41 protein-coding genes, 1 tRNA gene and 2 pseudogenes (2 of these 44 cut by a window edge) are annotated in these 57,671 nt (G+C 40.0%); 24 read left to right on the plus strand and 20 right to left on the minus strand.

The window, feature by feature from the left end; genetic code table 11:
* Positions 1-791, plus strand: partial view of a DEAD/DEAH box helicase gene (locus ACM0OW_RS02790; protein ID WP_414548518.1) — the end only. 4,537 nt of this gene lie to the left of the window's left edge; only the last 791 of its 5,328 coding nucleotides appear in the window; its start codon lies off the left edge, out of view; its stop codon occupies positions 789-791.
* A 203-nt stretch (positions 792-994) separates the two neighbouring features.
* On the opposite strand, the gene ACM0OW_RS02795 is transcribed toward ACM0OW_RS02790, so the two are convergent.
* A complete protein-coding gene (locus tag ACM0OW_RS02795) occupies positions 995-1,252 on the minus strand; it encodes a hypothetical protein (RefSeq protein WP_414548519.1) in 258 nt (85 codons plus the stop codon).
* A 221-nt stretch (positions 1,253-1,473) separates the two neighbouring features.
* On the opposite strand from ACM0OW_RS02795, the gene ACM0OW_RS02800 reads away from it, so the two are divergent.
* Positions 1,474-1,782: a hypothetical protein gene (locus ACM0OW_RS02800; protein WP_414548520.1), complete on the plus strand. Its 309-nt coding sequence runs from the start codon at positions 1,474-1,476 to the stop codon at positions 1,780-1,782.
* A gap of 380 nt (positions 1,783-2,162) precedes the next feature.
* On the opposite strand, the gene ACM0OW_RS02805 is transcribed toward ACM0OW_RS02800, so the two are convergent.
* The 5 genes from ACM0OW_RS02805 to ACM0OW_RS02825 form a co-directional block, all read right to left on the minus strand.
* Positions 2,163-2,594, minus strand: coding sequence for a PIN domain-containing protein (locus tag ACM0OW_RS02805; protein ID WP_414548521.1), 432 nt, complete (start codon positions 2,592-2,594; stop codon positions 2,163-2,165).
* A gap of 25 nt (positions 2,595-2,619) precedes the next feature.
* Complete coding sequence (locus ACM0OW_RS02810; protein ID WP_414548522.1) at positions 2,620-2,955, minus strand: hypothetical protein; 336 nt, start codon at positions 2,953-2,955, stop codon at positions 2,620-2,622.
* Between the two features lie 49 nt (positions 2,956-3,004).
* Positions 3,005-4,408 carry a hypothetical protein gene (locus ACM0OW_RS02815; protein ID WP_414548523.1) on the minus strand — a complete coding sequence of 468 codons (1,404 nt, stop codon included), beginning with the start codon at positions 4,406-4,408 and terminating at the stop codon, positions 3,005-3,007.
* 15 nt (positions 4,409-4,423) lie between these two features.
* Complete coding sequence (locus tag ACM0OW_RS02820) at positions 4,424-5,707, minus strand: hypothetical protein (protein ID WP_414548524.1); 1,284 nt, start codon at positions 5,705-5,707, stop codon at positions 4,424-4,426.
* Between the two features lie 610 nt (positions 5,708-6,317).
* Positions 6,318-6,554 (minus strand): hypothetical protein, encoded by a 237-nt coding sequence (locus ACM0OW_RS02825; RefSeq protein ID WP_414548525.1) that lies wholly within the window; start codon positions 6,552-6,554, stop codon positions 6,318-6,320.
* 303 nt (positions 6,555-6,857) lie between these two features.
* On the opposite strand from ACM0OW_RS02825, the gene ACM0OW_RS02830 reads away from it, so the two are divergent.
* A complete protein-coding gene (locus ACM0OW_RS02830) occupies positions 6,858-8,051 on the plus strand; it encodes an NAD(P)/FAD-dependent oxidoreductase (protein WP_414548526.1) in 1,194 nt (397 codons plus the stop codon).
* A gap of 56 nt (positions 8,052-8,107) precedes the next feature.
* On the plus strand, positions 8,108-8,761 hold the full coding sequence (locus ACM0OW_RS02835; protein WP_414548527.1) for an HAD-IA family hydrolase: 654 nt from the start codon (positions 8,108-8,110) through the stop codon (positions 8,759-8,761).
* 216 nt (positions 8,762-8,977) lie between these two features.
* On the opposite strand, the gene ACM0OW_RS02840 is transcribed toward ACM0OW_RS02835, so the two are convergent.
* Positions 8,978-9,526, minus strand: coding sequence for an NUDIX hydrolase (locus ACM0OW_RS02840; protein WP_414548528.1), 549 nt, complete (start codon positions 9,524-9,526; stop codon positions 8,978-8,980).
* Between the two features lie 81 nt (positions 9,527-9,607).
* On the minus strand, positions 9,608-10,141 hold the full coding sequence (folK, locus tag ACM0OW_RS02845; protein WP_414548529.1) for a 2-amino-4-hydroxy-6-hydroxymethyldihydropteridine diphosphokinase: 534 nt from the start codon (positions 10,139-10,141) through the stop codon (positions 9,608-9,610).
* 318 nt (positions 10,142-10,459) lie between these two features.
* Between folK and ACM0OW_RS02850 the strand changes: the two genes are divergently transcribed.
* Positions 10,460-12,670, plus strand: a complete 2,211-nt coding sequence (locus tag ACM0OW_RS02850) for a PBP1A family penicillin-binding protein (protein ID WP_414548530.1) — start codon at positions 10,460-10,462, stop codon at positions 12,668-12,670.
* 295 nt (positions 12,671-12,965) lie between these two features.
* On the opposite strand, the gene ACM0OW_RS02855 is transcribed toward ACM0OW_RS02850, so the two are convergent.
* On the minus strand, positions 12,966-15,593 hold the full coding sequence (locus ACM0OW_RS02855; protein WP_414548531.1) for an EAL domain-containing protein: 2,628 nt from the start codon (positions 15,591-15,593) through the stop codon (positions 12,966-12,968).
* Between the two features lie 836 nt (positions 15,594-16,429).
* On the opposite strand from ACM0OW_RS02855, the gene ACM0OW_RS02860 reads away from it, so the two are divergent.
* The gene (locus ACM0OW_RS02860; RefSeq protein WP_414548532.1) at positions 16,430-18,955 is read left to right on the plus strand and encodes a cyclic nucleotide-binding domain-containing protein; all 2,526 of its coding nucleotides are present in this window, start codon (positions 16,430-16,432) and stop codon (positions 18,953-18,955) included.
* A gap of 318 nt (positions 18,956-19,273) precedes the next feature.
* Here ACM0OW_RS02860 and ACM0OW_RS02865 read toward each other — a convergent pair whose 3' ends face one another.
* The 4 genes and pseudogenes from ACM0OW_RS02865 to ACM0OW_RS02880 form a co-directional block, all read right to left on the minus strand.
* Positions 19,274-19,450 (minus strand): high light inducible protein, encoded by a 177-nt coding sequence (locus ACM0OW_RS02865; protein ID WP_239730940.1) that lies wholly within the window; start codon positions 19,448-19,450, stop codon positions 19,274-19,276.
* 220 nt (positions 19,451-19,670) lie between these two features.
* Positions 19,671-20,582 carry a 16S rRNA (cytosine(1402)-N(4))-methyltransferase RsmH gene (rsmH, locus tag ACM0OW_RS02870; protein ID WP_414548829.1) on the minus strand — a complete coding sequence of 304 codons (912 nt, stop codon included), beginning with the start codon at positions 20,580-20,582 and terminating at the stop codon, positions 19,671-19,673.
* A 101-nt stretch (positions 20,583-20,683) separates the two neighbouring features.
* Entirely contained in the window at positions 20,684-21,313 is a 630-nt protein-coding gene (locus ACM0OW_RS02875; RefSeq protein WP_414548533.1) for a hypothetical protein, read from the minus strand.
* 231 nt (positions 21,314-21,544) lie between these two features.
* Positions 21,545-21,820: pseudogene (locus tag ACM0OW_RS02880) on the minus strand (tyrosine-type recombinase/integrase); the annotation flags it as partial.
* Positions 21,821-22,016: 196 nt separating this feature from the next.
* Between ACM0OW_RS02880 and ACM0OW_RS02885 the strand changes: the two are divergent.
* The 3 genes from ACM0OW_RS02885 (at position 22,017) to ACM0OW_RS02895 (ending at position 27,050) form a co-directional block, all read left to right on the plus strand.
* On the plus strand, positions 22,017-23,201 hold the full coding sequence (locus tag ACM0OW_RS02885) for an NAD(P)H-quinone oxidoreductase subunit H (protein ID WP_414548534.1): 1,185 nt from the start codon (positions 22,017-22,019) through the stop codon (positions 23,199-23,201).
* Between the two features lie 386 nt (positions 23,202-23,587).
* Positions 23,588-25,141 carry a YcjF family protein gene (locus ACM0OW_RS02890; RefSeq protein ID WP_414548535.1) on the plus strand — a complete coding sequence of 518 codons (1,554 nt, stop codon included), beginning with the start codon at positions 23,588-23,590 and terminating at the stop codon, positions 25,139-25,141.
* 148 nt (positions 25,142-25,289) lie between these two features.
* Entirely contained in the window at positions 25,290-27,050 is a 1,761-nt protein-coding gene (locus tag ACM0OW_RS02895; RefSeq protein ID WP_414548536.1) for a protein kinase domain-containing protein, read from the plus strand.
* Between the two features lie 149 nt (positions 27,051-27,199).
* On the opposite strand, the gene ACM0OW_RS02900 is transcribed toward ACM0OW_RS02895, so the two are convergent.
* Positions 27,200-29,365 carry a heavy metal translocating P-type ATPase gene (locus ACM0OW_RS02900; RefSeq protein ID WP_414548537.1) on the minus strand — a complete coding sequence of 722 codons (2,166 nt, stop codon included), beginning with the start codon at positions 29,363-29,365 and terminating at the stop codon, positions 27,200-27,202.
* Between the two features lie 82 nt (positions 29,366-29,447).
* Positions 29,448-31,589 (minus strand): tetratricopeptide repeat protein, encoded by a 2,142-nt coding sequence (locus ACM0OW_RS02905; RefSeq protein ID WP_414548538.1) that lies wholly within the window; start codon positions 31,587-31,589, stop codon positions 29,448-29,450.
* A gap of 114 nt (positions 31,590-31,703) precedes the next feature.
* Between ACM0OW_RS02905 and ACM0OW_RS02910 the strand changes: the two genes are divergently transcribed.
* Positions 31,704-32,411, plus strand: coding sequence for a rhomboid family intramembrane serine protease (locus ACM0OW_RS02910; protein WP_414548539.1), 708 nt, complete (start codon positions 31,704-31,706; stop codon positions 32,409-32,411).
* 206 nt (positions 32,412-32,617) lie between these two features.
* On the opposite strand, the gene ACM0OW_RS02915 is transcribed toward ACM0OW_RS02910, so the two are convergent.
* The 3 genes from ACM0OW_RS02915 to ACM0OW_RS02925 form a co-directional block, all read right to left on the minus strand.
* Entirely contained in the window at positions 32,618-33,229 is a 612-nt protein-coding gene (locus ACM0OW_RS02915) for a TetR/AcrR family transcriptional regulator (protein WP_414548540.1), read from the minus strand.
* A 105-nt stretch (positions 33,230-33,334) separates the two neighbouring features.
* Positions 33,335-33,826, minus strand: a complete 492-nt coding sequence (locus ACM0OW_RS02920) for a GNAT family N-acetyltransferase (protein WP_414548541.1) — start codon at positions 33,824-33,826, stop codon at positions 33,335-33,337.
* Between the two features lie 205 nt (positions 33,827-34,031).
* Complete coding sequence (locus tag ACM0OW_RS02925; protein ID WP_414548542.1) at positions 34,032-34,976, minus strand: hypothetical protein; 945 nt, start codon at positions 34,974-34,976, stop codon at positions 34,032-34,034.
* A gap of 301 nt (positions 34,977-35,277) precedes the next feature.
* On the opposite strand from ACM0OW_RS02925, the gene hisC reads away from it, so the two are divergent.
* Positions 35,278-36,330, plus strand: coding sequence for a histidinol-phosphate transaminase (gene hisC, locus ACM0OW_RS02930; RefSeq protein WP_414548543.1), 1,053 nt, complete (start codon positions 35,278-35,280; stop codon positions 36,328-36,330).
* A 1-nt stretch (position 36,331) separates the two neighbouring features.
* On the opposite strand, the gene ACM0OW_RS02935 is transcribed toward hisC, so the two are convergent.
* Positions 36,332-37,411, minus strand: coding sequence for a glycosyl transferase (locus tag ACM0OW_RS02935; protein ID WP_414548830.1), 1,080 nt, complete (start codon positions 37,409-37,411; stop codon positions 36,332-36,334).
* 119 nt (positions 37,412-37,530) lie between these two features.
* Positions 37,531-38,700: an aminotransferase class V-fold PLP-dependent enzyme gene (locus ACM0OW_RS02940; RefSeq protein WP_414548544.1), complete on the minus strand. Its 1,170-nt coding sequence runs from the start codon at positions 38,698-38,700 to the stop codon at positions 37,531-37,533.
* Positions 38,701-38,837: 137 nt separating this feature from the next.
* On the opposite strand from ACM0OW_RS02940, the gene ACM0OW_RS02945 reads away from it, so the two are divergent.
* The 13 genes and pseudogenes from ACM0OW_RS02945 to ACM0OW_RS03005 form a co-directional block, all read left to right on the plus strand.
* A complete protein-coding gene (locus tag ACM0OW_RS02945) occupies positions 38,838-40,349 on the plus strand; it encodes a TM0106 family RecB-like putative nuclease (RefSeq protein WP_414548545.1) in 1,512 nt (503 codons plus the stop codon).
* Positions 40,350-40,527: 178 nt separating this feature from the next.
* Positions 40,528-41,550, plus strand: a pseudogene (locus ACM0OW_RS02950) (IS4 family transposase).
* A gap of 358 nt (positions 41,551-41,908) precedes the next feature.
* Positions 41,909-43,171: an NAD(P)/FAD-dependent oxidoreductase gene (locus tag ACM0OW_RS02955; RefSeq protein ID WP_414548546.1), complete on the plus strand. Its 1,263-nt coding sequence runs from the start codon at positions 41,909-41,911 to the stop codon at positions 43,169-43,171.
* Between the two features lie 59 nt (positions 43,172-43,230).
* Positions 43,231-43,776 carry a DoxX family protein gene (locus ACM0OW_RS02960; protein ID WP_414548547.1) on the plus strand — a complete coding sequence of 182 codons (546 nt, stop codon included), beginning with the start codon at positions 43,231-43,233 and terminating at the stop codon, positions 43,774-43,776.
* Between the two features lie 361 nt (positions 43,777-44,137).
* Positions 44,138-45,322 (plus strand): esterase-like activity of phytase family protein, encoded by a 1,185-nt coding sequence (locus tag ACM0OW_RS02965; protein WP_414548548.1) that lies wholly within the window; start codon positions 44,138-44,140, stop codon positions 45,320-45,322.
* A gap of 517 nt (positions 45,323-45,839) precedes the next feature.
* Positions 45,840-47,438 (plus strand): serine/threonine protein kinase, encoded by a 1,599-nt coding sequence (locus ACM0OW_RS02970; RefSeq protein WP_414548549.1) that lies wholly within the window; start codon positions 45,840-45,842, stop codon positions 47,436-47,438.
* A 69-nt stretch (positions 47,439-47,507) separates the two neighbouring features.
* Positions 47,508-49,025 carry a serine/threonine protein kinase gene (locus ACM0OW_RS02975; RefSeq protein WP_414548550.1) on the plus strand — a complete coding sequence of 506 codons (1,518 nt, stop codon included), beginning with the start codon at positions 47,508-47,510 and terminating at the stop codon, positions 49,023-49,025.
* A 126-nt stretch (positions 49,026-49,151) separates the two neighbouring features.
* A tRNA-Asp gene (locus ACM0OW_RS02980) sits at positions 49,152-49,225 on the plus strand.
* A 149-nt stretch (positions 49,226-49,374) separates the two neighbouring features.
* On the plus strand, positions 49,375-50,820 hold the full coding sequence (gltX, locus tag ACM0OW_RS02985) for a glutamate--tRNA ligase (protein WP_414548551.1): 1,446 nt from the start codon (positions 49,375-49,377) through the stop codon (positions 50,818-50,820).
* A gap of 240 nt (positions 50,821-51,060) precedes the next feature.
* Positions 51,061-51,555 (plus strand): hypothetical protein, encoded by a 495-nt coding sequence (locus tag ACM0OW_RS02990; RefSeq protein WP_414548552.1) that lies wholly within the window; start codon positions 51,061-51,063, stop codon positions 51,553-51,555.
* 380 nt (positions 51,556-51,935) lie between these two features.
* Positions 51,936-53,822: an ATP-dependent zinc metalloprotease FtsH2 gene (ftsH2, locus tag ACM0OW_RS02995; RefSeq protein WP_414548553.1), complete on the plus strand. Its 1,887-nt coding sequence runs from the start codon at positions 51,936-51,938 to the stop codon at positions 53,820-53,822.
* A gap of 900 nt (positions 53,823-54,722) precedes the next feature.
* Positions 54,723-55,739, plus strand: coding sequence for an N-6 DNA methylase (locus ACM0OW_RS03000; protein WP_414548554.1), 1,017 nt, complete (start codon positions 54,723-54,725; stop codon positions 55,737-55,739).
* Positions 55,723-57,671, plus strand: the 5' portion of a protein-coding gene (locus tag ACM0OW_RS03005; RefSeq protein ID WP_414548555.1) for a type ISP restriction/modification enzyme. Its footprint extends 286 nt past the window's final position; 1,949 of the gene's 2,235 nt are visible here — the first part of the coding sequence; the start codon lies at positions 55,723-55,725; the stop codon falls past the right edge of the window. The genes ACM0OW_RS03000 and ACM0OW_RS03005 overlap by 17 nt, the downstream gene beginning before the upstream one ends.

A 57,671-nucleotide genomic window follows, 5' to 3' on the forward strand; every position in this document is an offset into this window, starting at 1 on the left:
AAAATTTGCACACCGAAGTTAATTTAATGGTGGATGATACCTGCAATATTCTGATTATTGAACCGTTAAATGTTCCCCCAGAAAACAGAGAAGCCTTTATTACCACATTGCAATACAGCCTAGAAACAGCAATTCAAGCAGTATACAAATTAGAAGCCGACGAACTCGACTCGGAACGGCTAGGAGAAGGTAAGTATTTATTGTTTTGGGAAGCTGCTGAAGGTGGTGCAGGTGTGCTTTCCCAACTTTTGGAACAACCAAACACTTTTCAAAAAGTTGCCAATGCAGCTTTAGATATCTGCCATTTTCTGGAACCCAAGGAAAGTTGTGTACAAGCTTGTTATGAATGTTTACTTTCCTACAGAAACCAGTTTGACCATGCTTTGATTAATCGCCACTTGATTAAACCTTGGCTTGACCAACTCCTAGAAAGTCAAATGATTGCTCAAGTTAAAGGACTATCTCGTGATCAGCAATATCAACAATTGCTGGCACAAACAGACCCCAATTCGGAATTTGAACGCATAGTGTTAGGGGAGATTTACCAACGCGGATATAAACTACCCGATGCCGCACAGGTATTAATTCCCCAAGCTAATTGTAAGCCGGATTTTGTTTATGGGGAAAAGGCGATCGCTATTTTCTGCGACGGTTCAGTTCACGATAGTCCTGATAAGCGCAAGCAAGACCAGGTTGAGAGAGAGAATCTCAGCAACATTGGTTATTTAGTGGTCACTCTGCGCCACGATGAAGACTGGGGAGTGCAGTTGCTAATCTTAGCGAGTTGTTGAGTGAATAAGCCAATCCTCTGGTTCATTTATGGCCATCGCAATCATAATTACTTTGTTACTATTTGTATATACTTGTAATAACATTCAGTATTCATCCCCCTAACACAGATAAACCCGTCAGGTGTCTGACGAGTATTTTGAAACTCTGGGTGCAGAATTAATAATTTCGTCTTTCCATCGCCTGAGAGAATCATTTTCATCTCTCAGGCTGCGGTTTTTCCCAAGAGTTCGTTTTGAATTACGGCAACTTGCTGCTTGAGATTCTGCAACTCAGCGTGCATTGTAGTTAAATCGGGGGCTTCCTGGCGTTCTTCTGCAATGTAAGAACGAATCCATCCCATAATTAATTCCGAAGCTGTTTTCCCTTCAGACTGAACTTTATTCATAAAAGCTTCCTTCGTCTGATCATCCATTCTGACGATGATTTGATTACTCAGCTTTGTTGTCTGACGCTTTGCCATGTTACTTGTCGCTTAAAACCCTAAATCTGTAATAACTCTATTTACCTTATTTTGCAGGGTTTTGAAAATTTTGTAGTAACATTCTTACTATTGTAGTAACAGGTAGTTACAATATAGTAACAAAACAAAGGCGATCGCAATCTTTGGACGGAGGGCGATCGCCTTTTAGGCGGGCGTTTTACGCCATCGCCATTTGTGAAACCCCATTAACGAGGTTCTTCATGATGATTATTGTACAAGATGAATTTGATCACCAAGCCTTAGCTCAATCAGAGTTTGAGGATTATATTGAGCAACTAGGTGAAGAAGTAGCACCAGAAATTGAAATTGACTCAGTACCAGATGATATTGGAGAACTCTATCGAGTTTGGCATGGTTCTCATTTACTTGGCACTTTTTACCAAAGTCTCCAAGGGAAATGGATAGTGCAACCCTGTAATAGCGAGAAAAGACCCTGTTGTGATACCCCAGAAGCAGCACAGATACTCATCATAGCTGTGAATGGCTTGCTGGTGGCAGATGTAGCGTAAAAGCATTAATTACAATTTTCCCATCACTCAGAGACGTGAATTATTTCCGTCTCTTTTTTATTGACATTCTTGAGACTATCAGTGGAAGTGCGATCGCCTGTCTAAACCTACAGGCTATTTTGAAAGCCGTTTTTGGCGCTTCGCCATCGTTGCAAAAGGCAAAAAACAGTGCGGACATTTACCTTCTGCCCAATCTACGGGAATCGACATCTAATGTGCGAATGTACAATTGACAATTAAATTGTTAATTTTCGGATTTTTGACACTCAATGTGTTAAAGAAATTTCCAGGAAGTATTCACCAGTGAGAACAAAAAAAACTGCTATAATCTTTACTAAAGTATGGTTTCAGGGTTTCTTGGATTGAATGACATTAATTTGTTAAATTGTCAAATAATTAGTTAATGTACACTTTAACTTTGTATCACATGTTATCAAAGGAGAGTTAAGAATTATTGCTGTAGCCAAAACAATCTTGTCGCGATTTTCGAGATTGATATTCTCATCCTTTAAATCTAAAAAACTTTCTAAAACTTCAATATCTAACTCTCTAATTTCAATATTAGGTGCTAATTTGATAGGATTAAAAACTTCGGAAATAAATTTAGCTCTAAATTCTTTATTTTCTGTAGTATTTCCACGAAACCACTTATCAAATATTTCTATAAAAACGACACCTGGGATAATTATTAGATATTTACTATTATAATCTTTAAAGGCTATATCTATATATGACAATCCTTTCTGTGATATTTTTGATGGAACATTGAAGATGTGAGCAAAATATGAAATTAATGCTACTGTATCAATCACAAATCGTTTTTTCTGTAGAAGATGTTCAATATTTACGCTCACCCAAATTGCCCCGTATTTCGACTAAATCATCTTCAATACTTAAATTATCCCTACGAACATCTTGCAGCATATATTCTATAAATCTTTCATCAATTTGTTCAACAGAAAATAAGCCCCTTTCTTCAGATAAAGTATAAATCTTTTTCAAGATATTGTAAACATCTATAGCGACTAACTGCTTCTGTTGATTATCCAGTAATTGTGTCAACAGAGTTGCCAGACAAACTAACTCTAAGTTCCAGCTTTCCCATTCTTCAACCAATAGTCTTATTTTTTCTTCTTCCGTCTGGAAATTAGCAGTTCCGAATACTATTTCCATAAATCTAGACAACTCTTCCCTGTTAAGGCAATACTGGCTCATCATAATTTTAAATTGACTCAGATTCTTTCATTAAATCCTTTGTATCAGCCTCGGAAATTCCGCTAACTTGACGTTGTTCAGCTTGTTGGGTTGCTTCATCAATTGTTAATACGAAATCAAAATTTATTTCTTCAACCTTATTATTCACTGCACGTTCAAGAACTTCATAAGCCATTTTCAAAATTTTAGAGGCATTAAACTCACTCAACTCAGCTATCTTAGCTACAGCATCTTGAGTAAAGGGTGAAAATATATTAATATCTACTTGAGCTATCCGGTATGCTTGCAGGTATTTTTGGATAAGCGAGTAGGCATCATCGACATTTATTTTTTCAAAACGGATGACATTTGTTGATGTCACTTTAGAAAAAATTGGAGACCTTTGTTCCAAACCACTCTGCTCCCAAGCTGATTGAATTAAACGTGGTACTCCAGCATGTAAAACAAGTATTAGGTTGTAGAATCCCACTTTAGCATTTGTATAAAGTCCGTCAAAAAGACAAGTTCTCAATTCTAAGGCAAAATCCCTCTTCTGCCGCTCACTTTGAAAATCAGGGACTCGTTCAAAATCATCAACAAATATATATGCACCATTAAATCCTGCTGCTAAAAATAGAGTTACAAGATGTGAAAAAATAAATTCAAGTCTTGGTTTACCACGGTTAAGATTTTGATAGTAGTTTTTGAAATCATTTTGATTTACTGGCTGAAATAGCAAAGGAGTTGATGTTGATGAAAATAAAGGAAAATCTTGAGGTAAATTTTGTAAATAACGATTGGAGAGAATTTGTTGCAAAATTTTTCGGAAATCAATATTATTTTCTGAGTACCAATTAGGAGACTGAAGCTTATTTTTGAAATCATTTTCATCAGAAAAATGTTCTTCTGGGTTAAAAGTTTGATCCAAATTAATAATTCCCTCTAGACGTAATGATAAAAGACTATCATCGATCACGTTAGATTCAAATATACGTTCAAATAAAAGATCAATAAAACTCTCAAAAGTTTTTGTTTTTCCTCCTGGTTCCGGCACAAGAATTATTGCAAAACATTTATTAAGTTCATTAGAAATAGATAACCCAAAATCTTGATTAATTTTCTTTTGCAAATTTACGAGAAAAGCAGATTTGCCGTTTCCACGACCAATATATGAAGTATCCATGATATACCCCAACCGCAGGTGATTAGGATCACTTTGAGGAACCTTGAAAAAATTTTCTTCAATAGCTTCCTTCTCCTTTTCACGAATAGATGGCTCATAAATTTCACCATTATTTCGCGCATCATTAGAGTTAGGATTCACGAAAGGAGATGAGGGAAATGGGTTTTCCTTGAGGTTATATTGCTCATACCTTCCCTGATTTATAACTGGTTCTGACTTAGGGCGCTTTGAATATTTGCTAATATCCATAATTCTCTCTCTTTTTCAGGCTAAATCAATTGCAATTATGTTACGATACTTACCGTCAACCATTACTGGTTCTCGGCGTAGATACATGACCTTAGTTTCATCTGGTAATTTATCCACTTCCAAAGATATACTAATTCTTAGACGTTTATTATGATAGGCATATCCTAGAAAATTATCAAATAGATATTCAGTAATCTTCATACTATAACATACCCTTTCTCTAACATTTGGTAAGCTGACAAAATATGTTCTAGCTAACTGACGCACATCAAGATAAGCCTGATGAAGAGATTTAACAAATTCTTCTTGATTAGTTTCATTCTCCCAAGATGGCTGATGCAGATATAATTTCATATCATCTAAATATTCATAGAGTTTCTGAAATCTATTTGAATTGCTGGAGTTTTTAATAACAGATAAAGGATAAACTACTCTACCATTGAAATGTGGATCTGGGTAAAATTCAGTTATATGAAGTAGTCCAATCTGCTTACCTCTATAAGCCCACCTTTCAAAGGAATTTAACGATATCTGATAACCGTATAGTTCTACTAAAAAGTATTTAAGCCAGAAGTCTCTACCTCTTCGCAGAATAACATTATATTTTGCTTGTTCAAAAAGCTCAGAATCCTCTTTAGGTAAGAGTCCATCTTCTGTGAGCTTACGAATTAGGTCATTATTTTTTTCTTCAAGATAAATTTGCTTTCCTAGATGCTTATGTATATCTTCTTCTAATCTCTCTTTCAATCTGTAAAAATATTTCTTCATGTCTTTTGAAGTTGTTATTGAAACTCGCTCAATTCCTAAGCGATGGGCTGAGTATATTGGAAATATTAGCAGTCCAGATTTACGAGGATTTGCTTTATAACAAGTTTCTATTAGATAACGAAATGGCTGTTGGCGCTTTTCTTCCATAAGTTTAAAAAGATACTGGTTAAAACTTACAGCACCTTCTATTTCATATTTTTTTATAACAGTGATTCCTTCTTCAGTCAGTGTGATTGCTCCATTATCAGCAATAAGTTTATAGTCTGTTGCTTCACCTAAAACTTGTTCAAAAGTATACTTATAACGATACATTATGTTAGTTGAGATATTAGAATATTCTGTTAATTTTTTATACTTTGACTCTCCAAGACGATACTGATACTTTAAATTCAAGAATTGGTCAAATATTTTTTCTTTTTGAGGTGATGTACTCACACCTTTTAGAAGAATGTAAAAATATTCTAGAAAATAGAAGTTTCCAGGTGGTTGAGGCGGTTGAATTTTCGATGTCAGCACGGGGTTGTTAACCATGATGTTATGATGTATGAGAGTTTTGAGCTATTCTATTTTGATCTACTACACAACTTTTAGCTCAACAGCTATAATTACTGGAAAAGTAAGGCAAAACTAGAAATAGGTTCTTATTAATGCTCTCATTCCTTACAGCATAATCTGACAAAATTGGTAGATTTCAATCAATACTTACTACCAACTCATTCACCTAATTATTCTGGAACCGCCTTAAACTTATCATCACTCGATTTTCTCTGGGTCTTAACCTTCGCCATCAAGCTAAGAATATGATAAAGTAAGTAGGACGATGTAAATAATTAAATGTTTGTAGTGAGAACTTTAGTCCTCGAATAAGGGCTGTTCGCGAAGTTTTCCCATAGGGTAGCCCTTGCTACAAATTGTATTAGCATTATTTTATCTTGCTTAACATAATTTAATTTATTCCCGCCTACTTACTTAATTTTATAAGTTATGTAAACTGGGATACTTATTTTGTCAATTAGTATTTAAGCTGGCTAAACATAGGCTAAAATAAGAAAAGCATTACATAATAATACTTTTGGAGTTAATGCTTTTGTAAACATTAATTTGTCTAGTGGATATTTAATTTAGCAAAAAACATTTTGCATTATAATTTATCATAATCCTCTGGTTCTACATCAGGGACTTTAGCTAAAACTTGCCCGAATTTATCCCAACTACCGTGTTTGGCTTTTTCTTCAATATAGTCTTTGGTCATCCATGCGGAAACTTGTGCTGATAGTGCAATAGCTACAAGTTGTTCTAAAGATATATTTTCTTTGGCTACTAAGGTTTCAATTTGCTTATATAAGGATTCGGGGATTTGTACGTTTAAGTTACTCATGATATTTCTCCTACTTGTTGTAAAAATTCTTTATACGTTAGGTGCAAACAAGCATAGGCGCAAAGAAGAAGATGCGATCGCCTGCACCGAAACCACTTAAAATCTATACAGAGATTACCTGCTGATGGCAATATAGCGGTATGCACTTCAATGAAGAACATCATAGCCCCCTCCTCGCTTGCACCGGAGGGGGTTGGGGGTGGGGTTCTTCTATCTCACTTAACTGATAACCGCTATAGAACCAAAGAAATTCATTACACTGAAAGTAGTTGCCATGCTGGGATTGACTTTCCTATAAAATAGATGACTCAACAAACTCCTAGAATATGTATCCTTGGCGGAGGCTTTGGTGGTCTCTACACCGCCCTGCGCTTAAGCCAGTTACCTTGGGAAAATGACCAAAAGCCCGAAATTGTCTTAGTTGACCAAAGCGATCGCTTTATTTTTGCACCTTTACTGTACGAATTACTCACCGGGGAACTGCAAACCTGGGAAATCGCCCCACCTTTTGAAGAACTTCTGCAAAACACAGGTGTGCGTTTTTGTCAAGCTGTTGTCTCTGGAATCGACACCGAACAACAACGGGTACATTTACAAGATGGACCAGAAATTGCCTACGATCGCCTAGTTTTAGCTTTGGGTGGAGAAACACCATTAGATATGGTTCCCGGTGCTACATCTCACGCTTACCCATTCCGCAATATTACAGATGTCTATCGTTTAGAAGAACGCCTGCGAGTTTTAGAAGAATCTCAGGCAGAAAAAATTCGTGTTGCTATTGTGGGCGCTGGTTACAGTGGTGTGGAATTAGCCTGTAAGTTAGCAGACAGATTAGGAAAAAAGGGACGTTTCCGCCTGATTGAAATCGGGGATCAAATTTTACGCAATTCCCCAGACTTTAACCGCGAAGCTGCCAAAAAAGCTTTAGAAGCTAAGGGTGTATTTCTAGATTTAGAAACCAAAGTTGAATCCATAGGACAGGATACCATTTCCTTAGAATACAAAAATCAGGTTGATACAATTCCTGTAGATTTAGTCATTTGGACAGTAGGAACCAGAGTTGCGCCTGTAGTCAAAACACTGGCTTTAAAGCAAAATCAGCGTGGTCAAATCACCACCAAACCCACTTTACAAGTATTAGAACATCCAGAAATCTTTGCTTTGGGAGATTTAGCCGACTGTTGTGATGCTGAAGGTCAACAAGTCCCAGCTACAGCCCAAGTTGCTTTCCAACAAGCTGATTATACCGCTTGGAATATCTGGGCTTCACTGAGCGATCGCCCTTTATTACCATTCCGTTACCAGCAGTTAGGTGAAATGATGGCATTAGGCATAGATAACGCCACCCTCACAGGTTTAGGTGTCAAATTAGATGGTTCCTTAGCATACCTTGCCCGTCGTCTAGCATATCTCTATCGGATGCCAACTTTAGATCATCAACTCAAAGTTGGTTTTAATTGGCTAGTTCGTCCTATTATAGAGACACTTTCTGAGTAGGATTTAGTATCCTTACTAAATCTAAAACCCCACATTTACAATTATATTAAGGTTTGATGGAACGACCGAAAGTTATTCTTTTAGATGCTGTCGGCACACTCTTCGGCGTAAAAGGCAGTGTGGGCGAAGTTTATAGTCAAATAGCCAAGGAATTTGAAGTTGAAGTTGAAGCAGAAATTTTAAATACAACCTTTCTGCAAAGCTTTAAAGCATCAGCACCACCGATATTTCCCAATGCAGAGTTACATGATCTTCCCCAACGAGAGTTTGAGTGGTGGCGAAAAATAACTCTCAATACTTTTGAAAGCGCAGGTGCTTTAGCACAATTTTCTGATTTTTCTGGTTTTTTTAGTGAACTGTATATCCACTTTGGCACTGCTGAACCTTGGTTCATTTATCCTGATGTCTTGTCATCTTTGAAAGACTGGCGAAAACAAGGAATTGAATTAGGGATACTGTCTAATTTCGATTCCCGCATTTTTTCAGTATTGCAAGGTTTAGGGCTGAATAGTTATTTTAGCTCTGTCACAATTTCTACCCAAGCTGGTGCGGCAAAACCTGATCCCCAAATCTTTGCGATCGCTTTAGCAAAACATAAATGTCCACCGTCAGCAGCATGGCACATTGGCGACAGTATTGTAGAGGATTATCAAGGTGCTAAAGCGGCTGGGTTGAGGGGTATTTGGATTAATAGGGAGAAAAATTCTTAACTAACGCACCCTTGTATATTCAGAAAAGTAGTAGATGTAGGTTGGGTTAAGCGCAGCGCAACCCAACGCTGTCAATGATGTTGGGTTTCCTTACGTCAAACGCCAGTTGCTCATGGGGGAAACCCCCAAGATCGCACTGGCTCCCCAACCTACAATTTTTTGCCGTATTTTAAGCTTGTCACGCCACTACATTTTTTGTCCGCGATATCTCTAAAATTAAACCAAAAACGGACGCGCTAGCATAAAACTAGTAATCGATTTAGCATCGACTGCTTCGCCTTGGAGAATAGCTTTCTCCAATTCCTCTGGAGTCATTAAGACAGTTTCGATATCCTCATCTTCATCCTGTTTGGGAGGGTTTTCCAGCTTTTCCAAATCCCTAGCCAAAAAAGCATAAATAATTTCGTCAGAATAACCGGGCGCGAGGAAAAACTCACCTAGTTTATCCCACTTTTGGGAAGTATAACCAGTTTCTTCCTCAATTTCTCGCTGTATTGTCTTCAGGGGATCTTCATTGAGTTCCAGAGTCCCGGCGGGAAATTCTAATATTCTTCCCTGAATTGCAAAACGATACTGGCGCACGAGTACAAGTTTACCTTCTGCCGTCACTGGCACAGCTAAGGCTCCGCCAGGGTGACGTATACATTCCCAATCTCCTTCGGCTTTATTCGGTAAACGCAGGCGATTGACTTCAAAATCAAACTTGCGTCCTTTATAAAACAGGCATTGTTTCAGTAGCTGTGGTAATTCTCTACCTAATGGCATAGTAAATTTCTGTTATATCTACATACATCTACAAACACTCTTCCGTAAAAACAGTATTTTTGACGTTTATGGTTGGTAACTTTAATTGCTCTTTAATAAATGTACATCAGAACAGGCTACTTCTTTCACTAAATCTTTAATTACACGTCCAGAAACTGGTTCTACCCAATCGGGGGCAATTTCTGCCAGTGGGATTAAGACGAAAGCCCTTTCTCTCATTCGGGGGTGAGGAATCTGGAGGTTGGGCGTATCTATGATTAAGTCATCATACAATAACAAATCCAAATCAAGCGATCGCGCACCCCAACGCTCTCGACGCACTCGCCCAAACTGCTGTTCGGTGGCTAATAAAGTCTCTAATAATAAATTTGGTGGCATTTCTACTTGCAAAATGGCGCAACCATTTAAGTAATCTGGCTGCGTTGGTCCTACAGCTTTAGTTCTATACCAACTGGATTTAGCTTGCAGCTTAATTCCTGGAGTTTGGGCTAATGTCTCGATAGCTGCTTCTAAAATCCGATATGAATCGCCAACATTACCACCCAGGGCGATCGCACTAACCTGATATTTTGCACCTTTGGCAGATACATTTAATGAGTTTGCTGGTTTGGACAATTAGTTAAAACTGGGGTATGAATATTCACAACAAAATTACCGATCCCCGAAAAAATATTTTTCTGTATTACTGAATTCAGTTAATTATTTATGAGCTATTATACTAACACAAACGTGGTGCGCTAACCCCAAAAATTTTACACAATGGGTAGGTTTCAGGTACTTTAAGAGAGGACTGATGTGGGAAAGCTCACCTCCTAGTTCAAGCAAAGATCAACCAATTTGAGCGACTCTGACAAGGAGGAAACGCGATTGACCCCTGGTAATCATTACGAGAACGAGGAAGCCACAAATGAGAGCTTACCACCCACAAAGTTTATGAAAACAAGGCAGTTCTGGAATCAAATAAATAGTGTCTCGACTGGGATCACTAGTATATTTAGTAGCCGCAATAGACCGTTTTATCGGCGGTTCTGGTTTTGGGCAATTTTGGGTATAGGTAGTAGCATCGGTGGTACAGTCATCGGTTGGCACTACTTGATCGCCACAATTGATCAGAGTTTGCCAGCACAAGCGGAATTGAAAGTTACCAGCCGAGCGCAAACCCTAACTATCAAAGCTGTTGATGGCACCATACTCCAACAACAAGGTGAAGCCACCAGAGAACGGCTGAGGCTGGAAGAAATACCAGATCAACTTCAACAAGCTTTTATCGCCTCAGAAGATAGACGGTTTGCTAGTCATCATGGTATTGATCCCCAAGGAATCGTCAGAGCAGCTTTTAAGAACGTGCGATCGCAATCTGTGGTAGAAGGTGCTAGTACAATCACCCAACAGCTAGCGCGAATTCTCTTCCTCAAACAAGAGCAGACCATCTGGCGCAAACTTAAAGAAGTGCGTCTCGCTCATAAAATGGAGCAAGAATTGAGCAAAGACGAAATTATCGAACGTTACCTCAATTTGGTCTACTTAGGATCTGGAGCATACGGTGTAGCAGATGCCGCCTGGGTATACTTCAGTAAAACCGTAGATCAACTCACACTAGGCGAAGCGGCCATGATTGCCGGATTAGCTCCCGCCCCCAGTTTATACTCCCCATTGCAAAATCCCACAGCTGCCATCCAGAGGCGAAATATGGTATTGCAACGGATGTATGAAGATGAATTAATTACAGTAGCCGAAAGACAAGCAGCCGCTCAGGAATCGCTCAACCTCAACAGCAACTTTCCCAAACGCCTAGAAGTAGAATCTCCGTATTTTGCCAGTTACGTCCTCCAAGAATTACCCAAATATGTTTCCCCCGAAGTTTTGACACAAGGGGGTTTAGTAGTGGAAACTACCCTGATTCCTACTTGGCAAGAGGCAGCAGAAGCAGCAGTTGCGAAAACCTTGAAAAATCAAGGTCGTTGGCAGAACTTTACGCAAGGATCTTTAGTAGCCATAGACCCCCGCAATGGTGAAATTAAGGCTATGGTGGGAGGCAAAGACTTTAGTAAAAATCAATTTAATCGAGTTACCCAGGCACAACGTCAGCCAGGATCGACATTTAAGGGATTTCTCTATGCCGCAGCCATAGCCACTGGTAAAAGCCCTAATGACAGCTACGTAGATGCACCTGTAGTCATTGATGATTACGAACCACAAAACTTTGGTAGAACCTTTCGTGGTTCCATGACTATCCGAGATGCCCTCACCCGTTCCACTAATATCGTTGCGGTGAAGGTATTGCTGGATGTGGGATTTGAGCCAATTATTAAGACTGCCCGTAATTTAGGAATTAAATCAGACCTCCAGCCGACCTATTCTTTAGCCCTTGGTTCCCATGAAGTAAATTTACTGGAATTAACCAATGCTTATGGTACTTTTGCTACACAAGGATTATACATAGAGGCTCATGGCATTCGCCGCATCCTCAACCGTCAAGGAGAGGTAGTTTGGTCAAATGATTTCCAGCATCAGCGAGTTCTGGACCCCACGAGTGCCGGGATTATGACCTGGATGCTACAACACGTAGTCAAAGCAGGCACTGGCGGCCCTGCTCAATTAAAGAATAGACCTGTAGCTGGGAAAACAGGAACCTCTGATGAAGCCCGTGATTTGTGGTTTATTGGATACATTCCCCAAATAGTCACAGGCGTTTGGTTAGGTAACGATAATAACCGTCCGACTTCGGGAGGCAGTGGTAGTGCGGCGATCGCTTGGAGGGAATTTATGGAAAAAGCCGTAGAGGGAATGCCGATAGAAAAGTTTCCCGAAAGACCCAAACTACAAGGTCGTGTAGGTAGCATTAAGGCGCAACCTATCAAACCCAAATCAATACAGCATCGTTCTCTTTCGGCTCCGACTGCAAATGAGCCAAGTCCCCCCACACCTAACGTTACCCGACGATCTCGAAGGTCGAGAAGACGTTCACAGCCACAAACCAGCACCCCACCCGCTAGAGTAGCTTCCCCTCGCAGACAGCGTAGAACAGTACAACCAGATGCTGCGCCACCCGCTAAAACTCAACGTCCTAGTACTACTCGTCCTTCATCGCCACAGCCCTCGTGGAGGGAAAGACTCAGACCCGATTCCTCTTCGTCTGAATGAACTACCCACAGGGCTTTACAGCACTCAACACTCCTTAAATGATTGAATTACCCCAAATCTCTTTTTGTAGGGTGTGTTGTCGCGAAGCGCAACGCACCATCCTAAATTTCGGTGCGTTAGGACTAAAGTCCATAACGCACCCTACCAAATGAAAGGTTTTTGGACTTGTGTGTACACCATAGACGTAGGTTGGGTTAAGCGCAGCGCTGCCAATGATCTTGGGTTTCCTTATGTCAACCCAACCTACAATTTTTTGCAACATTTTAAGCTTGTTACGCCACTACTCACTCAGTACTCAGCACTCATTTTGGAGAACTTCTGTAATCTTATCAACCGAAAGCGGTCTGTAGAAGAAAAAGCCCTGGACATCCTCACAGTTAATGGATGCCAAAAAATCCAATTCTTCTTGCTTTTCTACTCCTTCAGCAGTTAATCTCAATCCTAGACTCCTTCCCAAAGTCACGATCGCTGTGACAATGTGAGCAACTTTTTCGTTCCTTGTCAATTCTTGGATAAAAGATTTATCAATTTTTAAATTGTGAAATGGTAAAAGTTGTAGGCGCGAGAGCGAAGAATGACCAGTACCAAAGTCATCAATAGAAAGTTTAACGCCCATTTGCTCTAAACTCTGCAACACAGTTCGAGTAAAGTCTAAGTCTTCAATGGCTGTAGTTTCCGTAATTTCTAATTCTAAAAAGTGCGGTTCTAAATCTGTCTCTTTTAAAATTTTAGCTACAGTCTCCACAAGTTTAGGTTGGCGGAACTGTTTAGGAGATAAATTCACAGCAATAGTCAGGGGAGGTAATCCCTGTTGCTGCCAAGCTTTATTCTGCATACAGGCTGTCCGTAATACCCATTCGCCAATGGGAATAATTAATCCACTGGTCTCAGCCAGGGGAATAAAAACACTGGGCGCTATGAGTCCCATATCAGGGTGCTGCCAACGTAACAAAGCCTCCGTGCCAGTAATTTTTCTGCTGCTAATGTTGACTCTAGGCTGATAATATATGGTTAATTCTTCACGTTCTAAGGCATAACGCAAGCTCTTCTCTAAACTCAGAAGTTCAGGATTTTTGACATCTAAATTATTGGTGTAAAACTGGTAGTTATTTCTGCCCTTATCCTTGGCATAATACAAAGCAGTATCTGCGTGCTGAATTAAAGTTTCGGCATTAGAACTGTTTTTATCAAGTAGGGCAATGCCAATGCTGGCACTCACATAAAGTTCGTGTCCATCTAGATAAAATACTTCTTCTAAGGCTTGTAAAATTCTTTGTGCTACCTGGGACACTTCTTCAAGATATTTGACGTGGGGTAGGAGAATGGTAAATTCATCACCACCCCAACGGGCAACAGTATCACCGCCTCGGAGAAAGTTGTTCAATCTTTCTGCTACTTCTTGTAACAATCGATCGCCCAATGTGTGACCCAGTGTGTCATTGATCACCTTGAAACGATCCAAGTCAAGAAACATCACAGCTAAACTTTCCTGATTGCGAACCGCATTGGGTACGGCTTTGTCAAGCAGCTCATTAAATAACAGCCGATTGGGTAATCCAGTCAGGAGATCATGGAGAGCTTGAAAGCGGATTTTACTTTCTACTTGCCGACGTTGCCAAGCACCATTAATACTAGCTGCCATTGTCAACAGTGCAGTTTCTTCATGCTTTGACCATAGGCGCTCTGTGGAACAATCTACCAAGCCAAGATAACCCCAAAATTTTTCCTCTAGCCGCAGGGGTACTAGAAGCAGCGATTTTATCCCGTCTCTGGAAAGTAATTTTTTCTCCCCTGGAGGAAAATCTTTGGTTAGTCCTTTAAGAGGTTTTCCACGGGAAAGAACAGCATACCAACGTTCTAATTCACAAGACCGATAAGTTTGACTCTGCCAGTTGTGTAAGGAAGACCCAGTGTGGAGGTTTGTCCATTCAAATTGGAGGCTAACCGCCATTTCCCCTGTGGCTACATCGATATGGTTACTAAATACATAGACGCGATCTACCTTGGCTGCTTCCCCCATGACAGCTAGAGCTTTTTCAATCGCGATTTCGTAGTTCATTTCTACCAGCAAAGAATTAGCGGCTTCGGCAACCGCCTGTAGTAAGCGATCGCGCTGTCGTAGTTCAGCTTCAGCTTGTTTTTGCTCTGTAATATCCCTAGCAATGAAAGTTCTAATTAAATTACTTTCTGGTAGAAAATGTACGGATTGTTCAAAAATCTTTTGATCAACCTGCACCTCACGCACAAAAGGATTTTTATGGCAATGGGTAACTGCACGGAGTAATCCTGTCAGCATAGGATGCTGTTGTCCCATTGCCCTAAGTTGGGGAAACGCCAAGGATGCGGCTGGATTGAGATAAGTGACTCTCCCCTCTAAATCAATCTCAATAATCGGATTGGGTATGAGTTCTGGGAAAGACGCTAGGCGAGCTAAGGCTGTATCATTAGCTTCTTCAGAGTCCGGATCAATAACTACAGTTTGAAAAGGATTAACGGGGTTGGTTTGCCTAGAGAGGAAATCAGACAGGTCGTCAGAGTCAGAAAATGCGAGCAACTCTGCTTCTGAAAGGTTAGAAACAGCATAGTATGTTGCCTGAGCTTGATTATTACCAAATATAATCACATCTCCATGCTTGAGGTTATGAGATAAGCATTTAGCTCCATTTACTAACAAGCCATTACTACTACCCTTGCCGGTGAAGTTACCATCTATAATCCGAAAGCAATATTGGTCAGTTTCTGGAATTGTTACCCGCAATAATATTGCGTGTTGTCTGGATACTGAGGGTGAACGGAGGACAATAGAGTTTCCACGATGCCGTCCCAGAGAATAAGTAGCCTCGTGAAGAGGGATAGTTTGCTGTCCTTCCAAGTCTTGGACAACCAACAGGTGGCGTATTTGTTCCCACTCATTTTCTGGCATTGCTCATCCTTAACTTTATATATATATATGAGAATTGTTGGTGAAAAACATGGGCTAAATTAATTTTAATTTTTAGGTTCTCATTTTGGGAAAAGCCCTGGTATCTATGAGGCAATACAGTTCAGTTAAGCCTAAAAGTCTACGACTACGTAGGTTGGGTTGAGGAACGAAACCCAACGCTTGCATGACTTTGTTGGGTTTCACTTCGTTCTACCCAACCTACAATTTTCTTAACTGAACCGTATTGATCTATGAGGAGGTAATACCAATTCCCCATGAGGTTATGCAACTGAGTTCTTTTGGTCACAGGATTCCAATTTTAATAATTGCTTAGACACCCAGAATAAAATTAAACGCTGAAGTTAATACATGGTATATTTGCGGAATTATGACTGAAGTGGAAGTAATTGTTAAGTTAAACAAAGTCTTTTATACTAATGCCACTTCTCTCTTCAAAATCAAATTAACTTGCTAAGAGGTAATCAGCAGCTATTTTGATGGAGAAAAAAACTACGCCACTTGTTCCAGGCGAAACCCTAAGACCTAAAGACCTGACCGCAGTGGCTGGTCAGGAGGAATGAAAGCTTACTCTGTTAACAGCAGTTTCAGGTCTGTCTATTGCCATCTATTCAAAATCTTCTGTGTCTTTTTGTCAACCTCACTTTTTTTAGCTTCAAGTACTGCGAGTGAAAAATACCGCAGCTAGCACAATTAAACTTAACAATGTTAAAGGAACCCACAGATTAGGCAAATCCGACAAATTCATCATTCAGTTTTTTGAAAAATCCTGAGCAGTAATAATCCCTTTATACATCAACACGCACGGAGAATATATTATGACATCTCCAGAAACGGTTATATGGCTACAAGAACGCACACCTTTAGGAATACTCTCACCTGCGGTACTAGATGCGATCGCTCAAGTCATTGAGTCAAAATTTTTCCCAGCCGGAAGTAGTTTAGTGAGTGAAGGTACTTCTCCAGAAGCGCTTTACATTCTGCAACAAGGGCAACTGGAAAGCAAGACGAACAATAAAAATAACCCAGCCTTAGCCTGTGGTTTTCTCCCTGGCGCAATCGTTCAACTCAAAGAATTACTCTTAGATGAGTTAACGTCCAGTACAATTAACACCGTCACTGACTGCCACTTATGGGTAATATCTGCTGCTAATTTTCGCTCATTAGTCGCCCAATATCCAGAAATTGCTCAGGCTTTTTCCCGTTTATTAGCTCAAGAATTGGCGCAGGTAACATCTGCACTGGGTTATGAACAAGAAAGGGCTGTAGCTTTACGACCATATTTAGTCACCAAAGCCCAACGCGGAATTGTGGGTACAAGTCGCTATGCTGTGCGTCTACGGGAGCAAATTAGAGCAGCTGCCAACACACTCAAGTCTGTGGAAATTTTTGGGGAACCAGGCTTAGAAAAAGATAATATAGCTGCCCTAATTCACTACGGTTCACCCAAAAGGCGAGAACCAATTATTAAGGTTAATTGTGCAATTCTCCAAACTAGCGGCATGGATTTATTCGGTCGCGCTGGTGGTAAACCAGGACTATTAGAATGGTTAGGGTCAGGCACTATTGTTTTTAACAATATCCAAGAATTGCCTCCTGAATTATTACCGTCTGTGGCACAGTTGCTAGAAACAGGCAAATATACGCCTGTGACTCGTTCGGGAGAACCTGCGGCCCAAGCGCGTCCCTGTAAAGCCCGTGTAATCATTGTTTCCGAAAAAACTCAGTCGAATATTGAACGGTGTGTGGGTACGATGATTAAAGTGCCACCGTTACGGGTACGGAAAACAGATATTCAAGCCCAGGTAGAATATTATACTAGTCTTTATATTCGAGGGAAGGGTCTTTCTAAACCGAAAATTACCCCAGAAGCTTTGCGCCGTTTACAGTCCTACGATTTTCCCGGTAATCTCAAAGAATTAAAAAATATTGTAGAAAGGGCGATTGTCCAGCTAGGAGATGGACGAGAGTTAACAGAAGAAATATTTTGGTCAGCCCAAACCCAGAAAAAGCAATTACGTCTGAATCTTTTGAATGCTTATCCGGGGTTAAGGAAATTTCTGCGGAGTCCTTGGTGGCCAGACCGGATTAATTATGGTTTTACTTTCGCCGGGTTTGCGGTGATGATTGCCATTTTATTTATGGGACCACAAACACGCGATCGCAATTTCATTTTAAATTTCTTTTGGGCTTGGTGGTGGCCGTTTTTTCTGTTTCTCTTCCCCTTCTTAGGTCGGATCTGGTGTTCTGTCTGTCCTTTTATGATTTATGGCGAAATTACCCAAAAGCTATCCTTATGGCTATTTCCGCGACAACTCAAAGGCTGGCCGAGACAAAAAGCTGAAAAATGGGGCGGATGGTTTATGTTTGGACTATTTACCCTGATTTTCCTCTGGGAGGAACTCTGGGATTTACAAAATACTGCCTACCTTTCCGCTTGTTTACTACTGTTAATTACAGCAGGGGCGATGATTTTCTCAGCCATTTTTAAACGGCGGTTTTGGTGTCGGTATCTCTGTCCCATTGGAGGGATGAATGGTTTATTTGCTAAACTCTCGATGACCGAACTCAGGGCGCAGCAAGGTATCTGTTCTGCTTCTTGCAATACTTATCAGTGTTACAAAGGTGGTCCCGAAAAAGGTGAAGGGATGGAAACTAATGGCTGTCCATTATATTCCCATCCGGCACAGTTGCAAGATAATCGAGACTGTGTATTATGTATGACTTGTCTGAAAGCTTGTCCCCATCGTTCTGTTGAGTTCAATTTGCGTCCCCCAGCTATTGAACTATGGACAACTCATACAGCCCACAGCTATGAAGTGGCGTTATTGTTTTTGCTTTTGGGTGGAGTGTATCTGCATCGCTTACCAGAGTTACAGTCTTGGTTAGGTTTACAAATCGATTTAACTGTGTTTTGGCAGCATTTGGGATTTTCGCTGCTAATTTTGCTCATCCCCACGGCTATAGTTTTTGGGGCTTACGGCTTGATGCAGTTAACTCAATTTGGGCGAAAACCTCGACCATTTTTAGAACTTACTTATGGTTATTTACCATTGGTGCTGGGGGGTAATTTAGCTCATTATCTGCGCTTGGGTTTGGGCGAAGCTGGGCGAATTTTGCCTGTGACTTTAGCTACTTTTGGATTAAATGGAGAACAATTACCAATTTTGGTAGCTCATCCGGCTGTGATTGACTTCTTGCAAGGTGCTACTTTGATTTTCTCAGTTTTATTGACGATTATTTTAACCCAAAAAATCGCTCGTCAGCCTGTGAAATCGCTCTTTTGGCAACACCTCGCCGCTATTGGTTTGGGGGTGAGTATGTGGGCAATTATTGTCTCATAAAGCACAAAATAAAAATCCCACTCCTGCTCCCTCTCCTTACTAAAGAGAGGGTTGGGGTGAGGTTTCATCAGCTTTCTTTGTTTCTATACTTTTAGGATCGGTACGGGAAAATTGAGATGTTTTTATAAAAGCTGATATATTTTTGTGGTCTTAATCAGCGAATGGGTCAACACCCATGTTGACAACAGTTTTTCGCAAGACTGTAATTTGTTGAGAAAATTGAACCTCGCATGACTAGAAGTCAACCGTTAAGGCGGCTTGCAGAAATCAACTATTGTCCAATTAAAAGCAATGTCTTTTTTGGACAAAAGTTAAATCTTAGAGGATACCCCAGAAGTGAAGGAAACCTTGACCAGAGAACACTTCAATTAAAGCTGCGGCTACAAAACCGATCATTGCTAAACGACCGTTCCAATGTTCTGTTTGAGTGGTGAATCCCCACTTCCAAGCGTTGCGGCTCTCTGTAGCTGTGGTGGTTGCGGTTGTGCTTTTCATGGTTAATACTCTCGGTAGGAATTTGTACAGGTTTTTGTTTCCTCTATTAAGCAATGTAACAGAGATTTTAAAAAATGTAACAAACAATTGCAAAAGAATTTTAAATACTTTCCATAGAAATCCTCCCGAATTGGCAAACACAAATATTCGCTCTGATCCCCGATAAAATTGAATTCGCCGGGGATCATTGAGTTAACAAGTTATTGAGGATTTTTATGATTTAATCTCTGTCCTTCTCGTCTTCACTACTGACTCTCTCGGCTATCCTCAATTTTGCCGAACGCGATCGCGGATTACTAGCCAATTCTTTCTCAGCAGCAGTAATTGGCTTTTTTGTCAATACCTTTACTAAAGGAGAATTACGCAAACCATGCTTCACTGGGCGGTCTTCCAAACTGTGAAAACTGATAATGGCAATGCGTCCACCAGGAACCAAGGCATTCGGGGCTTGATCCAAAAAGGTTTCTAAAGACTTTAACTCATCATTGACCACAATTCGCAAAGCTTGAAAAACCCTTGTAGCTGGATGAATCCGACCATAACGATATTGACGGGGGACAGAATAGGCGATCGCCTCAGCCAATTCTGTAGTAGTTTCAAATGGTCGTTTTTCCACAATCCGTCTCGCAATCCGCCGCGATAGTCGTTCCTCACCGTATTTAAAGAAAATATCTGCTAATTCCGCCTCATCCCAGTCATTAATCACATCAGCCGCCGTCAAAGACTGTTGCTGATTCATTCGCATATCCAGATTTGCCGCATTGCGAAAGCTAAAACCCCGTTCTGGCTGGTCTAAATGGTAAGAACTTACACCCAAATCAGCTAGAATACCATCGAAAGTGTTAGGACTATATTTATAAGCCGAAAAATTGCTGTGAATAAACTCTACTCTGTCACCAAACTCAGCTAAATGCTTTTGCGCCGCCACTAAAGCATCCTCATCTTGGTCAATGGCCGTTAGCCGCACATCAGTTGCAGCCTCTAAAATCAGGCGACTATGACCACCACCCCCCACAGTTGCATCCAAATAATGGCCGCCAGGACGTACAGCCAACCCCTCAACGACCTCTTGGCTTAAAACTGGCACATGAAGAAATTCAGCGCCTACAATTCCTTGAATGTCAGGCTCCATCTCGAATGTGGAAAGGGTACACCCGCTATCGCTGCTAAGTTGAGCAGGCAGAAAATTTCCGCCAGTATTGAAGTTGCCCGACAGGGCATCATTGTTTGTATTCATTCAATTAATTTCTTTGACTGTAAAGACAATGAAAACACGAAACAGACAATTAAGCTCATGACTACAAGTTCGCCGCCATCTTCCACAATGGTCAGTAAAGGCTCTAAGAAAGAATTCAGGAACATTATATGAAGCATATCTACTACAATGCCAAAAAAAGCAAGAGCAAATAGCAAAATAGTTAAATATCTCGATACTTGTCTAGGCAAGCGATCGCCTAAGCGATAAGTAATAGCAATAGCAATCAAAAAGAACAAACCAACTAGAGCCGATACAGCAAGTTCTCCGAAGTCAACTGCTCTTAAGTTAAACATGGCAGAGAACGAAAATTTAATGCTGATTAAAGCTCCCAAGCGTTCATGAATCTGTATGGCATCATCAACTAATAAATAAAAAAATAGTAAAGACCAGATGAAGTATAGAAAAGAACGCTTTTGTATTGAAAGAAAACCTAATAAAAGTGTAGACCAATACTGTTTTACATATTGGAAAATCTCTGAATATCCTCTATCTTTTTCTAGTGAAAAATTGCTATTATCAGTAAGTCCACTATATACATAAATCAAATGAAGAAGAATAAAACTAATATCTGTTAATAAAAATAAGCCGCATAATTTAAGCACCAAATAGGTTTTATCTAGTTTTAATAAATGCTTTAATTTTTTTTTTATTTAACATGGAAGTAAAATCCTTCATAAATTCACCCTAAATCAGTCAGACTACTTTGCTTTATTAATTATTTTTCAAGATGATGCAGTAATCTATAATCATTGCATAACTCAAAATTAAACTAATAATAACCTAAATTTAACCTTAAGTTAACTTTTAAATAAAAATTTACTTAAATTTCATCAAATTTACTTAAAAAACACTGAATAAAGCATTGTAAAATTTTCGCTACTGTCTAAAGAGAGATATTGAAGCTCTAACAACCAATTTACCAACTCAACAGCAGGTGACAGCATTGACAAAGCAGCAGCCCCTAACACCTGCTCATCACTCACTTTTAAATATTTTTGCAATTCATACCAATCTAAATTCCTATGCCCTGAAAATTCCTGAATCACTCTTAACCGGAGACCAGCGCGACTCATCTGGGTCAGGGCAGTACGCCGGAAGCTGTGCGGACTCACTCACTCCTATAATTTCTACTACGCGAACGTCGCTGTAACGGGAATCCTCTTGCTCAATTAAGATAGATGTAGGCGCTCTTGGGGGGACTGCTCAAAAATATTTCCCTTACCTGATTTTGGCAGACAAAATTAATTGAGTCTGGTTGGCATCACGCAGTTCAAGTTGAAATTTTCATAACTGGAGAACAAGGAACTTATGGCAAGACTAGAAACCCGCACCGAACCAATGGTGCTGAATATGGGGCCACACCACCCCTCCATGCACGGGGTTTTGCGGTTAATTGTCACATTGGATGGCGAGGATGTCGTTGATTGTGAACCGGTAATTGGCTATTTGCACCGGGGAATGGAAAAAATTGCCGAAAACCGGACTACTGTAATGTATGTCCCCTACGTCAGTCGGTGGGACTACGCAGCCGGAATGTTTAACGAAGCAGTCACTGTTAACGCCCCGGAACAATTAGCAGGTGTAACCGTTCCCAAACGAGCCAGCTATATTCGCGTGATTATGCTGGAATTGAACAGAATTGCTAACCATTTACTCTGGTTTGGCCCCTTTCTCGCGGACGTAGGCGCGCAAACTCCCTTCTTCTACCAATTTAGAGAACGGGAAATGATTTATGATTTGTGGGAAGCTGCCACCGGCTACCGGATGGTAAACCATAATTATTTCCGAGTTGGTGGTGTAGCAGTTGATTTACCCTATGGTTGGGTAGATAAATGTTTGGACTTCTGCGACTACTTATTACCCAAAGTTGACGAGTACGAACGTCTGGTAACAGATAACCCCATTTTCCGCCGTCGGGTTGAAGGTATTGGGACGATTTCCCGCGAACAAGCAATTAACTGGGGACTATCCGGCCCCATGTTACGCGCCTCTGGAGTGAAGTGGGATTTGCGGAAAGTTGACCACTACGAATCTTACGACGATTTTGATTGGGACGTACAGTGGGAAACCGCCGGTGATTGTTTCGCCCGTTACGTGGTACGAATGCGGGAAATGCGCGAATCTGTGAAAATTATTCGCCAAGCAATTAAAGGACTACCAGGAGGCCCCTACGAAAACCTAGAAGCCAAGCGGATGGCTGCGGGGAAAAAATCAGAGTGGGATGCCTTTGACTACCAATACATTGGTAAAAAAGTTTCACCTACCTTTAAAATGCCCAAAGGTGAAATCTATTCCCGTGTGGAAAGCGGTAAAGGTGAACTGGGAATTTATCTAGTTGGCGATGATAACGGTTTCCCCTGGCGCTGGAAAATTCGCCCGGCTGATTTCAACAATCTGCAAATTGTCCCCGAACTACTAAAAGGGATGAAGGTTGCAGATATTGTCGTGATTCTCGGCAGTGTTGACGTAATTATGGGATCTGTAGACAGATAAGAGGCAGGGGGGCAGGGGGCAGGGTGCAGGGGAGAAGAGGAAAGATTGTTAAGCAACCGGGAAGCTCAAATAATTTCCAATTCACCCCTATTTCTGGCTTCTTCTCCCTCCCTAGAGACTTCCCAATCAAAAAAATATCCGATAACCTAACAAAATAAATCTCTATTTATTTTTCTGTGGTATGCGTTGGGCGAATGTTCAATATGGAGAAGAAGTAACGAACCGCAAAGGACGCAAAGGACACGAAGCAAGAAGCAAGAAGGAAATTTGGCGGACTTTCACAAAGAAATGGTATTAGAAATTTCTCTTAATCTAGTAAAAGACACTCAAAGCATTAATATGAAAAACATCAGCCTATTCAAACCCAGTAACTAACCGTGCCATCCATGCCTTTGTCGCGCATAGTCACGCTAATTGTTGGTTTAATCGTAATTTTAGGATTAAGCCTTTGGCTGATTGACTCTCTCTCTCGGCTTTACTGGCAGTTGTCTTACTCTCCACTGCTGGGCAATTTGCTGTTGCTATTGCTGGTTTTATTAATTGGGGGCTTGGTTGCAGCTTTTGTTTATTATGTATTAATCCTGCAAGCTGGGGAAAAGCGATCGCGCCGTCAACGCCGCAGAGTTACAGCCGCAGAAATTCCCGCCGCTAAATCTGATGCAGCTTCCACAACTCTCCAGGCTGTAAAGCAACAGGTAGCCCAAATTCAAGATGAAGTCGCCCGACAAGCTTTATTAAGTAAATCACGGGAAATTGAAGTAACTCTGGCACGGGGTGAAATTCAAGTTGTTGTATTTGGTACAGGAAGCGCTGGTAAAACTTCCCTGGTTAATGCCATTATGGGGCGGATGGTGGGTCAGGTAAACGCGCCAATGGGAACTACTCAGGTGGGGGAAACCTATTGTTTGCGGTTGAAGGGTTTAGAACGCAAAATTTTAATTACCGACACGCCAGGGATTTTAGAAGCTGGGGTAGAAGGAACGGAACGGGAACAACTAGCGAGAGAATTGGCAACTTCAGCCGATTTACTGCTGTTCGTTGTGGATAATGATTTGCGGCGTTCTGAATATGAACCGCTACGAAGTTTAGCCGAAATTGGCAAGCGATCGCTCCTCGTTCTCAATAAAACAGATTTATATACAGATGAGGATACAGAATCAATTCTCGCCCGGTTGCGTCAACGAGTGCGGGGATTTATCGCGCCGAATGATGTGGTGGCGATCGCTGGTAATCCCCAACCTGCACAACTAGAAACTGGCGAAACCTTCCATCCAGAACCAGATATTATTCCTTTGCTGCGACGCATGGCTGCCATTTTACGGGCTGAAGGTGAAGATTTGGTTGCAGATAATATTCTCCTACAATCGCTACGTCTAGGAGAAGAAGCCCGAAATCTGATTGATGTTCAGCGTCGCCGTCAAGCTGACAAAATAGTTGATCGCTTTCAATGGATTGGGGCTGGTGTAGTATCAGTCACGCCTCTTCCAGTTGTCGATTTATTAGCAACAGCAGCCGTTAATGCTCAAATGGTAGTCGAGATTGGCAGAGTCTACGGTTGTGAATTGAATATGGAAAGAGGTAAAGAATTAGCTCTTTCCCTAGCCAAAACCATCGCTAGCTTAGGTATAGTTAAAGGAGCAATTCAACTAATATCTACTGCTTTACAATTTCACGTAGCTACCTTTGTCATTGGTAGGGCAATTCAAGGGGTGACAGTAGCTTATTTAACGCGAATTGCTGGTAAAAGTTTTATTGAATATTTTCGCCATGACCAAGATTGGGGTGATGGTGGAATGACTGAGGTGGTAAAAGAGCAGTTTAAGCTAAATCGCCGGGATGAATTTATTAAGAGTTTTGTCCAAGAAGCGATCGCCCGCGTGGTGAAACCCTTAACAAATAACTCGGAAGTTATCGAACAAGATGAAGAAGCCAAGAGTTAGCGTGAAGTTTATATTTTTTTAGTGAAAATACAATCAAGATAGTTCTTAACTGTTAGGAATAGAAGCTACAATAAACAATTTTCAAGGCTTCCGGAAAAACTGGTGAGATCAGGAAACCTATTATAAGGACTTATTAAGTAACCAGCTCATGAACCATCACATGATCGGTCAATTATTACAAGCACGTTACCAAATCGTCCAAAGCCTTGGTGCAGGCGTATTTGGACAGACATACATCGCTATAGATCAAGCTCATCCAGAAAATCCTCAATGTGTGATTAAAAACCTAAAATCACACAATTTACCCCAAAAATACTTAGATAACTTAAGATTATGCTTTATTGATGAAACAGCAACTCTCCATCTTCTGGGAAAGCATTCCCAAATTCCCAAATTAATCACCTGTTTTGAAGAAAATGAGCAGTTCTACTTAGTACAAGAGTTTATCGAAGGACATTCATTGAGTACGGAATTGCCCATCAATCAATCTTGGAGATGTAATTGGACTGAAAATGAAGTTGTGCAATTGTTAGAAGATGTCTTGCCGATTTTAGAATTTGTTCACTCTCATGGCATTATCCATTGTGATCTTAAACCAGAAAACTTGATTAGAAGTACTATTGATGGCAAGTTAGTTTTAATTGACTTCGGTTCTATCCAGTCGGTTGATTTGGGGTTAGATGCTGAATTGCCTATTGATGGAATTTCTGTCACCTCACTAGGGTACATACCGCCAGAGCAATTTATTGGGCAAACACAGCCTAATAGTGATATTTATGCTTTGGGGCTAATTGCTGTTCAGGCTTTAACAGGGCGAGAACCACTGCAATTCCAAGTAGATCCTCAAACTAATGAGATTATCTGGCGTACTCAAGATACATCAATTAACGATTATCTAGCAGCTCTTCTCAGTCACATGATTCGCTATGATTGCCAAGAGCGCTTTCAGTCTGCGGGTGAGGTACTACATATACTCAAGCAAATGGTCAGAGAAACTAAAATACAGCCTATCCCGGAAATCCGCCGTGAACTGGTTAAAAAGCCAAAGATAAAAAATGCTCCTACACAGCAAAAATCAAATGTAATTCCGGCATCTTCATTATTTACAGGGATGAAGGTAGGTTTAGCAGCTAATTCTTTATTGATGGGATTGGGAGTATATTCTTTAGTGAATAATTCTCCAGCATATTCAGCCAAAGAAACTTTATATAAAGCTACAGAAGAATATCAAACGGGGGATTTAGAAAAGGCACTGGCTTTAGTAAAATCAATTCCGGCTCACAGCCATATTTATCCAGAAGCACAAGCCACGATTGAAGAATGGCAGCATCAATGGCAATTTGCTGCGGCACAATATCAAATAGCTGAACAAGCTTTGGTAGAGGGTAGATGGTCAGATGTCTTAGATGTTTCTCCAAAAATGCCGGATATTTTATATTGGCAATCTAAAATAGATAAATTAGTACAGCAAGCACAAATCCGCATTGAAACTCAAACACAAACTTTGTTATCAAAAGCTTACGAAAAAGCCATAGCTAAAGAATTTTCAACTGCTATAGAATACCTGAGTCAAATTCCTCAAGAAAGTTCTGCTGGTGCTTTAGTTCAAGATAAATTGGCTGAGTACAGTGAAAAACGGCAAATTAGAGCTGCTTACTTTTTACATAATGCTAATCTCAAAGCCTCTATAGGTGACTTTAATGGGGCTGTAAAACTGCTTCGCAAAATTCCACAAAATACTCCAGTTTACCCTCAAGCACAGGCTAAACTCAATGAATATACTCAAAAACAGCAAATACAAACTAAAACTAAAAATGTGGCGTTAAATTCTTTTGATGCTACAAAATCAACAATTAGAAATGAAAGTTTTCATTCAGAAAATCATCTGCAAGAAGTTAATATTCGTTAATTAAGTGCTGAGTGGGGAGTGAGTAGGGGCGGGTTCAATCAGTCAGTCTGTGGTTCGTCAAAATCCTTAGTAAACCCGCCCCTACAGGAGTGCTGAGTAAGTTCCTTTACCCCCGTTCCTCTTCTCCCCTGCACCCTACACCCTACACCCTACCTGGGCGGATCTTTATGCATGAGGGGACGCAATCCATTTAAACCGGCGATGATTGCTGAACCATTATGGACAATTGTTGCCGCCAAGGGATGCAACCCTATGGTTGTAGCTAGTCCTAACGCTGCTAAATTAGGAACTACGGCTAAACTGATATTTTGTTTAATTACTGCTTGGGTTTGGCGAGCGATCGCTATTGCTTCTAAAAAACTGGTTAGGTTATCATCCATCAGGACAACATCGGCTGTTTCCCTAGCTATCTCGGAACCTCCACCAAAGGAAATCGCTACGTCAGCATAAGCTAGGGCGATGGAATCGTTTAAGCCATCACCAGTAAAGGCGACTGTTTTACCTGATGCGTGTATTTTTTGGATAATTTCGGCTTTTTGTTCAGGGAACGCCTCAGCATGAACTTGGGAAGGAGGCAAATTAAGTTCCTGGGCAACAGCCATAGCCCTCTGCTGATTATCTCCTGTGAGTAGATGGATTTCCATCCCATATTCACTTTGCAACTTCTCAATTACATCTGGGCTTTCTGGGCGCAGGGGATCTGTATAATAAATAATTCCTTGAAACTCCTGATTTACCGCTACATATAGCAAAGCATTATGGGCAGAAATACGGCAATCGGCATGATTGCAGCTATATGATTCATCAAGACAGTCCAGGGAAATACCGCATTGACGCAAAAAGCGATCGCTCCCCACTATAACTTGTTCACCATCAATTTCGGCGCGCACACCCAAACCAATTTCATACACAAAGTCTTGGCGGGTCAAAATCTCAATGCCTTGTTTCTGGGCATAATTTACTACAGCTTCGGCAACTGGGTGAGTCAGGCGTTGTTCGGCAGATGCGGCTAGTGTTAACAACCTGTGACTAGACATCCTCCCAGCTACAGTTTCCACTTCTACAACTTCGATATTACCTTTAGTTAAAGTGCCGGTTTTGTCAAATACTAATGTGTCAACCTGTGCTAATTTTTCCAAAGCCCGACCACTACGGATCAGTACACCATGTCTAGTAGCGTGGTGTAAAGCTGCTAAGAAAGTTGTGGGTAGGGAAACGCGAATCCCGGTGACAAAATCGAGGGTGAGGATAGATGCTGCCCTGTTAGGATTTCTGGTTGCAGCTAACACTAATCCCGAAAAAATCAAGGCTGGTAATACGGCTTTGTCAGCGATGGTTGCGGCATAGTTACCCATGCGTGTGTCATGAACAGGGGCTTGTTTGACTAACTCTATACTTGCCCCAGCACGAGTAGCAGCGCCAACTCGTTGGGTTTGGACGTAAATTTCTCCTTCGCGCACGAGGGTAGAAGCATAAACCGCTTGTCCTACCTGACGCAAAACGGGCATTGATTCACCAGTCAGCTGTTGCTGATCGATTAAAGCTTTACCGTGCAGTATTTCTCCATCAATGGGGATTTGTTCACCTGGATAGACGATCACGGTGTCTTTTGGCTGTACTTCCTGTGCCAAGATGCGTTTTTTTTGCCCATCTGGTTGTTCCACCCAAGCGTAATGTCCCAAAGAATTCAATAAATCGGCGGCGTGATTTTCGGTAACTCTGGCGGTGCGATCGCGGATCTGATCACCAATTTCATGTAATGTCATCACCAAAGCTGGTGTTAAGAGGTTTCCTTGGGCAGAAGTTAAGGCGATCGCCATAAAATCTAGGCAATCTATATTTAATTTTCGTTCTTGGGTAATACTGTTATAAGCACGTTGAACAACAGGTAACGCTGCAAGTGCCACTGTTGCGGCAATCATCACTCTGGGAATGGGAAATCCTAACCCTAGTAAAGCTAAAACAGTCGCCAAAGCAGGCAACTCCACACCCGAATGATCAGTTGCTTCTAGTTTTTGACTTTCAACTTTTAACTTTTGACTTTTTCTCACCTTGGCTTCAGATAGCAAAGGTAATAAATACTTGGGAATTAACCCATTTTTACTACTAGATAATTGATATTTAATCGTCACAGAACTGCAAGAACGATTAATACGAATGAACGTAATGCGACTATCCGATTCTAGTAAATTTTGGAGATTTTGGGCATAATTGGGGTCATGGGCTAACAGAGGAACACGAAATCTGACTCTGCCGGGAATTTTATGTACTACATGATAGTCAATTCCAGCGAAGGAGGGCGACGAATTGATCATGATCTTCCTCTCACTGTGTATTACAGGGGTCGTCGGCTTTCTGTGTAATACAAGATAGATTGTTACTTTTAACCATTTCCTCTTAGTCTTCAGAACTGGGAATAGTTGGTACAATTATAGAACGTAGTTTTTCAACTGATGATTCTCTTTGAGCTTTTTTACGGCCGTTAATTGCTTCTCGATAATTCGGTTTGTATTTTATAGCTTGATCATAAGAGCCGATTGCTTCTTGATATTTTTGCAAATTAAATAAAGCATTGCCTCTGCTGTACCAACTTTCAGCATGACTGGCTTGATAACGAACTGCTTTATTGTAAGATGCGATCGCTTCCTGGTATTTCTGGAGAATATATTGGGAATTTCCTAAATTATACCAAATTTGATAATCATTGCCTTTGATTGCTGCGGCTTTATTATAAGATTCTATAGCTTCTTCGTAGCGTTGGCTTTGATGCAACGCCCAACCCCGACTATACCATGATTGGTAGTCATTGGGATTATGTTTAATTGCTTGATCGAATGATTCAATTGCTAGGGGATAGCGGCGTAAAGTAATTAAAATATTACTTCTAGAAAACCAAGCTGGGTAAAATTTAGGTCTGTATTGTACGGTTTTATCATAAGCTTTTAAAGCATAATCAAATCGATTTAAATTAAATAAAGCATTGCCTAAACTATACCAAGCTTGCCCATAATCTGGCTTAAATTCAATAGCTGTTTCGTAGGCTGTAATTGCCTCATCATATTGCCTTAATTTATGAAATGCTAAACCCTTACTATACCAAGCTTCATGATAATCAGGTCGCAGTTCTACAGCTTTTTGATAAGATTCAATTGCATTATTATATTGTTGCAAATTACTGAAGATTTCTCCTTTAGCATTCCAAATGTCAGGAGAATTATCATCTAATTGTAAGGCTTTATCAAAAGATGCGATCGCTTCTGGATAGCGCTTGAGATTTCGCAGCACAAAACCTCGACCACGCCATGCTTCTAGATAATCTGGTTGAATTTGAATAGCTTGGTCATAAGCTGTCAGTGCTTCCTCATATTTTTTTAATTTTGACAGGGCTTTCCCTTGACCACTCCATCCTGGGACAAAATCTGGACTAATATTTACTGCCTCTTGATAAGCAGCTAAAGCATCTTGATAGCGCTGTAATTCAAATAGTGTACTGCCTTGTTGAGATAGTGCGATCGCGTTATTAGCATTAATACTATTGACAATAAATATAGAGGCTACACCGCTAATCCCAATGAAAAATATTGCTGATGACAGCTTAATAAGGATGTCTTTTTTATACTTTCCAAATTTCAGCTTTGGCAATAGTGAATCAGGTTTGAGTAACACCCCAGAATTTATTGGCAAAGCGGGACTTATAACTATCGTCCCAGATGATAATTGCGTTAATTCTTGCAGCTTTTGCAATGCCACAGTTGCCGAAGCATAGCGTTGCCGAAAATCATAACACACCATTTTATCAATGAATTGGGCAAATTCTGGGGACACACTAGCCTGATTTTGCCAAACAATTTCATTGGTATCAATATCAATTTCTAGCTGGTTTGGTGATAATCCTGTCAGGGCTTGAATAGCAATTATCCCCACAGCATAGATATCACTGCTAAACTTTGGTGTACCCTGGGCTTGTTCTCCGGGTAAATATCCGGGAGTACCGATAGCAATCGTGGCTTTCGTTTGACCTTCAGGGCTAATTATCTGGGTAACAATTTGCTTAACTGCTCCAAAGTCAATCAAAACTAACTTACCATCTTCCTCCCGCCTGAGTAAATTTCGCGGGTTAACATCGCGGTGAATCACCTTTTCTTGGTGAACAAACTCTAGAATTGACAAAATTTCTTGAACCAGAGAAATCACCTCTTCTGGACTGAAGATTTTTCCTGGTGCTAACTCTGTACTCAAGTCATGACCGGCGATGAATTCTTGTACTAAATAGAACTCTGTATTTTCTTCAAAGTACGCCAAAAGTTGTGGAATTCGGTCATGAATACCTAATTTATACAGAACTTGCGCTTCCGTATCAAATAAACGTCTAGCCGTCTCCAAGTTTAATGGGTCAGTGGCTTGGGGTTTGAGTTTCTTGACAACACACTGAGGTAATCCCGGCAAGTGAGTATCACAAGCCACAAAAGTTTCACCAAATCCCCCATCTCCCAAGTGGCTAATAATTTGGTATCTTCCAACAAGTGTGTTTCCCAGCATCTCGTTTACCTAGTTGAGTGCATTGTGACCTGATTCCAATCTTGCCACAAATTAATTCAAACAGGGAGATGAGGCGGAATCAGGGCGAAACTTTATTCAAAATTTAAAATTTATATGATTCCTATTAGTGATAATATTCGCCTGCGTCATCAACCAATTATTATTTATTGGCTGATTGGCATTAATATAGCTATATTTTTATGGCAACTTAAACTAGAGGTAAGTGGTGAATTAGGAACTTTCATCAATAGTTGGGGTTTGATTCCCGCCCAAATTACGAGTGCAGTTACCAATGCCATCTACTTTAATCCAGCCGCTTGGGTAGTGGTATTTTGGCGTATACCTTCCCTCTTTTTAGGGATGTTTCTTCACGGTAGTTTTAGTCAAATTTTAGGCAATTTACTATTTTTATGGGTTTTTGGTAAAACAGTCGAAAACGTGATTGGACATGGACGTTTTCTAAGATTGTATCTGAGTGCAGGGATGCTGACAGGGATAGCGCAAATTATTTTAGAACCGAGTTTGACAATACCATTAATCGGAGCCAATGGTGCGATCGCGGCGATGTTAGGAGCTTATGTATGCAAATTTCCTAAAGTTAAAATAGACACCATTCTCCCCCTAATAATAGTGTATATTCCCATTGAGCTTCCCGCCTATTTGTATCTATTTTGGTGGTTTATCCAACAGCTATTTTACGGAATTGGTAGCTTAAACATTCCTCCATCCGGTGTAAATACAGCGAGTCTAGCCTACTGGGCGCAACTTCTAGGACTATTAATTGGTGCAGCATTTATGCGATGCAATCAACCATCCCGCTAACCTCAACAGCGTCTAACTTTTCACTGAATCTGGAAAACCTCGCTGTCATTCCTCTCCCCTACAAGGGCTACGGTCTACACACAAGTCCAAAAACCTTTCATTTGGTAGGGTGCGTTATGGAGTTTAGGATGGTGCGTTGCGCGATGCGACAACACACCCTACTGATAACTGATAACTGTTAACTGTTAACTGTTAACTGTTAACTGTTAACTGTTAACTGTAGCCGCAATACCACGCACAAAAATATCAACACAAGTATCAATATAATCTTCACAACTGTAGTTATTTTGATTATATTTGACGGTGCGGCAGAGCATCCCAGCTAATAGCATACCTGTAAACATATCAACTGCTGGAAACGGATCAAGATCAAGTCTAACAGTCCCTCGTTTCTGGCTAGATTGCAAGTAAGCCACCAATTTTTCACCCAAAGGCTTGGCCGCTTCTTGAATTATTTGCCTAGCTTCATCAGGATGACGTTTAGCTTCTCCAATGAAAGTCCGAATCAAATTTTCGTGTGCTTCCAGCATGGCATTATAAAGCTGGGCATAGTTTTTTAAATCAACTTCAAGGTTCTGTGTCCAAGCTTCGGGATGAGCGAGTAATTGTGTCTGGAGGGCTGAGGCATTTTCGATTACTGCCTTGAGAAGTTGTTCTTTGCTCGCAAAATGGCGAAATAAAGTCACCTCATTCACTCCGGCAACACGAGCTATTTCACGAGTAGTTGCTCCTTGAACACCTAAACTAGCAAATACCTGCGAGGCAGCTTCTATCAAACGTGTACGGGTAAGAGAGGATGATCGGATAGTTCTAGTCATTTTGCTTGCAAGTACTTGCTTCGATATTATTACATTTTGTAAAAAATGTTGCAAAATCGGTAAAACAAGTTTACAGAATTTTACTAAACTTAAAGCATATTTTCATTAAGCAGGAGTTAGGATTTTACTCATTTTGGTAACTGGAACAACTATGCCAGTTCTTAACTGATGAGGTGTTCTTTTGATAGCAGTAAATCCCAGCCGGGAATAAAATCCTTCAGCATAAAGACTGGCAGTTGTAATTACTTTATCTACACCTTGATTAGCAGCTTCGTGGCTAAAATGTGTAACTAAAGCTCGCCCTATGCCTTTACCTTGATAATAAGGATGCACATATAAAGCAATCAATTCATCCACCATAAAACTAGCAAAACCTGCGAGATTATGCTTCTCAACAGCCACCCAAAAAATTTCGGCTTGCATATTTTGCAAAATATTTTTACCATCAGGCTTGTTACGATAATTACGCCAAGCCAATAGCTGTTTTCGGGTGTAAAAAGTTGTGGGAAGAGCTTTAATAGCAGCAATATGAATTGCACTCATCACCCACGCGTCTGTTTCTTCAGCTAGGCGCAAAAATATTTTTTGATTGCTCATAATCTTACAGCAGTTTTGATTTATAGCAACTGTCAAGGTGGTTAAGACAGTGTTGATTGCTAAAAGCCTTGAGGCAAATGGATTTGTACTCAGTAATCTGCTCCACCACCGCTACTGCACTCAACACTTTGCTACACTCACTGGCAAACTGCTGGTGCTTGATGTTAGCGATTTGCAGCCCCAGGCCAAAGCCTGTGGGCTGATGCTATTTCTCTGTATCTTTCTCTGTGTCTTTCTCTTGCTCAGGTTCTGGAGAAGGTTTTTTTAGAACTGGCTTGGGCAGATTGTTACTAGGCTTGTTACTAGGCTTGGGAGTATCCTTTTTGGATGGTTGAGAGACTGCGGCTTTATTCTTTTTAGACTCTTGCAACGCTGTAGCTTTATCCTTTTTGGATGCTTTGAGGAATCTCGGTGCAGTTTCTTGGGGTGGAGCTAATAGTGCCACAAAACCGAAGACATTACGCCCCGGCAAAAATTTTGCTTTCAGTGAGACAAATACCGGATGTCCTTGGTCTTCTTTTTCAGCTTTCGGATTAAATCTGAAGGGTCTAACTGGCGCGTCTTTCCAGAATAAAGGCAGATGACTAGCCTTCATAAATTTTACTTTTCTCGTTGGCTCGGCCTGCTTAATATATTCAAGTCTTTCACGAGTAAAGTTGCGGAAAACAGAAATGCAAGGAGTCTGACAAACTGGGATAAATTGCCAGAGTCCTGAAAATTTAAACTCGTTGTCTTCCAATTCTGCTGAAACAGTCTGTTGTTCTCGCCCCCTATCAAAACCAACTAGCTGAAAAGTCATACTATGCGGTTGTTCTTTACGAGGAAAATGAACGGCTTTAGGATAAACAACTAGCCTAAAAGTCTTGTTACCAGTCGTTTCTATTTCTTTGGTGAGAGCGTCAAATACTTTGCGTTTTTGGGGAATATAAAAAAGCGGATATTCTAAATTACCAATGGTAACTGTGTTTTTACCATCTTCATTTAAGTTGACATCCCCAACAATTACCCCAATAGCTTGAAATATTGCTCCCGATTCTTCAATCTCTTCCTGAGTTTCAGTATCAATAGCTACCTCTTCAGGTTCAGGTGGGGTTTGAAGTTGAGTTTCAGCCTCATTTGGCTCATTGGGGGTAGGTTCAGTAGATGACATAGTTGTTAGTTTTTTTGTTCGAGCAATAATTTTTTGAGATACGGGCGGCATTTGACAGGCTGAAAAATCCCATAAGTACATACGAAACCATGTTACATACAAGTTGCTAAACTACCCTTAGTAGGGAAGTAGTGAGCGATGGGAGCAATTCTGCCTAGGCAAAAGCTAGCTTATGCTAACACCAACCAACTACCTTTACGCTAACGCTCTCTTTCTGTCAGGTTTATAGCTAGTTGAGATTCTCAGTAAATTATTGTAAAGCCTCTTCTTACGAATTACGAATTACGAATTAGTATGCACCATGACCAACTACTTTCGCTCTAATATCGATGCAATGGCTAGCTATGTCCCCGGTGAACAGCCTCAACGTGGGATAGAGGTCATCAAACTCAATAGTAATGAAAATCCCTATCCTCCGTCGCCTGCGGTGCTAGCTGTGCTGAAAAATATTGAAGGGGAGTGGTTACGACGGTATCCTGAACCTTTAGGGGGAGAATTCCGGCGCGCTGCTAGTAAAGTTTTGGGCGTTCCCAGTGATTGGATCATTGTGGGTAATGGCAGTGATGAAGTTTTGAATTTAGTGATTCGAGCTTGCACTGAACCTGGGAGAAGGGTAGTTTATCCGATACCAACTTATGTATTGTATGTGACTTTGACCCAAATGCAGGCGGCAGAACTTGTTGAGATTCCTTACAGAGAAAATTATCAATTGCCTGTGGAAGAAATAATTGCCGCTAATGGGTCTGTGACATTCATCGCTTCGCCTAATAGTCCTTCAGGGCATATAGTCCCAATTAATGATTTACGAGAGCTAGCAAAGCGATTATCTGGGGTTATAGTGATTGATGAAGCTTATGTAGATTTTGCTGAGGAAAATGCTCTGGCTTTGGTGAAGGAATACGAGAATGTAATTGTGATTCGGACACTTTCTAAGGGTTACTCGTTGGCAGGATTACGCTTGGGCTTTGGTGTGGCTAATCCCAAGTTGCTGCATGGATTGTTTAAAGTTAAGGATAGTTATAACATTGATGCGATCGCCTGTGCATTAGGAACAGCTGCAATTACTGATCAAGATTATAAAAATGCTTGTGCAGCCAAGGTGAAAGCATCACGGACGCAACTAGCCACAGACTTAAAAAAATTAAATTTCCAGGTTTGGGATTCTCAGACTAACTTTTTGTTGGTACAGCCTCCCCAAGAAAATGCCGAATATCTCTATCAACAGCTGAAAGAACGACACATTTTAGTGCGCTACTTCCCACAGCCAGGACTAGATAATAAATTACGCATCACTGTTGGCACAGAGGCACAAAATCAAGTTTTAATAGAAACACTAACTCAGATTTGCTCGTAGTCTATCTTTTAAAATACTCGATCACAGCACGAGCGATCGCTTCATTGCCATCTTTAGCCAAAGGTTGAGATTGCTTGGCTGTTTGGGGTTCTTGATGCAGAAAATCCCAATCACCTTGAAAAAATTCCGTTGGTTTGAGGATTTGATGTTGATTGTAATTAACAATACCTTCTAACAAAAATTTAGCTTCAGCAAAATCATCTCGCGGAATAGTCACTAGCGGGATATCAAGTTTCGCTGCTTCTGAAAAAGTGCCGTAACCAGGTTTGGAAACCACACGCCCACAAATCGGCATAAAATCTACAGGACGGTATTTTTTGTCGCTAATTTTGCAAACATTAGGTAAATCTGGGGCAGATTTATCAAAGATAATAAATTGCCAATCGGGAAAATGGCGTAAATTTTCGTAGGGAATTTGTTGTAATCCCAAACCGCCGAAGGTGAGCAAAATTGTTTTTTCTCTAGGTGCAGTTATCCCCCAAGTAGCCCGGAGTTCCTCAGCAGAGTAACGCGGAGAACCACCAGTTAAGCCAACATCTGTAATCTTACTAAAAGCTGACATAGATGAGTGAAAAGGCAAACGAAACAGGTTGTCAGACTTGGAATAACATTCACTAATCCAATCAGCAATGGCAATAAATTCGCCTCCCCAATCTCGGTAGATTAAATCCCAGCCAAAATTACTCATCATCCAACAGGGAATATTTGCCGCTTTGCCAAATAAAGGAGCTAAAAATGGAATATCTGCCAAGATTAAATTCACCCGATTTTGGCGGATAAAATTTACTTCTGAAGCAATTAGAGAATTTTGGTTTTTTTGAATATCCAGCAACTTGGCTAAAGTCGCTTGTTTATCCATTGTTAAACTATCTGCTTGCACTACACCCAAATCAAAAGCACGGGGACGATGGATAAAATCACCTTCTATATAGCACTCTAGCAACCACCGGGGGGCAGTTGTCACCATAATCAGCAAAATTTCTGGACATAACTTTTGAATGGTTGATGCCACTGATGCGGTGCGTGTCGCATGACCAAAACCGTGATTTGTAATTGCTACATATAAAATTGGACGCATAATTTGTAGTTCGTAATTCGTAATTTGTAATTCGTAATTGGCAAATATATTTCTTGTTCATCTGATTCAAGTCCCCCTCCTCGCTTGCGGGGAGGGGTTAGGGGTGGGGTTTTCTCTGGACATTACATCTGGAGAAACTTTTGTATACCTGCAATTAATTGGTCGATTTCTGATTCTAAAGTTAAGTAATGGACGGTGGCGCGGATACAATCAGGATCGGCTATTGTGCGGGTTAATATTTTTTGTGTTTCTAAGAATTGCACTAATTTGAAATGGACTCCCGATTTTGGCTGATTGAGTTGAAAGGAAACTATACCGCTTTCGGATGGAGAGGTTCGCAGACATTTGATATCAGGTAACGTTCCCAATTTGCGCCAAAGATATTCACTGTTACGGCAGATTTGCTGATAACGTTCTTTTGCGGTTCCCCATTGCTCATGAATGGCGATCGCCTGTGTTAAACCCACATATAATGGAGTCGCTGATGTTGATACTTCATATCTTCGTCCATCGGGTTGCCAATTCACTGGTTTACCTTGACTATCTACCACAATCCCACGTAAGCCGATAAATGTTGGTTGTAATTTTTCTCTGGCTTCGGGACGGACATACAAACCACCTACACCCGCAGGGCCACATAACCATTTGTGTCCTGTGAAGGCATAAAAATCTGCCCCCAATGCTGTTAAATTTAAAGGTAATAAACCTACAGACTGGGCAGCATCGACTAAAACTAAGGAATTATTAGCTCTGCATACTTCTACTATTTTGTCAAGTGGTAAAACTTGTCCTGTGTTCCAGAAGACATGACTTAAAATTACTAGGCGAGTATTGGGGCGCAAGTGTTGAGCAATGACTGTGACGGGATCGCCTGCATTTAAAGTTTCTTTGAGGGGACAGGTGGTAACTTCTACAGCAAATCTGCGGGCGATTTCCTGGGATGTAGCAATTACTCCTGGGTGTTCGCAGTCGGAAAGTAGGAGATGATCACCAGCGCGCCAGTCAATACCCCACATAGCAATATTACAGCCAACGGTGACATCTTCCGTGAGAGTAATGGTTTCTGGTGGTGCTTGCAACTGGGAGGCGATCGCATCTCTCAAATCTTGCTTGGCTTGAGAAACTTTGGCATAAGCTTCATTACCAAAAGGGCCAGTGTGTTGGATGTCAGCTTGAATTTGAGTAATGGCATCCATAGCCCCTTGCGGCATCGGCCCTTGCCCACCATAATTAAAATAAGTCTTATTCCCTAAAGCGGGAAATTGGGCGCGATGTTGATTTAAATTAGTCATAAACGCTTCAAAATAACAATTTTTTCACTTTTATAGTCTCTCACTCTTCCACTGAATTAGAGAGTTTACTTTGGTTCCCGCCAGTTTAGCTATCTGGAACATAACCAGATTTCGCTAATTCTTGTTAACTTAAAGGAATGTTAATCAATGCTGAACACCTACTGCAATATCAACGCTGTAAACGCCGACCTGTTTTAGATACTTACGGCGATATACCTCAGCGTGAAGCTCCCAATGAGTTGCTACTCAAATTACAACAAGATAAAATCGCTCATCGTAAGAGTATTTTGGCAGAGTTGGGTTATTATCACAAACCAGATTACCCCAGTGGTAACTGGGAAGCAGGTCAAGCAGCGACTTTAGAATTAATGCAGCTTGGAGTTGAGTACATTTATCGCGGAGTGCTGTTAGCCAATTTCCAAGATTTGGCAGATCCAGAAAATCAAGATTTTTCGCCGTCCCTGGAATATCAAGGGTATACTCTCCTCAGCCGTCCTGATTTACTGGTAAAACAGCCAGGACAGTCACGTTTTGGCGATTGGATCTATGTGCCGGCAAATATCGAATTAGGTAAGCGTCCTAAGCAAGAATATCAAGTTGTGGCGGCGTTTCATGCTCAAGTATTGGCAGAGGTACAAGAAATTACGCCGGAAATAGCTTGGCTGGTGTTGCGTACCAAAGATAGGGACTATGCAGTGGATTTATCCAAATGGATACCAAAAATGCAGAGCATTTTGTGGGATTTTATCCAAGCATTAGAGTTACCAGAACCACCAGAAGTATTTATTTCCCGTCAGAAGTGCAATCTTTGCCATTGGTATAATCAATGTTATGCGATCGCGCAATCACAGCAACATCTTTCTTTGTTACCAGGAGTTACACCTGTTCGCTACAACCAACTCCAAGCTTTGTCTATCCACACAGTGGAATCTCTTGCTCATACCAGCCCTCTGATTTTAGAAAATCTTCCTGGATTTACCAGTTTAGTAGCACCCAAGCTGATAATACAAGCGAAATCTGTACTGCAAAGACGGCCGTTTATTTTACCTAGTCCTTTACCGACAGAGGATCTGACCTTTACGGCTCCGGTAGAGCTTTATTTTGATATTGAAGCACAGCCAGATTTGGATTTAGATTATCTTTTGGGAATTTTGGTAGTTGATAAGTTAGCCAAGACAGAAAAATTTTATTCCTTTCTAGCTGAAAAACCAGAGGACGAAGTATTAATTTGGCAGCAATTTTTAGATTTAGTTTGGCAATATCCCGAAGCACCAATTTATCATTTTTGTGTCTACGAATTGGATACAGTTAAACGCCTGGCAAAACTGTACAAAACTCCAAATTCTTCAGTGCGTCCTGTATTAAATCGGTTTGTGGATGTCTATGAACAATTAACCCAAAGCGTCGCCTTACCGATAGAAAGCTATGCCCTGAAAGCAATTGCTCGGTGGTTGGGTTTTGAGTGGCGGGAAAAAGAAGCTAGTGGTGCTAAATGTATTTACTGGTATGACCAATGGCTAGAAACAGGCGATCGCACTTTGCTAGATGTTATTCAAAGTTACAATGAAGATGATTGTCGTGCTACCCGTACTGTCAAGGATTGGCTAGTGGAATTTGTGCAAAATCAATCTAGTTGGCGGCTTTTTTGATTTTTTAAGTTAATAAAAATACTGTATTATTACTGCTGTAGCTGTAAAACTTATGTGTAAAAATAAGTAAAATACTTAACCTAAAAATCAGAAGTGCTGAATGTTAGTAAAATCCCTAAAAAAATAACCCCAAATATTACCATATTTGGGGTAAACAAAATAATATTTTGATTTAAAGATGATTATAAATTCATTTCCCAAAATTGTCAAAAATATCCTTAGCCCTTTACCCAAAAATGATTATCCGGTTTTGAATAGTCGCCTTTTCTTTGAGTGCTGGTTAGCTTATGCTCTGGATAATAGTTTGACCAGTATGCGGGATTTATTTAAACGATTAAACAATACAGGGGTTGACGTAGACATTTCCACTTTTTCCAAAGCTAATACTCATAGAAGTCTAAAACCATTCGAGAAAGTTTATCAGGATTAGAATCGATTAGTTAATGATAAAATCCCGAACAAACTGCACAATAAATATGCAATTTGTCCGATTGATTCAACCGTTATTACTTTGACAAGTAAATTATTGTGGTTTCTCGGTCACCATCAGGTAAAACTTTTTAGTTCCCTGAATTTGGCTACAGGAACTCCAGAAGATAACGTGATTAATTTTGGGCATAATCATGATTATAACTTTGGCTCCAAAATGATGTCTGGCTTACCAGAAAATGGCGTTGGAGTAATGGATAGAGGCTTTGCAGGTTTAAAATTTATTCAAGATTTAGTCCAAGAAAATAAATATTTTGTGATCCGAATTAAAAATAACTGGAAATTAGAGTTTCAGCCAGGGAGTGAATTGGTAAAAATTGGTTCTTCTCCTGATGCTCAAGCTTATAGGGTCATTAATTTTTGCGATTTAGAAACGAAAACTGAGTTTCGCTTAGTCACCAATTTACCTGCTATTGGAATTGCACCTGTTTCTGATGATGAAGTCAGGGATATTTATCGATTACGTTGGGGAGTTGAGTTGCTATGGAAGTTTTTAAAGATGCATCTAAAACTAGATAAATTAATTACCAAAAATGTCAACAGTATTACCATACAAATTTATGTCAGTTTAATAGCTTATCTAATTTTACAGCTTATATCTATTCCCCAACAATGGGGTAATAAATTATTAGACAAGTTTCGCTATCTACAAGCTTGTATGTGTCAACAAATCAGTTATGTTCATTGGTTTGAGAAGATCATGTTTTGTTGACTAATTTAGGCTTTGAGGACTTTGTGTAATTAATAATGTAAAGTTTTGTATCAGCATTCAACATTTCTGTGCGCTGAATTATGTAACGAACCGCGTTTTGATCATTAAAAACGAAGTCAATACTAATCCTTCCACAAGGGAGCATCCCAATTTGGTAAAAACATAGAAGACTGATGTAAAAAACCTATTAAACCCTTTTACCTTGGCGTTCTTTGCGTCTTGGCGGTTCGTTAAGTAAAAAAAGGGTTGAGCAGATAAAAAGTTCTACTTATAGTAGATTGTGATATTTTTTGTCTTGAGATAAAAATTAATATAGTTTATATAAATTTAAGCAACTAGGTAAATCAGGAGAGAAAATTTGAAAACTCCCCGCATTGTCATAGTTGGCGCTGGATTCGGTGGATTGCAAGTTGCCCAATCTTTAGCTAATTCTGGGGCAGATGTCTGTTTAATAGATCGCAATAACTATCACACCTTTGTACCACTACTATATCAGGTAGCCACAAGCCAGTTAGAACCAGAGTATATTGCTTACCCTATTCGCACGATTGTGCGGCGATTTTCTGGAAAACGACAACAGCACAAGCCCAAAACTCGATTTTTATGGGCGGATGTACAGCGCATTGATTTTTCCGCCCAGATTGTGGAGACAGATCGTTGTGCGATCGCTTATGATTTTCTCGTACTGGCTACTGGTAGCAAAACTCAGTATTTAGGAGTTACGGGTGCGTCAGAATATGCCTTCCCCATGAGAACTTTAGAAGCATCTGTCAGATTACGCAACCAAATTCTTACTTGTTTGGAACTAGCTAGCCAAGAATCTGATCCAGTTCTACGGGAACAATTACTAACATTTATCATTGTCGGTGGTGGTGCGACAGGCGTAGAAATGGCGGGTGCTTTGATAGAAATGCTACGTGGTAAATTCCGCCGGGATTATCCCACACTAGATTTACAGCAAGTCAGATTAATTTTAATCCAGTCAGGCGATCGCTTATTAGCCGAACTGCCTAAAAAACTGGGAGTCTATACTTACAAGCGGTTAAACCAGTTAGGTGTAGAAGTTTACCTGCAAACCAGAGTCAGCCAAGTCACAAAAGAATCTGTACACCTGCAAAACAACGAAGTCATTCCCACCGCAACAGTAATTTGGACTGCGGGGTTAGAAGCCAACTCTCCCGAAACATCAGAAGATATATCCACAGCCAAGAAAGAAAAATTACTAGTTCATCCCACCTTACAACTACTAGAACAACCCAACGTCTATGCTATTGGGGATTTGGCTTATATAGAGCAAAATGGTAAACCATTAGCTGGAGTTGCACCAGAAGCACTTCAGCAAGGTGTGACTGTCGCCCGAAATATTCAACAACAACTGCGCGGTAAATCACCAAAACCCTTTAATTACTTCAACAAAGGTAGATTAGCCATTATTGGCTGTTATTCTGGAGTAGGAAAAATTGGCAACTTTACATTTACAGGCTTTTTAGCTTGGGCGATGTGGTTAGGCGTTCATCTGGTATATTTACCTGGATACCGTAGTCGCTTGCTAGTTTTACTTAGTTGGCTTTATACCTACATATTAGGCGATCGCGCCGTGCGGTTAATTTTGCCCCTTTAAAACCTTGACACAGCAATCAAAATTTGCAATTGCCATTCATCATAGTTGGAGTTAAAGCAATGAATGATCAAAAAAATTACATTAGCCTCAAACCACAAGATATAGCGATCGCTTATTTATTGCTGCGAATTCTCATTGGTGTAAATTACTTTAATCATGGATTTACCCGCATTTTCGATATCCCCGGTTTTGCAGAAGGTATAGTTGAGCAACTGAAAGATTCTTATTTTCCCGAATTTATGGTAAGAATTAACTCTTACCTCGTTCCCCCAGTAGAGTTAATCGTGGGGGTATTAATTACCATCGGGTTAGCAACTCGTGGCTCTCTAATAGCCACATTTATCCTGATGATTATCTTAAAATTGGGCGTTACCTCAGTCCAAAACTGGGGTGCTGCGACATCCATGCTCAGTTACGCTCTGGTATTATTTATTTTACTAGCTGGACACAGTTTCGATATTTACTCAATCGACCACTGGAGAAAAAAGCAACAAACCAGTCCAGACTCAGGAATATCTAATCAACCGAATACAAACAATTTCTCTCTATTTTTCACCAAGTTTGGGAAAAAACGCCGCAGAAAGCATCGTTCCTACCTACGCTAGTTTTCCAACTCAAAAGTGAGATTTGTTTTAACTAATAGCAACCCGATAAAATAACGCCAACGTTGGGTTTTAAACAGTTAATAAGCTAGTTTAACATCTTACTTAAGTCCCCCTCCTCGCTTGCGCTACGGTGTACACACAAGTGATCTGATCCCCCTAAATCCCCCTAAACCCCTTCGGGGATGCGCCTTCGGCGTAGAAAAAGGGGGACTTTAAGAAATTTTCCCCCCTTCTCAAGGGGGGTTAGGGGGGATCGAAACGCTGTTAGGCAACTTGATAAGACTTGTGTGTACACGGTAGCCTCGCTTGCGGGGAGGGGCTAGGGGTGGGGTTTCCGAGAACGACTATTAAGCCAAACAATATGAAGCTAATTAAAAATTTGTTACTTTTTTCTATAATTATTTGCATCACGCTGACAATTATAACTGTTAGTTTTTTCTTTACAAATTCCTATACAAATGCTTTTGAAATTAGTAATATAGAATTTATTGGGGAAGCAACTTTATCAAAAAGGTTAAGTTTTCAAAATACAGAAATTGGTGGTTTATCTGGAATCACATACGATGAAAAAAATGATATTTATTATGCTATTTCTGATGACCGAGGACAAAAATCTCCGGATAGATTCTACACACTGAAAATAGACTTGAGTAAAGGTCTATTGCAAAATGGAGATGTTGTTCCTGTTGGTGTGACTACTCTTTTAAATCAAGATAATCAACCCTTTGCTCCGGGTGAAACCGATACAGAGGGAATTACTATCACTAACCGGGATACCGTCTTCATCTCTTCTGAAGGCGATGTTAAACAATTAATTAATCCTTTTATTAAAGAGTTCGCCCTTTCTTCTGGTAGAATACGCACCACATTACCCATACCAAATAAGTTTTTACCAGATAAAAACGGTAAGCAGGGTATCCAGAACAACTTAGCCTTTGAAAGTCTCAGCATTACACCTGACAATCAACATTTATTCACAGCCACAGAAAATGCTTTAATTCAAGACGGGCCAGCAGCTAAACCCAATCTTGGTACTTCTTGCCGAATTTTGCAATACAATCTGCTCACAAATTTACCAGAAAAGGAATTTTTGTACCAAACTGAACCAGTAGCAGAAATGTTAAATATAACTGGTAGGTTTGCTAGTGGTTTACCTGACTTACTAGCTTTAGATAATCAAGGACATTTCCTAAGTATAGAAAGGTCTTTTACAGGTGTAGGATTTGCTGTTTCCCTATTTCAGGTTTCCTTAGCAGGTGCTGATGAAATTCAGAATATCGATAGCCTTTTAGAATTTGACTCTCAAAAAATTAACCCAGTCAAGAAAAAATTGCTATTAGATTTGAGAAGCCTAGATGTATTATTAGACAATGTAGAAGGCTTAACCCTTGGCCCTTGGCTACCTGATGGACAGCGCTCATTAATTATGGTTAGTGATAACAATTTTAATTCACTGCAACGTAACCAAATTCTGGCTTTTAAAATCAAAATAGAATCACCAATATTCCGATTATTTCGTCGTTTAATTCGCAATTTACAGCGCTAAAAATTAATCATAAAGGGAGAGGCTAGCGCCTGCCGTAGTATGCCCGAAGGGCTGTAGCCAAAGTCAAGAAAGATAAGGAAGAAATGCTTACAGCTATTTTCAGGTAAATAGACCACACAGTAGGGGCGCAAGGCCTTGCGCCCTGACGACTTTATCGGGTTTTAGACAATTTACATTTTGTTATATAGTTGGGTTTATTCGTGCCTGCTTACCCCGGTTCATTAGTAACATCAGTGAATTTTCTCTTATGTTTTTGAAAGTTAATATGTTATACAAAGTTTAATATAGCCACCGTTATATCGCTAGTGTTCTTTGCTATACATTATGGCAACTCACACCCTGATGTCAAAGCGACACAGTAAGCACAACTATATGAGATGGTGATCCGCTAACCTTTTTCTGTCGCATTTGCGTTATTGCTTTTTTGTAAATAAGCCCTAATATTATTGGAAATTTTTACACATACTTGGTATGATTTGGAGTTGATCAATTATTCTATAGCGTAATATCTCCCAATATGGTCAATCCAGAAACCGAAAAAGACGTTTATATTGGAAAGTTTTTAAATAATCGCTATTTAATAAAAGATTTGATTGGCAAAGGGGGAATGGGCAGAGTTTACTTGGCAGAAGATTTAGCCAAGGGTCGCATACAAGTTGCCATAAAAATTCTGATCATGAGTTTAGACAATCAGAAAATATCCCAACGCTTTGCTAGAGAAATTTTTATTGGCGCTCAACTAGGCCGTAAAAGCAAAAATATTGTCCGTATTTTAAGTTATGGCATGACAGATGATAAAACTCCTTTTTATGTCATGGAATATCTTCAAGGTCAAAATTTGAAAAAAACCATTCAATTCCAACCATTAAATACAAAAAGATTTTTATATATTTGTTATCAAATTTGTTTGGGGTTACGATATGCTCACCAAGGTATTAGCCTTAAAGGTGAAATTTATCCGATTGTGCATCGAGATATTAAACCAGAAAATATATTTATTACTGAAGATGCTAAAAAAAGCGAAATTGTGCGGATTCTTGATTTTGGAATTGCCAAATTTTTAACTGAACGCAGTGGTATAACACTAACTGATTCTTTTATTGGTAGTTTACCTTACTGCTCTCCTGAACATATGGAAGGACGTAAATTAATCGATGTGCGCTCTGATATTTATAGTTTGGGCGTTTTGATGTTTGAAATGCTGACAGGTAAACATCCATTTAAAACAGAGACTAACTCTTTCGGTAGTTGGTATCAAGCTCATCACTTTCAAACACCACTAGGGTTTGAGGAAGTAAATTCACAGGTAAAAATACCTCTAAGATTACAAGAATTAATCTTAAAATGTTTAGCCAAACAAGTTAGCGATCGCCCGAAAAATGTAATTCAAATATTAGAAATTTTAAAACAAATTAAATTAGAAAATGTTAGCCATAATAGCGAAATTTTACGAAATTCATCTTCTGTACAATTAGTACCTATAAATTCAGGCTCAGAACAAGAGTGTTTACAAAAATCTTGGCCAAAACATAAACCAATTGCTGCTATTGGTTTTCCTCATTTATTACATAGCAATCAAGGTATTTTACCAACTTTTTGGGCAATGTTACCCCAACAAGAAATTTCCCAATTACTAGATAAAAGTCACAGCACAGAATTTATTGCTAAAATGAATATATACCCGATAATATTGTGGGTAACAGTGTTATGTGATGCCGAGTCTTCTCTGACACGCTGGTTATCTTTTTTCTTAGATATCAGAGATGACCGAGGACAAAAGATACTCAAACTTTTAGCAGATAAGGGCTATTATCATCTGCTATTTTTTGCAATGGAACAACCCAGACGTTGCGCCCATGTCATGACTTTGAATTTAAGTCCTAGTCAGCGTCAGCAACTTACTGATTGGCTCGCACTGAATCCAAAATCATATCAGTTAATTTCTTCCAGCCAAGCTAAAACCATTCTGAAAACAGAATACAAAAAATTAAAATTAGAAATACTCAAAAAAATGTCGGTAAATCCCCAGATTGAAAAAGAAGAATTTAAAACTTGGCTAACAATTTTTTTTGTGAAAATCATGCAAATTTTCTCGCGGACTTCAAAGAAATTATAAGCAATTAAAAAAAATATTTTTACCAAAATAGCTAATTTCAGAATATGAACGCAAAAGAGGTTAAAAAAAGTGAATCAAAGCGCATTTGCTTCTCCAAATAATACAGGTTTGCTGGCTAACCGTTATCAAATCTTAGAGTTAATTGCTAAAGGGGGAATGGGTGAAGTATTTTTAGCTGAAGATGTTTTACTAGGTGGAATACCAGTGGCAGTTAAGTTTCTTTCTCAAACTGTTTCCACTCCCAAAATGAAACAGGATTTTATTCATGAAGCTCTGATGAGTGCAGCATTGAGTCAAAGAAGTTTACATATAGTCAGGGCGCATGATTATGGTGTCAGTGAAGCTGGGAAACCTTTCTATGTTATGGAATATCTTAAAGGCAAGAGCTTAAAGGATTTAATTCCCATGCCTTTACCCAATTTTTTGACTCTGACACGTCAAATTTGCTTGGGTTTAAACTGCGCTCATCAAGGGATTGATTTTGAAGGACAAATTTATCCTTTAGTTCATAGAGATATTAAACCCGCTAATATATTAGTTGTTCCTGATCCCATATTAGGACAATTAGTGAAAATCCTGGATTTTGGCATAGCTAAATTTGTCAATTATGCCTCAACATTCAGCACAAATAAAGGATTTAATGGCACTCTGCCCTACTCTTCTCCTGAACAATTAGAAGGAGGAGAATTAGATAGTCGATCTGATATTTATAGTTTGGGTGTGGTGATGTTTGAAATGCTCACAGGTGCTAAACCTTGGCAGCCAGAAACAAATTTATTTGGGGCTTGGTATAAAGCACATCACTTTGAAGCACCACAAGCGATCGCAGATGTGAATCCCCAACTCAAACTACCTCAGCAACTCAATGATTTAATCATGGCTTGTCTGGAGAAAACACCAAGCGATCGCCCCCAAAATATGCAGGAAATATTACAAGTGTTGAACAGTGTAGATAAATCCATCACTCCTGATTATCCGGCAACTCCAGCCCCTGTATCAACCCCAAAAACACCTGTAGTCTCTGACTTACCCCTAGCCATAGAAAAAAAATGTTGGGAACTGACATGGCCTAAAGATAAACCCATTCAGGAAATTGTCTTTCCGCAAATTCTTGACATTGCACCCAAAAGTGTAACCACAATCTGCCTAATGTTGCCTCAAGAAGAGATCCATAAACGTGCAGTTTGTCAGATTCGCAACCAGTTTATTTGGATCACATCTCCCCATCCCATGCTGCTGTGGGTGACAGTAATTTATACTCCAGCCCTCGGTTTAAAGTGGTTGCCCTGTTACCTAAATATGCAAAATACCCAAAATCATCAACTGGTGTATGCATTAGCCGAACATGAACGTTACCCTGTGGTTTGCTTTACCTTGGAAGCACCCCATGACTGTGCCAACGTTCTTAGCAGTTACATAGATTTTAATCGGCGACAACTGTTGAAGACTTGGGTAGAACAAAGTAAAAGCCTACCGCCCTCATCGAAAGCTCATCTGAGCAAAAATCTGTTAAAGGAACAGTATAAACAGATGCAATCCCAAATACTACAACAAATGGCCGTGACTCCCCAGGCTGAGAAGTGCTAAGATATGCTTTGATTCTGAAATAGTAAAGTCGCTGAAAAAACGCCGAAATAAAAAAATTTCCTTTTTTCTCCCAAAAGACTTGACAAAGCCAAAGAAAAAAGCAACAATAGTAAAGTTGGAAATCAAGGGACTGTAGTTCAATTGGTTAGAGCACCGCCCTGTCACGGCGGAAGTTGCGGGTTCGAGCCCCGTCAGTCCCGTTCTAATTACGAGTAATAATTTTTTATTCCCCCGGCAGATGATAAATATCTGACTGGGGATATATATATAAGTCGTGATTCCTTTAACTCAGGATTCAGGGCTTAGTATAAGCTACATTTATCGTGCTTTGTGAAAGAGAGAATTAATTGTGACTGTTAGAGTCCGTATTGCACCAAGTCCAACTGGTAATTTACATATTGGTACAGCCAGAACTGCTGTATTTAACTGGTTATTTGCCCGCCACCACGGTGGTCAGTTTATTTTACGCGTTGAAGACACAGATTTAGAACGATCGCGTCCCGAATATACGGAAAATATTCTGGCTGGTTTTCGCTGGCTGGGGTTGAATTGGGATGAAGGCCCCTTTTTCCAATCTCAACGCCTGGATATGTATAAAGAGGCGGTAGAAAAACTTTTAGAACAAGGTTTAGCTTATCGCTGCTATACAACCTCAGAAGAACTAGAAACACTCCGAGAAAGACAAAAAACCAGAAACGAAGCCCCCCGCTACGACAACCGCCACCGTCACCTGACACCAGAACAAGAAGCAGCCTTCAAAGCCGAAGGACGCAGCTGTGTAATTCGGTTCAAAATTGCTGATGAGCGAGAAATTATCTGGAATGACCTAGTAAGGGGAAGCATGACTTGGCGAGGTAGTGATCTTGGTGGTGATATGGTGATCGCCCGCGCCTCAGAAACAGGTATTGGTCAACCCTTGTACAACTTTGTAGTTGTGATTGATGACATCGATATGCAAATTACCCATGTCATTCGGGGAGAAGACCACATCGCCAACACCGCCAAGCAAATTCTGTTATATGAAGCTTTAGGCGCAAAAATTCCCGAATTTGCCCACACGCCTTTGATTTTGAATATGGAAGGGCGTAAGCTTTCTAAACGGGATGGAGTTACTTCTATTTCGGATTTTCAGAAGTTGGGCTTTACTGCTGAAGGTTTAGTAAATTACATGACTTTGCTGGGTTGGTCGCCCCCAGACTCTACTGAGGAAATCTTTACTTTAGAAACCGCAGCAAAAAACTTTAGCTTTGAGCGTGTGAATAAAGCCGGGGCTAAATTTGACTGGGCTAAATTGGATTGGTTAAATAGTCAGTATCTGCATAGTATGCCCATAGATAAACTGACAGATTCAATCATTCCCTTTTGGCAAGAGGCTAGATTTACATTTGAGGGTGGACGAGAACGCCCCTGGTTAGAGCAGTTAGTGACTTTAATCAGCCAGAGTTTAACTCGTCTGGTAGATGCTGTAGACATGACTCAACCTTTCTTCACCGAAACAGTGGAGTTTACCGAAGAAGGTAGGGAACAACTGCAAAAAGAAGGTTCATCTGTTGCACTTCAGGCAATTCTCACAGCCTTAGAAAGTCAACCCGAATTTTCCGAAGCAACCGCCCAAGAGGTGATTAAACAGGTAGTCAAAGAGCAAAAACTCAAGAAAGGCTTAGTGATGCGATCGCTTCGAGCCGCTTTAACTGGAGATGTTCATGGCCCTGACCTCATTCAATCCTGGTTACTACTGAATCAGATTAGTTTAGACAAGCCACGTTTAAATAAAGCGATCGCTGCCGCAAATTAGCGTTCAATAGATATCACCTACAAAGAATGTAGAGACGTTGTATACAACGTCTCTACAAAGGTTCTATCCCTTTTCCTCTTCCCAACTCCCAGCATTCAAAGTCACAGAAAATTATTGACTATTTACTCATGAATTATCGCTAGCACCGCATATACAATGGTCAGTCAATTTCGCTAATTCTGGGAACTTGCTGTGTAAAATTCGTGTCTTGCAAAACACTGAGCAACTTATGTAACCGCAATGTCAAAAATAGCGCTAAACCAAGGGATAAGATTATCGTTGATGATAGTTACGCTCGGCATCACATCGGGAATTCATGCCGTAGCTGATGCTCAACAAGCATCACCAATATTTGGAGACATTACTATCAAACGACAATTTTCTCCAGATCCTTTGACTATTCGGGGCATGAGTGGCGGCTCAGTACCAGGGAGTAAAGTGGCTGGGCGGTCTAAAACACCCACTGGCCCCTGTACTGGATTTGTGGATGAAACCCCAGGACACACATTAAAATTAACCAGTGGATTTGATTATCTGAAGCTAGTGGTACAAAGTCCTCAAGACACCACCATGATTGTCAAAGGCCCTGGTGGTACTTGGTGCAATGACGATTATGAGGGCAAAAATCCTGGCATAGTGGGGGAATGGCTACCGGGAAATTATCAAATTTGGCTGGGTTCATACGAAAAAGACAAGTATTTTCCCTATACGTTACAAATTACGCAAGTTAAGTAAAGACGTAAGACACGCAATTTATCGCGTCTTTACAAGAAAGATGAGGGAGACAAAAAAAGCAAATCTCCATTCCTCACCAGAATTCAGGAAATTTTTAAGTAATGTAAAAATGCTGCAATGACGGCGGGATAGTTATTGTGGCTATTTTACCTGTTTTTTCGTATCCTCGGCTCCTTCTCTTCTGGTGCAAAGTTGTATTAAAATTAAGTTAACTTTAATTAAGATACTTTTTGACATCGCAGTAATGCCCTAATGGCTCTATAGCGATCTACGATCAAAGATCAGATTAAACAAAATGACACACCTAATCTAGACACAGGTGATAACATCATCAGTTTTTAGAGATGGTTAATTGTATTGGCATCTAGAGGCAAATTAAAATGAAATTCTCCTGGAGAGTCGCAGTACTCTGGACATTGCCTGCTTTGGTAATTGGCTTTTTCTTCTGGCAAGGCGCTTTTGCTGGCGCTCCTGCTGACATGAGTAGAAATGCAGCCAACACCCGCATGACCTATGGTCGCTTTCTGGAATACTTGGACGCTAACCGTGTTACCAGTGTTGATCTGTATGAAGGCGGTAGAACGGCAATTGTCGAAGCAAACGATCAAGATATCGAAAATCGTATCCAACGGTGGCGGGTGGACTTGCCAATTAATTCTCCTGAGTTAATTACCAAGCTCAAAGAAAAAAACATTAGTTTTGATGCCCACCCCATGCGTAATGATGGCGCTATCTGGGGACTATTGGGGAATCTCATTTTTCCAATCTTATTGATTACTGGATTGTTCTTTTTGTTCCGTCGCTCTAGCAATATGCCCGGTGGCCCTGGTCAAGCGATGAACTTTGGCAAGTCTAAGGCGCGTTTCCAAATGGAAGCCAAAACCGGAGTCAAATTTGACGACGTAGCAGGTATTGAAGAAGCTAAAGAAGAACTGCAAGAAGTTGTTACTTTCCTGAAACAGCCAGAAAGGTTTACTGCTGTAGGCGCACGCATTCCTAAAGGGGTGTTATTAATTGGACCTCCAGGAACTGGTAAAACTTTACTAGCTAAAGCCATCTCTGGGGAAGCTGGTGTACCTTTCTTCAGTATTTCTGGTTCAGAATTTGTAGAAATGTTCGTTGGTGTGGGTGCTTCCCGTGTCCGCGATTTGTTCAAGAAAGCTAAAGATAACGCGCCCTGTATCATCTTTATAGATGAAATTGACGCGGTGGGACGACAAAGAGGCGCTGGTATTGGTGGCGGTAATGACGAAAGAGAGCAAACTCTCAACCAATTACTCACCGAAATGGATGGTTTTGAAGGCAATACAGGGATTATTATTATCGCTGCGACCAACCGTCCTGACGTATTAGACTCAGCTTTATTGCGTCCCGGTCGTTTTGACCGTCAAATTGGTGTTGACGCACCTGATATTAAAGGACGTTTGGAAGTCTTACAAGTTCACGCCCGGAATAAGAAGCTTGACCCTAGTGTATCGTTAGAAGCGATCGCGCGTCGAACTCCTGGTTTCACAGGTGCTGATTTAGCCAACTTGCTCAACGAAGCCGCAATTCTCACCGCTAGAAGACGCAAAGAAGGTATCACCATTCGCGAAATTGATGATGCGGTGGATAGAGTTGTCGCTGGTATGGAAGGTACTCCATTGGTAGACAGCAAGAGCAAGCGCTTGATTGCTTACCATGAAGTCGGACACGCTTTAGTCGGGACTTTGTTAAAAGAACATGACCCCGTACAGAAAGTTACTCTCATCCCACGCGGACAAGCACAGGGTTTAACTTGGTTTACTCCCGATGAAGAACAAGGGTTAATTTCTCGTTCTCAACTCAAAGCCAGAATTACTGGTGCTTTAGGTGGACGCGCTGCTGAAGAAATCGTATTTGGCGCTGCGGAAGTCACAACCGGCGCAGGTGGAGATTTGCAGCAGTTATCAGGAATGGCTCGCCAAATGGTGACTCGGTTCGGAATGTCCGACTTAGGGCCACTATCACTGGAAAGCCAACAAGGTGAAGTATTCTTGGGTCGTGATTGGACAACTCGTTCTGAATATTCGGAATCCATTGCAGCTCGAATTGATGCTCAAGTCCGCGAAATTGTAGAAAAGTGTTACGACAACGCTAAACAAATTATGCGTGACAATCGCACAGTCTGCGATCGCCTAGTAGATTTGCTCATCGAAAAAGAAACCATTGACGGCGAAGAATTCCGCCAAATTGTCGCTGAATACGCTGAAGTACCTGAGAAAAATCAGTTTGTACCACAACTGTAAGGTTCTAAATTGAATTTGAGATTAATGGGGATGGTATCAACCATCCCTATTTTTTTTAATCAATGTTAATAAATTTACGGTTGTCTCTAATAAGGGATCTATATAACGTTCAATACAGTTCAGTTAAGCATTTCTTCCTTCTCATTCTTCACTTGGTGTCCTTCTCCCAAAGGGAGGGGCTAGCGCCAAGGCGTACTTGGCGGTATGCGCTGCGCGCACGCTACGCGAACGTTAAAAAAAATGACCTAAACGAAGAGTTTGAATCTTAACTGAACCGTATTGCTATATAACGTTCAATACTTTTCGGTTAAGGTTGTGTTCGCGTAGCGTACCGTAGGAATCCCCCCAACCCCCCTTGAAAAAGGGGGGCTAAAGGTCTCCCTTAAAGTCCCCCTTCTTCTACGCCGAAGGCGCATCCCCGAAGGGGTTTAGGGGGATTTAGGGGGATCTCCAATGAGCAAATATCGTTAACCGAACAGTATTGATATAATGTTTCCTTATTATATAAGGTATCTCATAGCCCCCTCCTCGCTTGCGGGGCTACGGTGTACACACAAGTCTGAAAATTCCCCCTAACACTTGGTTTCGCCGTCTAGCTCTTGGCTGTAGGATTACGCCGAAAAGTCTGTCATTGCGAGGAGGAACGACGAAGCAATCGCAAGGACTAGGGGACAATGCGATTACTTCGTTCCGCTATCGCTGCACTCGTAATGACAATTTAAAGGTCTACAAGGCTTAAAACCCTTGCAGATACTACTTGTGTGTACACCGTAGGCTTGCGGGGAGGGGGTTGGGGGTGGGGTTCTTGTATCTCACTCAACCGAGAACCGCCATAATAGTTTATTCGGTAATTTAAAATAATTACTCTGAATTATTACAAATAATCTATCCTGTCTTACTATGACTGAATTTACCAACTACATCCAAGACATACAAACCAATATTAAACGCGGTGGAGAACGCAGTCATTACCCCAGTTTAAAAAGACTGATTGAAGGTTTAATGATTGGAATTAATGCCAGAATTGAAGAAAAAGGTAATCAAGAAGGTATTCCTGATTTCACTATCAGAAAAAATGATCGAGTTTTAGGATATATAGAAGCTAAAGATATTAATGTCGATTTAGCTAAAACCGAAAAAACTGAACAACTGAAACGTTATTTAGAATCAAACATTGGTTATAACTTGATTTTAACTAATTATCTAGAATTTCGTTGGTATGTAGATGGAGAATGTGAAAAAACTGCTAAATTAGCTGATTTAGAACAAGGTGAAATTATCCTAGTTGATGATTTAGAACCCATTACCGAATTACTGGAATCATTTCTTAATCAAAAAGCCAAAGATATTAATAACTATTATGATTTGGCTAAAGAAATGGCAGCTTATACTAAAACTATTAGAAATGCGATTTTCTCAACTTTAGATATAGAAGCAAACACCGAAGAATTAAATCTATTAAAAGAAACATTTAAACAAATATTGATTCTGGATATAGATAATCAAAGTTTTGCTGATATGTATGCTCAAACCATTGCTTATGGTTTATTTACAGCCAAAATTGGTCACGCACAAAACCCAGGACAATTTGCATTCAACCGCACAACAGCAAGTATTTATATTAGTGATAGAATCCCTTTTTTAAAAGGTTTATTCGATATAGTTATTGCTACTGATGGCGTGAGCAAAATTCACAAGTCAATTGAAAATTTAGTGGAATTACTAAATACAGTTGACATGACCAATATTTTAGAAACATTTGGACAAGAAACCCGCACAGAAGACCCAGTTATTCACTTTTATGAAACATTTTTAGCTGCTTATCAATCTTCATTAAGAAAAAATCGAGGAGTTTATTACACTCCTGAACCTGTAGTTAATTTTATCGTTCGTTCTGTTAATGATAGTTTTAGATAACATTTTTGATTTACAAGATGGTTTAGGAAATCGCAAAGTAACTATTCTTGACCCCGCAACAGGAACAGGAACTTTTTTATATGCAGTTATTAAACAAATTCGGGATAATGTTTCTAAATATGGAATTGATAAATGGAATAGTTTTTTAAGAGATGCGAAACTTGTAAATCGCCTATTTGGCTTTGAGTTATTAATGACTCCTTATACCATAGCACATTTAAAATTAGGGTTATTATTAGGAGATTTAGGTTATAAATTTGCCCCAGAAGAAAGATTAAAAGTTTATTTAACTAATGCGTTAGAAGAAGGAATAAAGCAAGGTGATTTAATTCCTGGTATTACCCAAATTATTGCGGAAGAGTCAAGTCAAGCGGGAAAAGTAAAAACAGAAGTTCCAGTAATGGTGGTATTAGGAAATCCTCCTTATTCTGTTAGTTCTCAAAATGCGAGTAAACGCAAAAGGCTTTTAAATCAAGACGAAAAATATTTAGCTGATGTTGAATATACTGGTTCAGCTTGGAATAAGAAATATAAAACTGGGAAAGCTGGTAAAACTATTACTGAGTTAACCCATATTGGCGAACTTTTAGAATTATATAAAGGTCGAGTTAGGTTAGAAAAAGAAAAGAATATCCAACCTTTAGATGACGATTATATTAAATTTATTCGTTTTGCTCAATATCAAATTCAAAAAACACCAAAAGGTTATGGAATTATTGGTTTTATTACTAATCATTCCTATCTCAATGGTTTAATTCATCGGGGGATGAGAGAGGAGTTATTAAAGTATTTTGATAGTTTATATATCATGGATTTGCATGGTAATTCTTTATTAAAAGAAACTACACCCGATGGAAATATTGATCAAAATGTTTTTGATATTCAGCAAGGAGTAGCAATTTTAATTGCTGTGCGCGAGAAAAGCGAACCTGATTATTTTTCTACTGCTTATAAATCCAGAGATGGTGTGAAGGAAATGGCGAAGGTCTTATATTATGATCTCTGGGGAAGTCGTGAAGATAAATATCAGTTTTTGGAATCTGCAAGTTTAAATGATGTTGATTGGATTGAGTTACAACCAACAGCACCTAATTACTTTTTTGCACCGAAAGATTTTGATTTAGTTACAGAATATAATCAAGGTTGGATTGTTACAGATATTTTTCCTGTTAATTCAACAGGTGTTACAACTCATCGAGATCACTTTGTTATTGATTTTGATTTAGATAAACTTTCTAAAAGAATAGAAGATTTTATAGACTTACGAATCACAGATGAACAAATATCGACTATTTATGATTTAAAAGATACTCGTGATTGGAAGCTTTCTTTAAAGAGATTATCACTAAATAAAAATTTTAAATGGGAAAGTTATTTCACTACATATTTATATCGTCCGTTCGACAAAAGATTTTATTATCATCATAAAGACATTGTAGAACTGACAAAACATGAAGTCATGAGAAATTTACAGTTTGATAATTTAGCATTAATTTTATGTCGTCAGCAAAAAGAGATAGGTTTTCAACATTGTTTTGTTTCTGAAAATATAGGAGATGGTAATACTATTTCAATTAATTCAAGAGAACGTAGCTACTATTTGCCTCTCTACATTTATCCTGACACAGAAAATCAACAAACTAACCTGTTTATACAAAAAACTCCTAACTTATCACCGAAATTCTTAGAAACCATCAAAACCAAACTGGGTAAAACACCAACCCCAAAACAAATATTTTACTATGCTTATGCTATTTTTCATAGTCCCACCTATCGCAGCAGATACGCAGAATTTCTAAAAATAGATTTTCCTCGTCTTCCCTTAACCAGTAACAAAGAATTATTTAACTCATTAGCTGAAAAAGGAGAAGAATTAGTCAATTTACATTTAATGAAATCTACCACACTGAATAAATTAATTACCACATTTGT

Origin of the sequence: Anabaena sp. CCY 0017 (assembly GCF_963920885.1) — a bacterium.
Lineage (GTDB): Bacteria > Cyanobacteriota > Cyanobacteriia > Cyanobacteriales > Nostocaceae > Nodularia.

Bases quoted from the DNA above. Each gene is read 5' to 3' on its own strand.
- ACM0OW_RS02830 (WP_414548526.1), top strand. From the start codon at position 6,858: ATGACTCAACAAACTCCTAGAATATGTATCCTTGGCGGAGGCTTTGGT.
- ACM0OW_RS02910 (WP_414548539.1), top strand. From the start codon at position 31,704: ATGATTCCTATTAGTGATAATATTCGCCTGCGTCATCAACCAATTATT.
- rsmH (WP_414548829.1), bottom strand. From the start codon at position 20,582: ATGGAGCCTGACATTCAAGGAATTGTAGGCGCTGAATTTCTTCATGTG.
- ACM0OW_RS02865 (WP_239730940.1), bottom strand. From the start codon at position 19,450: ATGAAAAGCACAACCGCAACCACCACAGCTACAGAGAGCCGCAACGCT.
- hisC (WP_414548543.1), top strand. From the start codon at position 35,278: ATGACCAACTACTTTCGCTCTAATATCGATGCAATGGCTAGCTATGTC.
- ACM0OW_RS02855 (WP_414548531.1), bottom strand. From the start codon at position 15,593: ATGCCAGAAAATGAGTGGGAACAAATACGCCACCTGTTGGTTGTCCAA.
- ftsH2 (WP_414548553.1), top strand. From the start codon at position 51,936: ATGAAATTCTCCTGGAGAGTCGCAGTACTCTGGACATTGCCTGCTTTG.
- ACM0OW_RS02945 (WP_414548545.1), top strand. From the start codon at position 38,838: ATGTTAATCAATGCTGAACACCTACTGCAATATCAACGCTGTAAACGC.
- ACM0OW_RS02895 (WP_414548536.1), top strand. From the start codon at position 25,290: ATGAACCATCACATGATCGGTCAATTATTACAAGCACGTTACCAAATC.
- ACM0OW_RS02965 (WP_414548548.1), top strand. From the start codon at position 44,138: ATGAAGCTAATTAAAAATTTGTTACTTTTTTCTATAATTATTTGCATC.
- ACM0OW_RS02850 (WP_414548530.1), top strand. From the start codon at position 10,460: ATGAAAACAAGGCAGTTCTGGAATCAAATAAATAGTGTCTCGACTGGG.
- ACM0OW_RS02970 (WP_414548549.1), top strand. From the start codon at position 45,840: ATGGTCAATCCAGAAACCGAAAAAGACGTTTATATTGGAAAGTTTTTA.
- ACM0OW_RS02900 (WP_414548537.1), bottom strand. From the start codon at position 29,365: ATGATCAATTCGTCGCCCTCCTTCGCTGGAATTGACTATCATGTAGTA.
- ACM0OW_RS02990 (WP_414548552.1), top strand. From the start codon at position 51,061: ATGTCAAAAATAGCGCTAAACCAAGGGATAAGATTATCGTTGATGATA.
- ACM0OW_RS02960 (WP_414548547.1), top strand. From the start codon at position 43,231: ATGAATGATCAAAAAAATTACATTAGCCTCAAACCACAAGATATAGCG.
- ACM0OW_RS02815 (WP_414548523.1), bottom strand. From the start codon at position 4,408: ATGGATATTAGCAAATATTCAAAGCGCCCTAAGTCAGAACCAGTTATA.
- ACM0OW_RS02835 (WP_414548527.1), top strand. From the start codon at position 8,108: ATGGAACGACCGAAAGTTATTCTTTTAGATGCTGTCGGCACACTCTTC.
- ACM0OW_RS02860 (WP_414548532.1), top strand. From the start codon at position 16,430: ATGACATCTCCAGAAACGGTTATATGGCTACAAGAACGCACACCTTTA.
- ACM0OW_RS02905 (WP_414548538.1), bottom strand. From the start codon at position 31,589: ATGCTGGGAAACACACTTGTTGGAAGATACCAAATTATTAGCCACTTG.
- ACM0OW_RS02885 (WP_414548534.1), top strand. From the start codon at position 22,017: ATGGCAAGACTAGAAACCCGCACCGAACCAATGGTGCTGAATATGGGG.
- ACM0OW_RS02940 (WP_414548544.1), bottom strand. From the start codon at position 38,700: ATGACTAATTTAAATCAACATCGCGCCCAATTTCCCGCTTTAGGGAAT.
- ACM0OW_RS02810 (WP_414548522.1), bottom strand. From the start codon at position 2,955: ATGGAAATAGTATTCGGAACTGCTAATTTCCAGACGGAAGAAGAAAAA.
- ACM0OW_RS02920 (WP_414548541.1), bottom strand. From the start codon at position 33,826: ATGAGCAATCAAAAAATATTTTTGCGCCTAGCTGAAGAAACAGACGCG.
- ACM0OW_RS02800 (WP_414548520.1), top strand. From the start codon at position 1,474: ATGATGATTATTGTACAAGATGAATTTGATCACCAAGCCTTAGCTCAA.
- ACM0OW_RS02915 (WP_414548540.1), bottom strand. From the start codon at position 33,229: ATGACTAGAACTATCCGATCATCCTCTCTTACCCGTACACGTTTGATA.
- ACM0OW_RS02795 (WP_414548519.1), bottom strand. From the start codon at position 1,252: ATGGCAAAGCGTCAGACAACAAAGCTGAGTAATCAAATCATCGTCAGA.
- ACM0OW_RS02825 (WP_414548525.1), bottom strand. From the start codon at position 6,554: ATGAGTAACTTAAACGTACAAATCCCCGAATCCTTATATAAGCAAATT.
- ACM0OW_RS03000 (WP_414548554.1), top strand. From the start codon at position 54,723: ATGACTGAATTTACCAACTACATCCAAGACATACAAACCAATATTAAA.
- ACM0OW_RS02890 (WP_414548535.1), top strand. From the start codon at position 23,588: ATGCCTTTGTCGCGCATAGTCACGCTAATTGTTGGTTTAATCGTAATT.
- ACM0OW_RS02840 (WP_414548528.1), bottom strand. From the start codon at position 9,526: ATGCCATTAGGTAGAGAATTACCACAGCTACTGAAACAATGCCTGTTT.
- ACM0OW_RS02820 (WP_414548524.1), bottom strand. From the start codon at position 5,707: ATGGTTAACAACCCCGTGCTGACATCGAAAATTCAACCGCCTCAACCA.
- ACM0OW_RS02925 (WP_414548542.1), bottom strand. From the start codon at position 34,976: ATGTCATCTACTGAACCTACCCCCAATGAGCCAAATGAGGCTGAAACT.